This window comes from Nocardioides imazamoxiresistens (genome assembly GCF_032378595.1).
In the GTDB taxonomy this organism is placed as follows: Bacteria; Actinomycetota; Actinomycetes; order Propionibacteriales; family Nocardioidaceae; genus Nocardioides; species Nocardioides imazamoxiresistens.
In genome coordinates, this window is the sequence record NZ_JAVYII010000003.1 from 1 (window position 1) to 57671 (window position 57671).

53 protein-coding genes (1 of these 53 running past the window's edge) are annotated in these 57671 nt (G+C 74.4%); 24 read left to right on the forward strand and 29 right to left on the reverse strand.

Features of this window, described 5'->3' with window-relative positions; translation table 11 throughout:
• Positions 1-130: 130 nt before the first annotated feature.
• Positions 131-1150: a DUF1214 domain-containing protein gene (locus tag RDV89_RS06940; RefSeq protein ID WP_315732230.1), complete on the reverse strand. Its 1020-nt coding sequence runs from the start codon at positions 1148-1150 to the stop codon at positions 131-133.
• Between the two features lie 9 nt (positions 1151-1159).
• Positions 1160-1393: a DUF1254 domain-containing protein gene (locus RDV89_RS20225; protein WP_369012406.1), complete on the reverse strand. Its 234-nt coding sequence runs from the start codon at positions 1391-1393 to the stop codon at positions 1160-1162.
• A 134-nt stretch (positions 1394-1527) separates the two neighbouring features.
• Between RDV89_RS20225 and RDV89_RS06945 the strand changes: the two genes are divergently transcribed.
• The 3 genes from RDV89_RS06945 to RDV89_RS06955 are packed head-to-tail and all read left to right on the forward strand — an operon-like array spanning position 1528 to position 3586.
• Entirely contained in the window at positions 1528-2850 is a 1323-nt protein-coding gene (locus RDV89_RS06945; protein ID WP_315732231.1) for a DUF1254 domain-containing protein, read from the forward strand.
• Between the two features lie 41 nt (positions 2851-2891).
• Positions 2892-3224 (forward strand): YidH family protein, encoded by a 333-nt coding sequence (locus RDV89_RS06950; RefSeq protein WP_315732232.1) that lies wholly within the window; start codon positions 2892-2894, stop codon positions 3222-3224.
• Positions 3221-3586, forward strand: a complete 366-nt coding sequence (locus RDV89_RS06955) for a DUF202 domain-containing protein (RefSeq protein WP_315732233.1) — start codon at positions 3221-3223, stop codon at positions 3584-3586. The genes RDV89_RS06950 and RDV89_RS06955 overlap by 4 nt, the downstream gene beginning before the upstream one ends.
• A gap of 7 nt (positions 3587-3593) precedes the next feature.
• On the opposite strand, the gene RDV89_RS06960 is transcribed toward RDV89_RS06955, so the two are convergent.
• The 6 genes from RDV89_RS06960 to RDV89_RS06985 form a co-directional block, all read right to left on the reverse strand.
• The gene (locus RDV89_RS06960) at positions 3594-5345 is read right to left on the reverse strand and encodes an ABC transporter permease (RefSeq protein WP_315732234.1); all 1752 of its coding nucleotides are present in this window, start codon (positions 5343-5345) and stop codon (positions 3594-3596) included.
• Between the two features lie 3 nt (positions 5346-5348).
• Entirely contained in the window at positions 5349-6530 is a 1182-nt protein-coding gene (locus RDV89_RS06965) for an ABC transporter ATP-binding protein (RefSeq protein ID WP_315732235.1), read from the reverse strand.
• Between the two features lie 9 nt (positions 6531-6539).
• Positions 6540-7361, reverse strand: coding sequence for an SDR family NAD(P)-dependent oxidoreductase (locus RDV89_RS06970; RefSeq protein WP_315732236.1), 822 nt, complete (start codon positions 7359-7361; stop codon positions 6540-6542).
• Between the two features lie 107 nt (positions 7362-7468).
• A complete protein-coding gene (locus tag RDV89_RS06975) occupies positions 7469-8473 on the reverse strand; it encodes an ABC transporter substrate-binding protein (protein WP_315732237.1) in 1005 nt (334 codons plus the stop codon).
• Positions 8474-8574: 101 nt separating this feature from the next.
• A complete protein-coding gene (locus tag RDV89_RS06980; RefSeq protein WP_315732238.1) occupies positions 8575-9618 on the reverse strand; it encodes a zinc-binding dehydrogenase in 1044 nt (347 codons plus the stop codon).
• Positions 9615-10091 carry a MaoC family dehydratase gene (locus tag RDV89_RS06985; RefSeq protein ID WP_315732239.1) on the reverse strand — a complete coding sequence of 159 codons (477 nt, stop codon included), beginning with the start codon at positions 10089-10091 and terminating at the stop codon, positions 9615-9617. Before RDV89_RS06985 ends, RDV89_RS06980 begins: the two co-directional genes overlap by 4 nt.
• 317 nt (positions 10092-10408) lie before the next feature.
• Here RDV89_RS06985 and RDV89_RS06990 point away from each other — a divergent pair, with 317 nt between their 5' ends.
• Both RDV89_RS06990 and RDV89_RS06995 read left to right on the forward strand, forming a co-directional pair.
• Positions 10409-11152 carry an SDR family NAD(P)-dependent oxidoreductase gene (locus RDV89_RS06990; protein WP_315732240.1) on the forward strand — a complete coding sequence of 248 codons (744 nt, stop codon included), beginning with the start codon at positions 10409-10411 and terminating at the stop codon, positions 11150-11152.
• Between the two features lie 130 nt (positions 11153-11282).
• Positions 11283-11408 (forward strand): hypothetical protein, encoded by a 126-nt coding sequence (locus RDV89_RS06995; protein WP_315732241.1) that lies wholly within the window; start codon positions 11283-11285, stop codon positions 11406-11408.
• A gap of 28 nt (positions 11409-11436) precedes the next feature.
• On the opposite strand, the gene RDV89_RS07000 is transcribed toward RDV89_RS06995, so the two are convergent.
• From RDV89_RS07000 to RDV89_RS07040, 9 genes are all read right to left on the reverse strand, one after another.
• Positions 11437-12330, reverse strand: a complete 894-nt coding sequence (locus RDV89_RS07000) for a transglutaminase family protein (protein ID WP_315732242.1) — start codon at positions 12328-12330, stop codon at positions 11437-11439.
• The gene (locus RDV89_RS07005) at positions 12327-14936 is read right to left on the reverse strand and encodes a circularly permuted type 2 ATP-grasp protein (RefSeq protein WP_315732243.1); all 2610 of its coding nucleotides are present in this window, start codon (positions 14934-14936) and stop codon (positions 12327-12329) included. The genes RDV89_RS07000 and RDV89_RS07005 overlap by 4 nt, the downstream gene beginning before the upstream one ends.
• Positions 14937-15027: 91 nt before the next feature.
• Positions 15028-15606, reverse strand: coding sequence for a hypothetical protein (locus RDV89_RS07010; RefSeq protein ID WP_315732244.1), 579 nt, complete (start codon positions 15604-15606; stop codon positions 15028-15030).
• A 75-nt stretch (positions 15607-15681) separates the two neighbouring features.
• A complete protein-coding gene (locus RDV89_RS07015) occupies positions 15682-16332 on the reverse strand; it encodes a hypothetical protein (RefSeq protein ID WP_315732245.1) in 651 nt (216 codons plus the stop codon).
• A complete protein-coding gene (locus RDV89_RS07020; RefSeq protein ID WP_315732246.1) occupies positions 16329-16937 on the reverse strand; it encodes a hypothetical protein in 609 nt (202 codons plus the stop codon). The genes RDV89_RS07015 and RDV89_RS07020 overlap by 4 nt, the downstream gene beginning before the upstream one ends.
• 53 nt (positions 16938-16990) lie before the next feature.
• Positions 16991-17722: an aspartate/glutamate racemase family protein gene (locus tag RDV89_RS07025; RefSeq protein ID WP_315732247.1), complete on the reverse strand. Its 732-nt coding sequence runs from the start codon at positions 17720-17722 to the stop codon at positions 16991-16993.
• A gap of 9 nt (positions 17723-17731) precedes the next feature.
• Positions 17732-18832, reverse strand: coding sequence for a histidinol-phosphate transaminase (locus RDV89_RS07030; protein ID WP_315732248.1), 1101 nt, complete (start codon positions 18830-18832; stop codon positions 17732-17734).
• Between the two features lie 9 nt (positions 18833-18841).
• On the reverse strand, positions 18842-19396 hold the full coding sequence (locus RDV89_RS07035) for a VanZ family protein (RefSeq protein WP_315732249.1): 555 nt from the start codon (positions 19394-19396) through the stop codon (positions 18842-18844).
• Between the two features lie 37 nt (positions 19397-19433).
• A complete protein-coding gene (locus tag RDV89_RS07040; RefSeq protein WP_315732250.1) occupies positions 19434-20393 on the reverse strand; it encodes a dimethylarginine dimethylaminohydrolase family protein in 960 nt (319 codons plus the stop codon).
• Positions 20394-20463: 70 nt separating this feature from the next.
• On the opposite strand from RDV89_RS07040, the gene RDV89_RS07045 reads away from it, so the two are divergent.
• The 8 genes from RDV89_RS07045 (at position 20464) to RDV89_RS07080 (ending at position 28786) form a co-directional block, all read left to right on the forward strand.
• Positions 20464-21192: a GntR family transcriptional regulator gene (locus tag RDV89_RS07045; protein ID WP_315732251.1), complete on the forward strand. Its 729-nt coding sequence runs from the start codon at positions 20464-20466 to the stop codon at positions 21190-21192.
• A gap of 46 nt (positions 21193-21238) precedes the next feature.
• Positions 21239-21634: a phage holin family protein gene (locus RDV89_RS07050; protein WP_315732252.1), complete on the forward strand. Its 396-nt coding sequence runs from the start codon at positions 21239-21241 to the stop codon at positions 21632-21634.
• The gene (locus RDV89_RS07055) at positions 21631-22206 is read left to right on the forward strand and encodes a low molecular weight protein-tyrosine-phosphatase (protein WP_315732253.1); all 576 of its coding nucleotides are present in this window, start codon (positions 21631-21633) and stop codon (positions 22204-22206) included. Before RDV89_RS07050 ends, RDV89_RS07055 begins: the two co-directional genes overlap by 4 nt.
• Positions 22203-23078: a fructosamine kinase family protein gene (locus tag RDV89_RS07060; RefSeq protein ID WP_315732254.1), complete on the forward strand. Its 876-nt coding sequence runs from the start codon at positions 22203-22205 to the stop codon at positions 23076-23078. Before RDV89_RS07055 ends, RDV89_RS07060 begins: the two co-directional genes overlap by 4 nt.
• A gap of 63 nt (positions 23079-23141) precedes the next feature.
• Complete coding sequence (locus RDV89_RS07065) at positions 23142-23837, forward strand: response regulator transcription factor (protein ID WP_315732255.1); 696 nt, start codon at positions 23142-23144, stop codon at positions 23835-23837.
• Complete coding sequence (locus tag RDV89_RS07070; protein WP_315732256.1) at positions 23834-25306, forward strand: sensor histidine kinase; 1473 nt, start codon at positions 23834-23836, stop codon at positions 25304-25306. The genes RDV89_RS07065 and RDV89_RS07070 overlap by 4 nt, the downstream gene beginning before the upstream one ends.
• Positions 25307-26817: 1511 nt before the next feature.
• Complete coding sequence (locus RDV89_RS07075) at positions 26818-28218, forward strand: S1C family serine protease (protein ID WP_315732257.1); 1401 nt, start codon at positions 26818-26820, stop codon at positions 28216-28218.
• Positions 28211-28786: a DUF3558 family protein gene (locus RDV89_RS07080; protein WP_315732258.1), complete on the forward strand. Its 576-nt coding sequence runs from the start codon at positions 28211-28213 to the stop codon at positions 28784-28786. Before RDV89_RS07075 ends, RDV89_RS07080 begins: the two co-directional genes overlap by 8 nt.
• Here the strand turns inward: RDV89_RS07080 and RDV89_RS07085 are convergent.
• Positions 28746-30083, reverse strand: a complete 1338-nt coding sequence (locus tag RDV89_RS07085) for an anthranilate synthase component I family protein (RefSeq protein ID WP_315732259.1) — start codon at positions 30081-30083, stop codon at positions 28746-28748. The genes RDV89_RS07080 and RDV89_RS07085 overlap by 41 nt on opposite strands.
• A gap of 142 nt (positions 30084-30225) precedes the next feature.
• Between RDV89_RS07085 and RDV89_RS07090 the strand changes: the two genes are divergently transcribed.
• A complete protein-coding gene (locus tag RDV89_RS07090) occupies positions 30226-32247 on the forward strand; it encodes a putative Ig domain-containing protein (RefSeq protein WP_315732260.1) in 2022 nt (673 codons plus the stop codon).
• Here the strand turns inward: RDV89_RS07090 and RDV89_RS07095 are convergent.
• Positions 32234-32848: an anthranilate synthase component II gene (locus RDV89_RS07095; protein WP_315732261.1), complete on the reverse strand. Its 615-nt coding sequence runs from the start codon at positions 32846-32848 to the stop codon at positions 32234-32236. The genes RDV89_RS07090 and RDV89_RS07095 overlap by 14 nt on opposite strands.
• An 18-nt stretch (positions 32849-32866) precedes the next feature.
• The gene (locus RDV89_RS07100; protein WP_315732262.1) at positions 32867-34810 is read right to left on the reverse strand and encodes an anthranilate synthase family protein; all 1944 of its coding nucleotides are present in this window, start codon (positions 34808-34810) and stop codon (positions 32867-32869) included.
• 141 nt (positions 34811-34951) lie between these two features.
• On the opposite strand from RDV89_RS07100, the gene RDV89_RS07105 reads away from it, so the two are divergent.
• Positions 34952-36493, forward strand: a complete 1542-nt coding sequence (locus RDV89_RS07105) for an outer membrane protein assembly factor BamB family protein (protein ID WP_315732704.1) — start codon at positions 34952-34954, stop codon at positions 36491-36493.
• Between the two features lie 142 nt (positions 36494-36635).
• Complete coding sequence (locus tag RDV89_RS07110; protein ID WP_315732263.1) at positions 36636-41204, forward strand: lamin tail domain-containing protein; 4569 nt, start codon at positions 36636-36638, stop codon at positions 41202-41204.
• Between the two features lie 176 nt (positions 41205-41380).
• Here the strand turns inward: RDV89_RS07110 and RDV89_RS07115 are convergent, their stop codons facing one another.
• Positions 41381-42547, reverse strand: coding sequence for a glycosyltransferase family protein (locus tag RDV89_RS07115; RefSeq protein WP_315732264.1), 1167 nt, complete (start codon positions 42545-42547; stop codon positions 41381-41383).
• Positions 42548-42611: 64 nt separating this feature from the next.
• Between RDV89_RS07115 and RDV89_RS07120 the strand changes: the two genes are divergently transcribed.
• Positions 42612-43163 carry a hypothetical protein gene (locus RDV89_RS07120; RefSeq protein WP_315732265.1) on the forward strand — a complete coding sequence of 184 codons (552 nt, stop codon included), beginning with the start codon at positions 42612-42614 and terminating at the stop codon, positions 43161-43163.
• A complete protein-coding gene (locus RDV89_RS07125; RefSeq protein WP_315732266.1) occupies positions 43160-43564 on the forward strand; it encodes a hypothetical protein in 405 nt (134 codons plus the stop codon). Before RDV89_RS07120 ends, RDV89_RS07125 begins: the two co-directional genes overlap by 4 nt.
• Here the strand turns inward: RDV89_RS07125 and RDV89_RS07130 are convergent.
• Positions 43548-45845 carry a HelD family protein gene (locus RDV89_RS07130; protein ID WP_315732267.1) on the reverse strand — a complete coding sequence of 766 codons (2298 nt, stop codon included), beginning with the start codon at positions 45843-45845 and terminating at the stop codon, positions 43548-43550. The genes RDV89_RS07125 and RDV89_RS07130 overlap by 17 nt on opposite strands.
• Before the next feature lie 188 nt (positions 45846-46033).
• On the opposite strand from RDV89_RS07130, the gene RDV89_RS07135 reads away from it, so the two are divergent.
• On the forward strand, positions 46034-46855 hold the full coding sequence (locus RDV89_RS07135) for a transglutaminase-like domain-containing protein (protein ID WP_315732268.1): 822 nt from the start codon (positions 46034-46036) through the stop codon (positions 46853-46855).
• Positions 46856-46897: 42 nt separating this feature from the next.
• Here RDV89_RS07135 and RDV89_RS07140 read toward each other — a convergent pair whose 3' ends face one another.
• Positions 46898-47698 carry an enoyl-CoA hydratase-related protein gene (locus RDV89_RS07140; protein ID WP_315732269.1) on the reverse strand — a complete coding sequence of 267 codons (801 nt, stop codon included), beginning with the start codon at positions 47696-47698 and terminating at the stop codon, positions 46898-46900.
• 27 nt (positions 47699-47725) lie between these two features.
• On the reverse strand, positions 47726-48646 hold the full coding sequence (locus RDV89_RS07145; protein ID WP_315732270.1) for an AEC family transporter: 921 nt from the start codon (positions 48644-48646) through the stop codon (positions 47726-47728).
• A gap of 62 nt (positions 48647-48708) precedes the next feature.
• Between RDV89_RS07145 and RDV89_RS07150 the strand changes: the two genes are divergently transcribed.
• Positions 48709-50313: a molybdopterin-dependent oxidoreductase gene (locus tag RDV89_RS07150; protein ID WP_315732271.1), complete on the forward strand. Its 1605-nt coding sequence runs from the start codon at positions 48709-48711 to the stop codon at positions 50311-50313.
• 19 nt (positions 50314-50332) lie between these two features.
• Here the strand turns inward: RDV89_RS07150 and RDV89_RS07155 are convergent, their stop codons facing one another.
• The 5 genes from RDV89_RS07155 to RDV89_RS07175 are packed head-to-tail and all read right to left on the reverse strand — an operon-like array spanning position 50333 to position 55014.
• On the reverse strand, positions 50333-51022 hold the full coding sequence (locus RDV89_RS07155) for an NAD(P)H-dependent oxidoreductase (RefSeq protein WP_315732272.1): 690 nt from the start codon (positions 51020-51022) through the stop codon (positions 50333-50335).
• A 3-nt stretch (positions 51023-51025) separates the two neighbouring features.
• Positions 51026-51922, reverse strand: coding sequence for a DUF6282 family protein (locus tag RDV89_RS07160; protein ID WP_315732273.1), 897 nt, complete (start codon positions 51920-51922; stop codon positions 51026-51028).
• Between the two features lie 28 nt (positions 51923-51950).
• A complete protein-coding gene (locus tag RDV89_RS07165) occupies positions 51951-53330 on the reverse strand; it encodes an MFS transporter (RefSeq protein WP_315732274.1) in 1380 nt (459 codons plus the stop codon).
• Positions 53327-54103 carry an HpcH/HpaI aldolase family protein gene (locus RDV89_RS07170; RefSeq protein WP_315732275.1) on the reverse strand — a complete coding sequence of 259 codons (777 nt, stop codon included), beginning with the start codon at positions 54101-54103 and terminating at the stop codon, positions 53327-53329. Before RDV89_RS07170 ends, RDV89_RS07165 begins: the two co-directional genes overlap by 4 nt.
• A complete protein-coding gene (locus RDV89_RS07175) occupies positions 54100-55014 on the reverse strand; it encodes a hypothetical protein (protein ID WP_315732276.1) in 915 nt (304 codons plus the stop codon). The genes RDV89_RS07170 and RDV89_RS07175 overlap by 4 nt, the downstream gene beginning before the upstream one ends.
• A gap of 224 nt (positions 55015-55238) precedes the next feature.
• Between RDV89_RS07175 and RDV89_RS07180 the strand changes: the two genes are divergently transcribed.
• The 4 genes from RDV89_RS07180 to RDV89_RS07195 form a co-directional block, all read left to right on the forward strand.
• The gene (locus RDV89_RS07180) at positions 55239-56021 is read left to right on the forward strand and encodes an IclR family transcriptional regulator (protein ID WP_315732277.1); all 783 of its coding nucleotides are present in this window, start codon (positions 55239-55241) and stop codon (positions 56019-56021) included.
• Positions 56022-56219: 198 nt separating this feature from the next.
• Positions 56220-56915: a fasciclin domain-containing protein gene (locus RDV89_RS07185; protein ID WP_315732278.1), complete on the forward strand. Its 696-nt coding sequence runs from the start codon at positions 56220-56222 to the stop codon at positions 56913-56915.
• Between the two features lie 44 nt (positions 56916-56959).
• Positions 56960-57595, forward strand: coding sequence for an ECF RNA polymerase sigma factor SigK (gene sigK / locus RDV89_RS07190; RefSeq protein WP_315732279.1), 636 nt, complete (start codon positions 56960-56962; stop codon positions 57593-57595).
• On the forward strand, positions 57592-57671 hold the 5' portion of the coding sequence (locus tag RDV89_RS07195; protein ID WP_315732280.1) for an anti-sigma factor. The gene runs 778 nt beyond the window's last position; 80 of the gene's 858 nt are visible here — the first part of the coding sequence; the start codon lies at positions 57592-57594; the stop codon falls past the right edge of the window. Before sigK ends, RDV89_RS07195 begins: the two co-directional genes overlap by 4 nt.

The window sequence follows — 57671 nt, forward strand, 5'->3', positions numbered from 1 at the left end:
CCCCCCCCGCGAGCGCGGACGAGATCGCTGACACGATCGCGTACCTGGCCTCCCCGGGGGCCGCCGACATCGTGGGCGCCGTCGTGGTCTCCGACGGCGGCCGGTTCACGGCCTGATCGCGAGCGGCGTCCTACCGCGCAGGCCCGGAACCCGCCCGGACGACAGGCGGGGGTGACCACGCGACGTCGGTCGGGTGGTAGAGCCGCAACATCAGGCGGAACGGGCCCCGAGGAGCGGGCAGCCAGTTCGCGACGCCGCCGGGCGGCGGGTCAGCCGACACCTCCACCCGCAGCGAGCCGTCCGACTCGCGGCGCAGGCCCGGGGTACGGTCCCCCACCGCGTGACGACCCAGCGGGTTCTCGACCAGCAGCCCGGCCCGGTGGTAGACGGTGAGCGACCAGAACGCCTGCGCCGGCGGAGGGTCGTCGGCGGCGAAGGAGACGGTGTAGGAGTGCTGGGCCCCGTCCAGCGGCTCTCCCCGCTCATCGACCTCCGCCACCGGGTAGGTGGCCTCCTCGACCGGGTTGACGTAGATCTGCGCCATCGCGACCGCCGCCCTCAGCAGCAGGTCGTCGCCCACGGCGGGTCCGCGCTCGTTGAGCGCCCAGCCGTTCTGGAGCCGCCCGAGTGCACCGACACGCCCCTCGATCCGACGGACGCCGTCCGCGAGGCCCTCGCGGACCGCGGGGGCGAGGTCCGTCGGCACGTGCGGCGCGTCCCCGGCTATCCCGCACGTCCCGAGGTCGTCGCGGACCTGCGCGGGCACGGCATCCGGGTCCAGGTCCCGTAGGACGCGCGCGAGGCTGGGGGCGAACCCGTCCGGCTCACGCACCTCGTCGGCGCGGGAGCAGGTGTCGAGGTCGACGTCCCGCAGGCCCTCGGGATCGAACCTCGCCGCCCGAGCCCCGGCGAGGACGCGGACCCGCACCTCGTCCTGGAGGGCGTGCACGCGCCGCAGGTCGTCGGCGTCGCCGGGCTCGACCAGCGTCCGCCCGCAGATCATCAGGAAACGGTGGGGAGTGCTGATCTCGAGCCGCCCGCCCCGCTCCTGCAGGCCGAGCGGTCCACGCCGCAGGGTGAGCGGCGGCAGCTGGGCGCCGTGGGTCCGCTGACCGAGGGACCACGGGCTCCCGGTGTCCGCCAGCGCCACCTGGTAGCTCTAGTACCGGCCGCCGTAGGACGGGGTTCGGAGCTCGTGGTCGCCGAGGTCGAGGTCCAGCCAGGCGACTGAGTAGAGAGTGTCCACGTTCGGAGCCACCCCTACGCGCAGCCCGGGGTCCGACAGGGCGCGCTGGTGGCCGACGTGGCCCAGTGCAGCGCCGGCGGACGTCGGGGGACGGGCGGTGAACGGGTCCCGGGGTTGCGTGAAGTTGAGGCGCAGCCTCTGGGCCATGACGCAGGGGTACGCCCAGACCTGCAGCCGCTCCGCTGCTGCGCGGACGTCGGTCGACGGCTGGACCATGACCCGTGCCTTCCTCGCGTGATATGAAGTGAGTTCAGTTTGAGCATAGCTCGTGAGGAGCCACCATGGTGTTCCGAGGACAGACGCCCACGGAGGCGGTCCGAGCCGCCTCGGCCGGTCGCGCGGACGCGCTCCCGGCCGATCCGGAGCAACGGCGCCTGCGGGCGCGGACCCTGGCGTCACTCGCGACCGTCTACGGGCTCCCCGCCGTCCTGCAGCACGACCTGCTGCGCCGCGAGGTCTGGGGCCCTGACGCCTCACCCCTGTCGACCTTCCGGCACGAGCGGGCCGTGGCCACCCCGCAGTTCGCCGGCTTCCGCGTGCCCAACGTCGACACGCTCTACTCCAGCGCCTGGGTCGACCTCACCGGCGGGCCCGTCGACGTGACGTTGCCGGACCTCGGCGGGCGGTACTACACGCTCCAGCTGCTGGACGCCTTCAGCAACGCCACCAACCTGAGCCGCCGCACCGCGGGCGACGCCCGGCGCTTCACGCTCGTGCCACCCGGCGCGACGCCGCCGGACGACGGGTCCGGCAGGATGCTCGTCCAGGTCGACTCGCGCGTGACGTGGGTCCTCATGCGCATCCAGGTGGGCGCTGACGACCACGAGGTCGTGCGTGCCCTGCAGGACCAGGTGGCCCTGGAGCCGCGCGGCGGGTCGTCGATCGCCCCAGAGGCTGCAGCGGGCGACGTCGAGACAGAGGTCGACGCCTTCCTGGAGACGCTCGACGCCGCCCTGCGCCTGCAGGGACACCCCCCGGAGGACGACGCCCTGGTGGCGCAGCTGCGCTCCATCGGAATCGCAGGGACGGACCCGTTCGACGCGCGGCTCCTCGACGAGGCGACCGCGCTCGGGGTGGGCGACGGGTTCGCCGAGGCGATGGAGCTGGTCTCGGCCAACCGCTCACTGCTCGGTACGCCGACGCCGGGCGGGTGGACCCGCGTGGCGGACAAGGGCAGCCACGGAGCGAACCACCTCAACCGCGCCATCATGAACTACGTCGGCCTCGGCGCGAACGTCGAGGAGGAGAACACCTCCTTCAACACGTACGTCGACGCCGACGGCCAGCCGCTCGACGGCCGCAGGGCCTACGAGATCTCCCTCGACGCACCCCCGGACTGCGACGCCTTCTGGAGCATCACGCTCTACGAGGCCGCGACCGGGATGTTGTACGACGCTCCCGACGGCCGCCACGGCGTGGGGAGCGCATCGGGCGGACGGGGCGCAGCGGTCTCCGGCCGCATCGTCGTGGGTCCCGACCGTGCCGACGGCGACGCCTGGTTGCCGACGCCGCCGGGGCCGTTCTTCCTGGTACTACGCATCTACGCCCCGGGCGCCGCCGTCGTGTCGCACGCCTGGACGCCGCCGCCCCTGCGGGCGCGGTGAGCGGGTCGGACGGTCCCGTGCACCTACGACCGCTCCGGGCCTTGCGCCTGGGCGAGGAGCCCGACCCGAGGTTCTCGCTGGCGAACGAGCGGACCCTGCTCGCGTGGGTACGCACGTCGCTCGGCCTCGCTGCGGCAGGGTTGGCGGCCTACGCCTTCGCCGCGGACGAGGTGCCGGCGGCGCTGCTCACGCCCCTCGCCGTGTCACTGCTCGCGGTGGCCGGCCTCATCGCGCTGGCGGCGCTCCAACGCTGGTTCGCCGTCGAGGTCGCACTGCGGCAGGGGCGCCCGCTGCCCCTGCCGTGGCTCGCTCTGCCGGTCGTCGCGCTGCTCGCCCTCGCCGTCCTGGCGGGGATCGTGCTCGTCCTCCGGTGAGACCGCCGGGCGGCCCCCTGGTCGACTACGCGGTCCCGAACGACCGAGGTGCCCAGGCGGAGCGCACCACGATGGCGTGGGTACGCACGGCGCTGGCGCTCGAGGCAGTGGCGGTCCTGGCCGCGCGAGCCCTGCAGCTCCGTGCCAGCGGCCTCGTCCTGGCCCTCGTGGCGAGTTTCGGGGTCGCGGTGTTCGTGTTGTTCTCACTGCGCCGTCTCCACGGGCGGCGCACCCGGCAGATGACCGATCGCCACGACGGACCCGCTCGTCCCCGTGCCGGCGCTCCGGTGGTGGTCTCGCTGTCCGTCGTGGCGCTCTGCGGGGCCGCCGCCGCTCTGCTCGTGGTCGACGGGCCCCGCTGAGCCCCGGTCAGAGGTTGTCGAGCACGTTCTTGCCGCCGATGAGCATGGCCACGCCCACACCGAGCCCGGTCACGACGGTCATGAGGAGTGCCATGGCCGCCACCTGCGGGTAGAACCCGTTCGCCCACAGGTCGTAGAGCCGGGTGCCCATGACCTGGGTCGTGGGCGCCCGCACCAGCAGCGAGGCGGCGAACTCGTGGGTCAGCAGGATGAACATGAGTGCGACCGCGCTGAGGATCGCGGGCCGCATCAACGGCAGGATGATCCGCACGTTGGTCACGGCCGAGCTCGCTCCGCTGGTCGACGACGCCTCCGCGTACGTCTCGCCGAGCGCGAGCAGGGCCGTCATCTGCAGTCGGGTCGCGAAGGGCAGCATCAGGACCACGTAGACGAGGATGATGACCGTGCGCGTCCCGTAGAGGATGAACGGCGGCTGGGTGTAGGTCAGCAGGAAACCCACGCCGAAGATGACGGCCGGGATGCCCAGCGGCAGCGCGGTGATCAGGTCGCCGGCCAGCCGCAGCACGGTGTAGCGACGGCCGCGCACCAGGAGGTTGGCCATCGCGAACCCGAGCGGGACGCAGATGGCCACGGCGACGGACGAGGCGACCAGGCTGGTGACCACGGAGTCGATGACGTCCGGGGTGCTGAGGAGCGTCCGGAAGTTGTCGAGCGTGAGCGCGTTCCACTGGATGGTCTCGGACCAGTAGGGCGACAGCGCGACCGCGATGAGCCCGAACAGGGGGGCCACGAGAGCGACGAGGCCGTAGACCACGACTGTGCCGACGGCCCACCACGACCTCGCAGGAGCGGAGCGGAACGCCTTGCCGCCGTGGGTGACGAAGCGGCTCTGGTTCCCCAGCAGCGCCTTCTGGCCGAACACGACGACGAGGCCGAGGATGACGAGAGGCGACCCGGCGGCCGCCGCAGCGGCGAAGTCGGCGGGCGACTCGGAGACCCGGCGGTACATCTCGGTGGTCAGGACCTTCACACCGGTGTTCGAGCCCAGCAGCAGCGGGCCCGTGAACTGCCCCAGCCCCAGCAGCAGCGCCACACCGCCTCCGTAGACGAGCGAGGGACGAAGCAGCGGCAGGACGACGCGGAAGAAGACCCCCACCGTCGACGAACCGCTGGTCTGTGCCGCCTCGAGGTGCTCGGCGCTGATGCCCGCCATGCCGGCGCTGACGAAGAGATACACGAACGAGGTCAGCCCGAAGCCGGTGAGGATGATGATCCAGGTCGGCGTGTAGACGTCGATCGGACCTGACTCGAGATGGTCCCACCACGGGAGGGTGCGGAACGCCGCGTTCAGGTAGCCGGGGCCGGGCGAGAGCAGGAAGGCCCAGCCGCTCACGCTCGCGATGGCCGGCATCACGATCGGGAGGACCGGGATCACACGCAGCCACGCGAACTTCGCCGGCAGGCGGCTCGTCGCGAAGGCCAGCAGGGTGCCGAGCACCATCGCGATGGCGAGCGAGACCCCGCCGAGCTTCACGGTCGTCCAGATGACGGAGCCGATGTCGGGCCGGGAGTACTGCGCGTCGTAGCCACGTGCCCCGTCCTCGAAGGCGAGCGCCTGCAACCGGTACAGCGGCAGCACGACGAGGTAGCCGAGGAACAGGACGAGGGCGAGGTAGCCGAGGCGGGCTCCCCAGCCCCGGCGGGCGGTGAACCGGTCGACGGCGCTGCGCACGCGCCCGGGGACGGGCGGCTGAGCTGTCGGCTGTGAGACGGCCGGAGCGGTGGTGGTCGTCGTCATCGCTCAGACCCCCGAGGCCACGGTGTGCGTGCCGCCGGTCCGGGCCTCGGCCCCCGTCAGGGCGAGACCCGTCTGCGGCTTCTCGTCCAGGTCCGGCGCGAAGAGGCGGACGTCCGAGGGCGCGAAGCCCACCAGCACGGGGGCACCCTCTGCCGCCTCCCGAAGCCAAGCGCCGTGCTCGCGGGTGTCGGCCTCCAGGCTGAGCTGCTGGCCCCCGACGTCGACCAGCACGTCGTAGTGACGACCCCCGAACTCGGTGGTCACCAACGTGGCCCCCAGCACGACGTGGTGCGCCGGCGCCTGGTCGGAGGAGCGCAGGAGGTGGAGGTCCTGCTTGCGGAGGCGGGCCACCGCGCGGTCGCCCGCGCCGCGTTCGGGCGTACGGTCCGCGAGGTCGACGACCTCTCCGGATTCCGTGCGCCATCCGGCCTCGCCGCGGGTGAGCTCCAGCCGGTTGCCCATCCCGATGAACGCCGCGACGTACTCCGACGCGGGCTCGTCGAACACCCGCTGAGGAGTGTCGAGCTGCTCCAGCCGCCCTGCCTTCATGATGGCCAGCCGGTCACCGAGCGCGAACGCCTCCGACTGGTCGTGGGTCACGAACACCGCGCTGAACCGGAGCCGCTGGTGCAGCTGGTGGATCTGGGTGCGGACCTGGTCGCGCAGCCGTGCGTCGAGGTTGCTGAGGGGCTCGTCGAAGAGCACCAGGTCGGGCTCGGCCACGAGTCCGCGCGCGACCGCGACGCGCTGCTGCTGACCGCCGCTGAGCTGGGCCGGGTAGCGGTCGAGCAGCGCCTGGGTGTCGACCATCTCCGCCGCGCGTTCGACGGCCCCTCCGCGCAGGGCGTCCTTGCGACCGCGCACCTTGAGGGGGTACCCGATGTTCTTGCGGACGGTCAGGTGCGGCCACAGCGCGTAGGACTGGAAGACCATCCCGATGTTGCGCTTGTGGGTGGCGATGTCGACGTGCCGCCCGCTGTCGAAGACCGTTCGGTCGCCGAACGAGATGTGGCCGCCCTCGGGCCGCTCCAGCCCCGCCAGGCAGCGCAGCGTCGTGGTCTTGCCGCAGCCGCTCGGACCGAGGAGGACGACGAACTCGCCGTCCTCCACGCTCAGGTCGAGGTCGTCCACGACCGTGGTCGCGCCGAAACGCTTCGTCAGGCCCTGCACGTTGAATCCGGACACTGGGTCACCTCATCGTCGGGGGCGGGCGCTCGGCCCGTCGGTCGGGTTGTCGTCGCGGCTGCGCCGCGGCGTGGTGCGACCGGCGGCGGTACCGCCGTCCACCAAGAGGTCGGTGCCGGTGACGTAGGAGGACTCGTCACCGGCCAGGAAGGCGATGGCGCGGGCAACCTCGTCGGCGCTGCCCTGGCGCTGCATCGGGATGGTGCGGAGGTAGGCGTCGACATCGACGTCGTCGAAGCCACCGCTGTCGGTGATGGAGGTGGCGATGCTCCCGGGACACACGGAGTTGCAGCGCACGCCGCGCTCGGCCAGCTCGAGCGCCGCCACCCGGGTCAGCGCGCGGACGCCGAACTTCGACGCGCCGTAGGCGCCCAGGCCGGTCGTGGCCAGGACTCCGCGCAGGGACGAGACGGTGACCACCGACCCACCGTCCCCCACGGTGGTCGCAGCGGTGCGCAACGCCAGGAAGGTGCCGACCAGGTTGACGTCGACGACTCGCCGGAAGTCCGCCAGCGTGGAGTCGGCGAGCTCGGCTCGTTGCGCGACGCCCGCTGCGTGCACCAGGACGTCCAGCCTGCCGGACGCCCAGCGCTGGCCCACGCAGCCCCAGGCGGCCTCGTCCGCGACGTCGAGCGCGACCGAGGTCGCGGACCCGCCCAGCTCGGCGGCGAGCCGGGCACCACCCGCCTCGTCGACGTCCGCCAGCACGACCGTGGCTCCCCGGGCGTGGAGCAGCCGCGCCGTGGCGGCGCCGATGCCGTTCGCGGCGCCCGTGACGAGGACGGTGCGGCCGGCGAACCCGGCGACCGGGGGGCGTTCGTTCACACTCATCGGCTGCTCACCTCCATGGCGGCGGAAGGGTCGGGCGGATCGCGCGCACGCGTCGGAGCGCTGCGGGAGGCGGCGACCGGGGGTCCACCGGCCGCCGCCACCGTCGTTCATCGCAGGAAGAGCGACTCCCACTCCTGCTGGTACGCCTGCACCTGCTCCGGCGTCAACGCGTCGGGGTCGGGCAGCTCGATGTCACTGGCGTCCGCCACGGCTCCGTCGCCATCACCGAGCACCGAGGCGTACCCGGTGTTCAGTGCGGCCTGACCCTCGGGGCTGACCATGAAGTCAGCGAGCACCTGGGCGGCGTTCGGGTGCGGCGCGGAGCTCAGCACGTGCGAGTACCAGGGGGTGCCCCAGGCGGGCTCGGGCAGCTTCCAGTCGACGGGCGCACCCGACTCGACCTCGGCGACCAGGGGCTGCACGCCCGGCGCAGCCGCGATCTCGCCCGAGGTCAGCGCCTGGGCGATGCCCAGGGCGCTGGGATAGATGCGGGGCTCGAGCTCGGCCAGCTGCTCGAGGAAGTCCGGGCCGAAGTTCTCCTCGTAGAACTGGAAGAAGTCGACGTACGCCGCGATGCCCTGCGGGTTGACGATGCCGAGCTTGCCGGCGTACTCGTCGGACAGCATGTCCTGGGGCTCCTCGAAGCCGTCGGGCACCTCGTTCGTGTTCCAGCCCATCGCGAAGACCGCCGCGCTGGTGAGGAAGAACGAGTCCGCGAGCACGTTCTCGTCGCGGTTGAACGCCTCGGCCTCGAACGACGGTCCCCGCAGGTCGTCCACCGAGTACGTGCCCGACTCGGATGCGGTCGTGATCCACGCCGCGTCCGTGACCATGTGGACGTCCGCGGCGCCCCGACCGGTCTGGTTCTCCACCTCGACCTTGGGGTTCATCTCGGCGTCCGTGCCGCGCACGTACTTCATGTCGATGTCCGGGTACGCCGCCTCGAAGGCTGCCTCGAGCGCGTCCAGGCGGGTCGGGTTCTGGCTCGAGTAGAGGAGCACCTCGCCCTCGTCGTTCGCGGCTGCGACCACGTCGTCCCAGCTGCCCTCGACCGCCTCGCTGGCGGCCCCGCCGCTTCCACCGCCGCACGCTGCCAAGGCGAGCGTCAGCACGCCCGCAGCGAATGCGCCGGTGATCCTCGTTGACCTCTTCACGTCACGCTCCCGTCCGATGAACTGATATCAGTTCAATGTAGTAGGCGGTCCGTGTGGCGTCAATCACCATCTGCGGGTTCGGTGGTCTCCACGACGCACTTGCCCCGCGTGCGCCCCGCGAGGAGGTCGACGATCGCCCGCGGAGCCAGGTCGAGCCCCGCGTACGACGCCACGTCCAACCGCAGGCGTCCGTCGCGCCAGAGACCAGCGAGCTCCGCGCGCGCCTCGTCGGCCCGCGCGGCGTGGGCGCCCGCACGGAAGCCCTGCAGCGTCAGGTTCTTCGAGGTGGCCTGGAAGAGGTTGTGCGGCCCGGGCGCCGGTTCGGTGTCGTAACCGGCGATGGCACCGCACAGCGCGACCCGACCGAAGGGCCGCAGGTGGTCCAGCGCGGCGGCCAGGTGATCCCCGCCGACATTGTCGAAGTAGACGTCGACCCCGTCCGGTGCGGCGGTCTCGAGACCGGCAGTCAGGCCGGCCCGGTAGTCGAAGGCCGCGTCGAGGTGCAGGTGGTCGAGCAGGTACGCCACCTTCTCGGGACCGCCCGCGCTGCCGACGACCCGGCACCCTCGGGCTCGGGCGAGCTGCGCGGCGACGCTGCCCACCGCGCCGGCGGCGGCCGAGACCCAGACCGTCTCGCCCGGCTGTGCCCTCGCGACCGCGACGATGCCCGCCCAGGCGGTGAGCCCGGTTCCGCCGAGCAGACCGACGTGGACCTGCGGAGGCGCCAGCGTCGGGTCGAGCCGGGCCAGCATCCCGGCACCTCCCAGGGCGGCGCCCCGGGCCTCCACCACCGCCAGCTCGCGGTAGCCCCGGGCGTGCTGCACCAGGTCGCCGACGGCGAAACCATCGGCGCGCGACTCGAGGACGGTCCCGACGGCAAGACCCTCGATCCCGGCGCCCAGCTCGAAGGCGGGCAGGTAGCCAGGAGGACTCACCGGATCCAGGCGCAGACGGACCGCGGCGTCCACGGAGTGATGCGTGGTGCGGACGAGGACCTGTCCGTCACGCAGGGCCGGCACCGCGGTCTCGACGACCTCCAGGTCGCTCTCCCGCAGACCGCCCTCGGGCCGCCGCACCACGCGTACCTCCCGGGTCGTCCTCATGCCCCGTCCCCCGCCGGGGCGTAGAACCGGCACAGCAGGACGGCCACGCACACCGGGCGGTCGCCCCCCTCGACCTCGACCGTGATCTCCAGACGCGCCTGCCGGACCCCTGCGGCCACCTCGTCGACGGCGACGACGGCGATCCGCGCGCGGACCCGACTGCCCGCCGGCACCGACGCGGGGAACCGCACGCGGTCGAGCCCGTAGTTGACACCCATGCCGGCGCCCTCGACCTTCAGCAGTGCTTCCAGGAACGGGGCCACCAGGGCCAGCGTCAGGAAGCCGTGCGCGATCGTGGTGCCGAACGGACCGGCACCCGCGCGCACCGGGTCCGTGTGGATCCACTGGTGGTCCTCGGTCGCGCCGGCGAAGGCGTCGATGCGCGCCTGGTCCACCTCGATCCAGGAGCTCGGCCCGAGATCCCGGCCCACCAGGTCTCCCAGGTCGTCCATGTGCACTGTCGTGAGCGTCATCGGTTCCTCGTTCCCTGCGGGCGGATGGGGTGGGCGGTGGGCGTAGGTCGGGGGTCACGGACAGACGGCGACCGCGTGGGCGACCCGCCTGGGCGCGCGCCAGACGGCGCCAGTACGCGGCGTCGGCCGCAGTCGGCATTCCGTCGACGACGGAAGCAGTGCCGTGCGCGGTCGCGACGATGGGGTTGCGCAGGCGCCGGCCGCCGACGACCACTCCCTCGGCGAGAACCGACACCACGACCCCCTGGCAAACTGACATGAGTTCACTTCATACTAGGGCCACGATCGGCACCCGTCACGAGGGGACTGGAGGAGTCATGCGATTCGAGGGCAGAACGGTCCTGGTCACCGGCGCCACGGGCGGCCTGGGTGCAGCGACGTGCCGCCGACTGGCGTCCGAGGGCGGCCGCATCGCGGTGAGCGACCTCGACGTCGACGCCTGCTCGAGCCTTGTCGACGACCTCCCCGGCACCGGTCACCAGGCGATCGCGCTCGACGTCGCTTCCGAGGAGTCCTGGCGCACGGCGCTCGACACCCTCGGCTCCCGGGGTCCGCTGCACGCCCTCGTCAACAACGCCGCACTGGGCAGCCTCGCGACCGTCGAGGACGAGACCGTGGAGCACTTCGCCAAGATCGTGGCCGTCGACCAGACGGGGGTCTTCCTCGGCATGAAGCACGCCGGCCCCGCCATCGAGCGGTCCGGCGGAGGCGCGATCGTCAACATGTGCTCGATCCTCGGCACCGTCGGCGGGATGGGGAACTCGTTCGCCTACCACGCCGCGAAGGGCGCGGTCCGCACCATGACGAAGAACGCGGCCCTGCACTGGGCCGCCCGAGGGATCCGGGTGAACTCGCTGCACCCTGGCTTCATCGGCACCGACCAGCTGCTCGAACGCTTCGAGGGATCGGAGCGGCACCGCTCCATGCTGGACGGCACCCCGATGGGCCGGCTCGGCACACCGGAGGAGATCGCCGCCGTCGTCGCCTTCATGGCGAGCGACGACGCGGGCTTCATGACGGGCTCGGAGGTCTACGCCGACGGCGGGTGGACGGCGCGCTGACGGTGACCGCCGGCGGGAGTCGCACCGTCCGCCTCTACGACGGACGGTCCTGGGACCGAGGCGGGGCCCGGCGACTCCTCTACGTCCCGAGGGCAACACCCGCGGTCTCCGCGGCGGCGACCACGCGCAGATGCTGCTGATGCTCGCCCCGGGCGGCCCCCGTGAGGACTACTTCGAGGCCCTCGCGCGGGGCGAGGCGATGGCGGAGGAGGAGCGGACGGAGTTCATGCTGCGCCACGACACCTACTGGGTGTGACGAGAGGCGGCCCGCCGACGCCCGCCCCTCACCCCTCCACCGGCGCGACGTCGACGGCGACGGCGAGCCTCGACCCGGTCGCCTCGGTGAAGATCACGCCCTTGAGCGGCGGGACGTCGCCGTAGTCGCGGCCCCAGGCGACGGTCACGTACCGCTCGTCGACCCACGTGTCGTTGGTCGGGTCGAGCATCAGCCACGTGCCCGGTCCGCCCGTCGGGCCGGGCACCCACACCGCGTTCCAGGCGTGGCTGGCGTCGGCGCCGACGAGACGCTCCCGGCCGGGGGGCGGGGTGGTCGCCAGGTAGCCGGAGACGTAGCGGGCCGCCAGCCCGTGCGAGCGCAGCCCCGCGACCACGAGGTGCGCGAAGTCCTGGCACACGCCGGCCCGGGAGGCGAGCACGTCGGCGACCGTCGAGGTCACGGTGGTCGCGCCCTGCTCGTACGCGAAGTCCGCGTGCACCCGGCGCACCAGGTCGGCCACCGCCTCGCCGACGGGGCGTCCCGGGGTCAGGGAGACGGCGGCGTACGCCTGCACCTCGGCGCCCTGGTCGGCCAGCGCGGAGGGCAGCGCGAAGTCCCACGCCTCCCACGCGTCGGGGGCGTCGGGCCGCGCCGCGGGCCTGGCCTGCTCCCACGGGGTCGCGAGGACGCGGGGGTCGTGCACGGGGGCCTCGACGTCGACCACGCTCTCGGCGTACACCTCCAGCTCGCGGTGCGGCTCGAGGACCTGGAACCAGGTGGCGGTGTTGCCGTACGCGTCGACGTCGTCGCGCTGCCCCGACGGCTCGGGCGTGATCCGCAGGGCCCGCTCGTCGACGCGCTGGCCGGCCAGCTCGCGCGGGGTCAGGTACGCGACGCCGAGGCTGTCGGTGACGTCGTCGTCGTAGGTGTAGGTGGTGCGGTGCCACACGCGGTACCTCACCCGTCCCCACCCGCCTCGACCAGCAGGTCGTCGGACCCCGCGCCGCGCGGCAGCAGCTGGGCGAAGGAGCGCGGGCCCGGCCCGGCCGGGAAGTGCAGGGCCTCGATCGCGTCCGAGAGCCGCGCCGTCTCCGCGACGAGATCGGCGAGGAAGTGGTCGAGGTGCGGTCGGCGGGCACCGCCGAGCGCGACCAGCGCGCGTACGTCCACGCTCTCCACCCGCTCCCCCAGCTCGTCCAGCAGCCGCTCGGAGCGGGTCGAGCCCGTCGAGGCCGGCATCGCGGCCAGGTGCCCGCGCAGGTCGGCGAGCGCGGAGACGACCGAGCGCGGGTTCGCCGGGTCGAGCAGCAGCAGCTCCAGCACGCTGCCGACCTTGACGTAGCCGCGGTGGCGGCGCCGGTGCGTCACGACGGACTCGGTGGAGCCCAGCACGGCGTTGAGCACCCGGCGGTCGGTGTCGAGGCCGCGCCGCTCGACCACCGTCGAGCGCAGCAGCCGGGCGACCTGCAGCACGCGCTCGAGCGAGCGGCCGGCGCCGATCATGTGCCAGCCGGGGTCGCGCATCATGTTCGCGACGACGCCGGTCAGGGCGAGCACCCCGTTCAGCATCCGCCCGCCGGCCTCCTCGACCTGGTGGCTGTGGCGCGAGGTCGCGAGCACCGCCGCCGACCGCTCCACCGAGGCGAACGCCCGCCACGCGTCGGCGGAGAGCTGGTCGCGCACCCCCTGGGCGCAGGCCCGCAGCGCCGCGACGGACTGCGCGACGCCGCCGGCGCGATCGCTGTCGAGCAGCACGGCGTGGAACTCGGCGTCCAGCCGGTCGCCGAACAGCTCCTCGCGCACCGCCGGGTCGTCGAAGCGCACGGGCCTGCCGGGCGGGCACAGGTCGTGCAGCGCTTTCCACGCGACCGCCAGGCTCGCACCGCCGGACGAGAACGGGCGGGTCCGGTAGTCCTCGGCCAGCGCGTGCGCGGTGAGCACGAGCCGCAGCGTGTCCTCGGCCCGCTCGACGTAGCGGCCGAACCAGTAGAGGTCGTCCAGCGTGCGCGGGAGCACCGCCGCCGACGCGTCGGTGTAGGCCGGCTGCAGCTGGTGGGCCAGGTGCTGGTCGGGGTCCGCGGCGTCGCGCTTGAGCACCCACACGTCCTTCGACACCGACCGCGCCGCCTGGAGCCCGTCGTGGCGCTCGCGCACGGTGGCCAGCGCACCGACCATCGGGCGGTAGGACGACCCGTGCAGCAGCGTGAACGTGCGCAGCGTGACCGAGCCGGGCGTCACGGCGCCCGAGGCCGGGGCGTACGCCTCGAGCAGGTCGCCCGCGCCGCCCGCTCCGACCGCTCCGGGCCCACGCCCGAAGGTCGGCGCCTGCGAGAGCGGCAGCGGCTGCTGGCCGACGTAGAGGTGCGGCTCCGCCTCGATCCGCTTGCGCAGCGCGTCGCGTCCGCCGCCCACCCGGCCGCCGTCGATGCGGCGGACCTCGAGCTCGTCGAGACGCCCGAGGACGGTACGCCGGTTCGCCTCGTCGCCGCACCACCACGTGGGGACGGAGTCGAGGCGCAGGTCCTCGCCGAGCAGGTGCTGGGCCGCGGCGGGCAGGTAGGGCAGCAGCCCCGGGTTCTCCACCACCCCGGCGCCGAGGCCGTTGACCACCCGCACCGTGCCCCGGCGCACCGCCTCGCTCAGCCCGGCGACCCCGAGCCGGGACCCCGCGCGCAGCTCGAGCGGGTCGCTCCAGGCCGCGTCGACGCGCCGCAGGATCACGTGCACGCGCTCGAGGTGCTCGAAGACGCGCATCCACACCGCGCCGTCGCGCACGACCAGGTCGCCGCCCTGCACGAGCGGGAAGCCGAGCGTGCTCGCCAGGAACGCCTGGTCGAACGCGGTCTCCGAGTGCGGGCCCGGGGAGAGCACCACGACCCGCGGGCTGGCGGGGTCGCCGGGAGCCGCCTGCAGCAGGGAGCTGCGCAGGGCGTGGAAGAACGGCGCCAGCCGGTGCGGCGACGCCTGCCGGTAGAGCTCGGGCAGCACGCGGGAGATCACGCGGCGGTTCTGCATGGCGTACCCGAGGCCCGACGGCGCCTGCGCCCGGTCGGCGAGCACGCGCCACTCGCCGTCGCCGGTGCGGCCCAGGTCGGTCGCGGTGAGCAGCAGCGGGTGCGGGTCGGCGGCGGAGGCGCGCGCCATCACCCGCACGTAGCCGCTGTGCCCCAGCACCAGCGGGGCGGGCAGCACGCCGTCGCGCAGCAGGGTGCGCGGGCCGTACAGGTCGGCGACGACCGCGTCCAGCAGCTCGGCGCGCTGCGCCAGGGCGACCTCCAGCCCCGTCCACTCGTCGGCGTCCAGCACGAGCGGGACGGGGTCGAGGCGCCACGGCTCCACGCCGCGGCCGGGTGCCGCGTACGTGACCCCGTCGTCGGCCAGCGCGTGGCGGATGTCGGTGTCCACGCGGGCCAGGTCACCCGCGGTCAGCCGCAGCGCGACGTCGAGCAGCGGTCGCCACGCGGGCCGCAGCGCCCCGTCGGCGCCGACGAGCTCGTCGTAGCGGGTCGGCGCGGGATCGAGACGGGGCTGCGCCAGCGCCGCCGTGTAGTCGGAGAGCACGGTCACGTCGGCCCGCCGGCGGTCCGCGTCAGCTGCACGGGGACACCCTGACACGATCCGCGGGCCGCGCGCCCGCCCCGTCCCGGACGGTGGCCGGTCAGCTGCCCATGACCCCGTAGGTCACCAGCGAGCCCTCGTCGACCGTGTCGGCGGCCGTGGTCACCGAGACCGTGAGGCCCTCGCCGTTGAGCGACGAGACGAAGACGTCGTCGTAGTCGACGGCCTCGGCCTCCTCGAAGCCCGCCTCCTCGAGCAGCGCGACGGCCTCCTCGTGGGCGTCCGCAGGCTCGCCGGCGACGTTGATCGCCAGGGCGTAGGTGCCGTCCTGCTCAGATCCGAACAGCACGTCGCCGTCGACCAGGGGCACCTCCTCCGGGAATCCCTCGGGCACCTCGTCCTCGAAGCCCGCGAAGTCCTCGAGGTCGATGTCGGTCGACGCGCCGTCGCCGGGCCCGGCCTCCGGCTCCCCCGGCTCGCCCTCGGCGGCGCCGTCGTCGGAGCCCGGGTCGTCGGCGGTGTCGTCCGACGCGGTGTCGCCCGCGCCGTCGTCGGACTGGCTCGAGTCGTCGCCCGACCCCTCGTCGTCGCTGCAGCCGGTCAGGACGGCGAGCGCGAGCACGGCGACGGACGGGACGGCGGCGAGGCGGCGCAGGGCGCGACGGCGGTTCGTGGTCACGAGGCCGTTCCTACCCTGCCGGGTCACGCCGGCCGGCACCGGGTCGCGTCACCGGGGCCGCGTCACCGGTCCGCGTCACGGGGCCGCCGGGGCGACCACGAGCATGGTGACGCTCGGCAGCGGCACGTCGGCGCCGACCTCCACGTCGCGCGACGCCACGCCGACCACGACCCCGCCGCCGGAGAACGAGCGCAGGTCGCCGAAGGCCGCGGGGTCGGCCTCGGCCGGGGCGGTCAGCTCACCGGTGTCGGAGACGGGAACCGGCTCGCCCTCGACGTAGCCGGCCTGGCGCAGCCGCTCCGCCGCCGCGGGGACCGCCTGCTCGGCGACCACGGTGTTCTGCACGAACACGACCCAGCCGCCCTGGGCGTCGCCGACACCCACGACGAAATTGGGGTCCTGGTCCTCGGGCAGCACCCCGGCCGGCAGGCCCTCCGGGACGACCCCGAACACCTCGGGCGCGAACTGCTCGAAGTCGAGCTGGGTCTCGATCACGGCGCTGAGCCGCTCGGCGTCGGTCGTCGGCTCGGCCGAGGCCTCCTGCGACGGCTCCTCGGACCCGTCCGCCGCGGGATCGCCGCTCGACGACGAGCTCGCGCCGTCGGCCGGCGCGCCCGTGTCGTCGCCGTCGCCGTCGCCGATCCCGAGGAGCACGGCGCCGAGGACGGAGACGACCAGGACGGCCACGATCGCGATGGCGACCCAGCGCCGGGCGGGGGCCGTCATCCGTCCGCCTCCGGCGTCACCAGGTAGCCGATCCGGGTCGGGAAGTCGGCGGAGTCGGCCGACTGGTCCGTGACGTCGGAGACCGCGATGCCGACCACCGCGCCGTCGTCGGCGCGCTCGAAGACCCGCAGCTCGGCCATGCCCTCGGGGTCGAACGCCTCGCCCTCGACGAACCCGGCGCCGGTGAGCCGTCCGACCGCGGCCTCGGTGTTCTCCTCGACGCTGCCGGCCCGCCGCTCGAGCACGAACCAGCCCGACTCCTCGTCGCCGAAGGACGCCACGTCGTCAGCGACGGCGTCGTCGGCCAGCACGCCGTCGGGCAGCTCGGCCACGACGCCGACCTGGTCGTAGGTCTCCTCCGACATGTCCGGCAGCCCGTCGACCACGGCCTGCAGCCGCTCGTCGGGGGTGGCGTCGCCGTCGGCCGCCACGGCAGCCGCCGCGGCCGCGGGGTCCTGCGCGGCGTCGTCGTCACCGCCGCAGCCGGCCAGCGCGGTGGCGGCGAGCACCGAGGCGGCGAGCGCGACCGGGACGCGTACGCCTGGGCGTACGGCTCGTCGACGGCGCGCGGGCAGGGCGGTGGGGCGGGGTGCTGCGGGCTTCACGGTCGACGATCCTGACAGGTCCACCTGAGCGTGCGCTGTGGGCGTGGCCCGTCTCACGCGTCGGTGGACCGGGGCGCGGACGGGGGCACGGACGGGGGCGCGAGGGCCAGGGCCACCGCGGCCTCGACGTGCAGGCGGGTCGTCGGGAAGACCGGCACGGGGCTGTCGTCGGGGCCCACCAGCAGCTCGATCTCGGTGCAGCCGAGGACCACGCCCTGTGCGCCGCGGGCCACGAGGCGTTCGATCACGGCGGTGTACGCCTCCCGCGACGCGTCGCTGACCACCCCGCGCACGAGCTCCTCGTAGATGACGCGGTGCACCAGCGCCCGGTCGTCGGCCTCGGGCACGACGACCTCCACGCCCTGCGCGGCGAGACGGTCGCGGTAGAACGGCTGCTCCATCGTGAACGCGGTGCCGAGCAGGCCCACCCGACCGACGCCGGCGGCCCGCACCGCGGCCCCCGTCGCGTCGAGGATGTGCAGGACCGGCACGTCGACCGCCGCCTCGATCGCGTCGACGACCAGGTGCATCGTGTTGGTGCACAGCAGCAGCAGCTCCGCGCCGGCCGCCTGCAGCGCGCGGGCCCGACCGGCGAGCAGCGCGCCGGCGTCCTCCCAGCGGCCCGCGACCTGCAGCCGCTCGACGTCGGCGAAGTCGACCGAGTCGACCACCAGCCGCGCCGAGTGGACGCCACCGAGGCGGTCGCGGACGAGCTGGTTGGCCAGGCGGTAGTACTCCGCCGTCGACTCCCAGCTCATCCCGCCGAGCATCCCGATCGTGCGCACCGCGGGCCCTCAGTCCCCGATCGGCGCGCCGGTCGGGCCGGGCAGCGCGAGGAGCCGGTCGCAGGCCTCCTCCTCGCCGATGCTGATCCGCACGCCGTCGCCGACGAACGGCCGCACCACGAGGGCGGCCTCCTCCGCCGACGCCACGAACGCGCCGAGGTGCTCGGGGTCCGTGATCGGAAGCCACACGAAGTTGCCCTGCGCGTCGGGCACGTCCCAGCCGCGCTCGCGCAGCCCGGCGAGCACGCGGTCGCGGCGGGCCACCACGGTGTCGACCCGCTCGAGCAGGGCGTCGGTGGCGGCCAGCGAGGCGACGGCCGCGGCCTGGGCGACGGTCGAGACGCCGAAGGGCAGGGACACCGCCCGCAGGGCGGCGGCCAGCGGCGGCTGCGCCACGGCGTACCCGACCCGGAAGCCCGCGAGGCCGTAGGCCTTGGAGAACGTGCGGGTGACCACCACGTTGGGGTGGGCCAGCGCGGTGGCGACGCCGTCGACGGGGTCGGGCGAGCGGACGAACTCGACGTACGCCTCGTCGACGACCACCAGCACGTGCGACGGCACGCGGGCCAGGAACGCGTCGAGCTCGGCCTGCGCGACGGCCGGCCCGGTCGGGTTGTTGGGCGTGCACACGACGACGACCCGCGTGCGCTCGCCGATCGCGGCGGCCATGGCGTCGAGGTCGTGGCGGGCGTCCACGGTCAGCGGGACGGGCACGCCGACGGCGCCGCCGGCGGTGACGGCGATGGGGTACGCCTCGAAGGAGCGCCAGGCGTGCACCACCTCGTCGCCGGGCTCGCAGAAGGCGGCGACGAGCTGGTAGAGCAGACCGACCGAGCCGGTCGCCGTCGCGAGGTGGTCGACGGGCACGTCGAGCCGTGCGGACAGCGCCTCGTAGAGCGCCGACGCACCCATGTCGGGGTAGCGGTTCATCTGGCCGGCGGCCTCGGTGGCCGCGGCCAGCACACCGGGCAGGGGCGGGAACGGGTTCTCGTTCGACGACAGCTTGTACGCCGTGACGCCGGGCCGCGCGACGGGCGGCTTCCCGGGCACGTAGGCCGGGATCGCCAGCACGTTGCTCCGGGGCACGGGGGCCGGGGGGTTCTCGGTCATGACGGGAGGCTAGTCCCCGCGCGCCCGCCAGGGCCGCAGGACGAGGGCCAGCGCGACGCCCACGCCGGCGCCGATCGCGGCGCCCGTCGCGTTGTCGATCACGTCGGTCAGGTCGCAGGCCCGGTCGAGGCGGGCGAGCTCCAGCTGGGTCCACTCGATGAGGCCGGAGAAGGCGGCCAGGCCCAGCACCAGCAGGGGCACGAGGGTGCCGGCCGAGCGCCAGCGGCAGGCCGCGAGGGTGCCCAGCGCCCCGGCGGGCACGAAGAGCGCGGTGTTGAGCAGGCGCTGGCCGCCGTCGAAGATCCAGAAGCCGTCGGGCGCCGGCCCGCCGATGTCGGTGGAGCAGTAGTCCAGCCGCGTCTCGGCGGCGACCCAGCCCGGCGCGCCGGTGGCCGGCACGAGGGTCACCAGCGCGATCACGACGAGCGACCAGCAGAAACCGGCGGCCGCGACGGCGAAGACCGCGCCGGTGCGGCGGGCCAGCGCGAGGGCGAGCAGCGCCGCGAGCACACCCGAGACGAGCGCGCCCAGCAGCATCACGCCCGGTCCGCCGAAGGTCACCACGGCGAGTGACCGTAGCCGCAGCGACCCAGTCGTGTCCTCAGGCCGTGACGACCTCGCCGCCCGGGACCGGCGTCAGGTCGCGGCCCACGACGACGTCGAGGGGGTTGGTCAGGCAGCGCACGGAGCCGCCGCCCTTGTGGAACTCCTCCATCGCGACCAGCACCACCTCGAAGCCCCACTCCTCCAGCCGGGCGCGCACACGGGGCGGGCAGGCGGGCATCAGGACCGTGCGGCCGACGACCACCGAGTTGGCGCAGAACGTCAGCGCCTCGGCCTCGGTCAGCACGAGCGGGTCGGGCACGAGGTCGAGCAGGGCGCGGGCCGACGCGTCGTCGAAAGCCGCCGGGCAGACCATCGCGCGGCGCTCGTCGAGGGGGCAGAACGCCAGGTCGAGGTGGTACATCCCCGGGTGCGTGATCCGCAGGCCCCGCACGCGCACGCCCAGCGCCTGCGCGAGCGGGAGGAGCGCGGCCTCCTCGGTGCGCGGGCCGAACCCGGCCACGAGCTCGCCGCCGAACGCGAACATGTCGCCGGCCTCGAGGTGCGGCCCGACGCCGTCGGCGCCGAGGACGACGACCTCGCGCCCCCGTGCGAGCGCCCAAGCGGTCGCGCTCGACGTCTCCTGGCGTCGCTCGGGGTAGCGCATGTGCGAGGCGACGAGCACCTCGGAGCCGTCGGCGCGGGTCACCGGGAGGCCCAGGTTCATCGCGTACACCATGTCGGGGCTGTCGGCGCGCTGGCGCAGCACGTCGACCCGCGCCCCGGCGCGGCGCAGGGCCGCGACGAGACCGTGCCACTCGGCGCGCGTGCGCTCGGGGTCGGGCTGGTCGGCGGGGTCCATGAACGGGTTGATCACGTAGTCGACGCGGAAGTGGTCGGGGCTGACCGCGAGGTACGCCCGCCCCCACGGCAGCTCGGCCGGCGCCACCGGTGCGGTCGGTGCGACCGCGGCGTCGGCGACGCTCGAGACCGCGAGATCCATCAGCTCGGTGCGCATGGGCCCCTCCTCCTGTCGACCGGCCGGACCCGGTTCGTCGGATTGTCCGACAATCCGACCGTGCAGGAGTGTGACACACGAGGGCGCCGGGCGTCACGACGAGCGCGTCGTCGGCGACAATGCGCAGGTGCCCGACCCGTACGCCGCCCTCCACGTCGAGGTGACCTCCACCGTCGACCGGGTCGCCGACGAGCTGCGCCGGGCCGTGTTCGACGGCGACCTCGAGTCCGGCACGCCGCTGCGCGAGCTCGCCCTCGCCGCCTCGCTCGGCGTCGCCCGCTCCACCGTCCGGGAGGCGCTCGGCGTGCTCGTGGGCGAGGGCATCGCCACCCGCGAGCCGAACCGGGGGGTCACCGTGGCCACCCCCGACGTCGCGTCGGTGCGCGACGTCTGCCGGGCGCGCGCGGTGCTGGAGGTGGCGGGCGTACGCCGTTGGGCCGCGGCCACCGACGACGAGCGGTCCGAGGTCCGGGCGGCCGTCGGCGCCTACACCGACGCCGTGCGGCGCGGCGCCACCTACGCGGAGCTCAACGAGACGCACCTCGCGGTGCACGTCTCCCTCGTCGGCCTCGCCGGCTCCCCCCGTCTGGTGCACATGGCGCGCTCGCTGGTCGCGGAGCTGAAGCTCGTGCTCGCCCAGATCGACCGCGCGGAGCGCAACGCGCACGACCAGGCGGACACGCACGGCGCACTGGTCGCGCTCCTCGACGCCGGACGCGTCGAGGAGGCCGCCCACGAGATCGAGCACCACCTCGCCGCGGCCGAGCAGGACATCCTGCGCGCGCTCGGCGTCGCCTGAGCCGTTCGCGACGCGCGGCCACCACGAGGTGCCTACGATCGGCAGCGTGAAGTTCGTCGCCTGGGTCCTGGTCAACGCGCTCGGCATCGCCGTGGCCGCGTGGTTGTTCGACGGCATCTACTTCGACGGCGCCACCTCCGGACAGGCGCAGATCGAGGACAAGGCCGTCCCCCTGCTGCTCGTGGCACTGATCTTCTCGATCGTCACCGCCTGGGTCGCGCCGGTGGTCAAGCTGCTCTCGCTGCCGCTGATCCTGCTGACCCTCGGCCTGTTCCTCTTCGTCGTGAACGCCGCGATGTTCCTGTTCACCGGCTGGATCGCGGACCAGTTCGACATCGGCTTCCACGTGGAGGGCTTCTGGACGGCGCTCGGCGCCTCCATCGTCATCACGGTCGTCACGTGGCTCGTGGAGGCCGTGACCGACCGCGAGGTCCGCTCGTGACCGAGGCCGGCCCCGTGGTCGCGCTGCCGGTCCCGCGCCCCGGTCACGGACGCCCGGGCGCGGCGTACCGCATCGCCGTCGTGTGCCTCGGCAACATCTGCCGCTCGCCGGTCGCCGACGTCGTGATCGAGGACCGCCTCGCGGCGGCCGGGCTCGACGACCGCGTTGGCGTGGAGTCGTTCGGCACCGGCGGCTGGCACGTGGGCGGCCCCATGGACCCGCGCTCCGCCGAGGTGCTGACGGGCGGCGGGTACGACGCGACCCGCCACCGCGCCCGGCAGTACGCCCGCGAGCACTCCGCCGACCTCGACCTCGTGCTCGGGATGGACGCCGCGAACGTGGCCGACCTGGCCCCGCTCGTCGACGACCCCGCCCGGCTGCTGCGCTTCCGCGACCTCGACCCCGCCGGTCGGGGCGACGTGCCGGACCCCTACCACGGCGGCGCCGACGGGTTCGCCGACACGTTGGCCACCGTCGAGCGCACGGCCGACGCCCTCGTGGCCCGGCTCGCGGACCTCCTCGGGGCCGGTGCACCCGCCCCCGCGACCACGCTGGGCGGCGCCACCCCGTGACCCGGCAGCCCCTCCTGGCGCGTCGCGCCGAGAGCCTCCTCGGGGTGGCGGTCTCGGCCACCTCGCCGGTGGCCGGGGGCGACACGTCCACCGCCACGCGCCTGCGCCTCGCCGACGGCCGCAACGCGCTGATGAAGACCCAGCCCGGCGCGCCCGCCGGCTTCTTCGAGGCCGAGGCCCGCGGGCTCGCGCTGCTCGCCGGGGTACGCGACGGCGTGGCCGTGCCGGAGGTCCTGGCCGCCGCGTCCGACTGCCTCGTGCTGCGCTGGATCGACCCGGGCCGGCCGTCCGCCGACGCCGCGGCGACCCTGGGCGCTGCACTCGCGCGTACCCACGCCGCGCCGGCCGAGCTCGGCGCACCGACCGACGGGTTCATCGGCAGGCTGCCGATGCCGTGCCGCGCCCCCGAGGGCGCGACGTGGGCGGAGTTCTACGCCGTGCGTCGCGTCCTGCCCTACCTCAAGCTCGCCCGCGACCGTGGCGCCGTGCTCCCCGGCGACGCCGCCAAGGTCGAGGGCCTGCTGGGGCGCCTGCCCGACCTCGTGCCGGAGGAGCCGGCCGCCCTGCTGCACGGCGACCTGTGGAACGGCAACGTGCTGTGGGGCACCGGCGGCAGCGTGCACGTCGTCGACCCGGCGGCCTACGGCGGCCACCGCGAGGTCGACCTGGCGATGCTCTCGCTCTTCGGGCTCCCCCACCTCGCCGAGGCGCTGGCGGCGTACGAGGCGACCGCCGCCGGCCTCGGACGCCCCCTGGTCGACGGCTGGCGCGAGCGCGCCGGGATCCACCAGCTGTTCCCGCTGCTGGTCCACGCCGCCCTGTTCGGCGGCGGGTACGGCGCCCGTGCGGCGGCCGTCGCCGCGGCGTACTGACCGATCCCGGCGACTCTCGGCGACTCTCAGCGCCGCCTCAGCCCCGGTCGCCATACTGTCCGGGTGGCAGACACGAACGGATCCCGCGTGCTCGTCGTCGACGACGACCGCGCGGTGCGCGACTCGCTGCGGCGCTCGCTGGAGTTCAACGGGTACGCCGTCACGACCGCCGGCGACGGCGCGGAGGCGCTCGCGCAGATCGCGTCGACCTCCCCGGACCTCGTCGTGATGGACGTGATGATGCCCCGGCTCGACGGCCTCGAGGCGACGCGGGCGCTGCGCGCGGCCGGCAACGACGTCCCGGTGCTCGTGCTCACCGCCCGCGACGCCGTGGGCGAGCGGGTCGAGGGCCTCGACGCCGGCGCCGACGACTACCTCACCAAGCCGTTCGCGCTGGAGGAGCTGCTGGCGCGGGTGCGCGCGCTGCTGCGGCGCGCCGTGCCCGTCGAGGTGCCCGACGAGCGGCTCGGCTTCGCCGACCTGACCATGGACCTCGCCACCCGCGAGGTCTTCCGCGGCGACCGGCTGATCGAGCTGACCCGCACCGAGTTCGCGCTCCTGGAGATGTTCCTGCGGCGCCCGCGACGCGTGCTCGAGCGCTCGTTCATCCTCGAGGAGGTCTGGGGCTACGACTTCCCGACCACGGCGAACTCGCTCGAGGTCTACGTGGGCTACCTGCGCCGCAAGACCGAGGCGGAGGACGAGCCGCGCCTGCTCCACACCGTGCGCGGCGTGGGTTACGTCCTGAAGGAGACGTGACCCTCACCGGCGGGGCGCCGCCGCTGCCGCCGAAGCCCGACCTCCGGGACTCGCCCGCCCCCCTGCCCGAGCTGCCCACCCGGCGCTGGCACTACCGCCGCTCCCTGGCCAGCCGCGTCACTCTGCTGACGACCATCGCCGTGGGCGCGACCGTCGCGCTGCTCTCGCTCAGCGTCTACCTCGTCGTGCGCGTCCAGATGCAGGAGACGATGGACGAGCAGCTGGTCGAGCGGGCGGCCTCCGCGGCAGCCACGATCGACGAGGACTCGGTGATGCTGCCGCCGGGGTCGTTCCTCGACGACATCCGGCTCACCGCGCTCTTCCAGGACGGCCGCGTGATGACCCTGGGGTCGCAGGACCCGCTGCCGTCCAACGACGCCGTCTGGGACGTCGTCGACGGCGACTCGCCCGGCCCGGCGATGCGCAGCATCACGCTCGGGAGCCAGCACTACCGGATCGCCACGGTGCCGATCGTCGACGAGGACACGAGGGCCGTGGTCGGTGCCCTCATGCTCGCCCAGAGCACCGACTCGCAGCAGCGCTTCCTCGGCAAGCTCGGCCTCGTGATGCTGCTCTTCGGCGGCACCGGGGTGCTGCTGGCCTCGGTCGCCGGCACCGCGGTGGCCCGCAACGGCCTGCGCCCGGTGCGGCGGTTGACCGACGCCGTCGAGGACATCGCCCGCACCGAGGAGCTGACCCCGCTGCACGTGGAGGGCGACGACGAGATCGCCCGCCTGGCCACCGCGTTCAACCAGATGCTGACGTCGCTGAGCGCGTCGCGCGAGCGGCAGCGCCAGCTCGTCGCCGACGCCAGCCACGAGCTCAAGACGCCCCTGACGTCGCTGCGCACCAACCTCGACCTCCTCGCCCAGGCCGAGCAGGCCGGCGCCGGTCTGTCGGCCGAGACCCGCGGCGAGCTGATCGACGACGTCCGCGCCCAGATCGTCGAGCTCAGCACCCTCATCGGCGACCTCGTCGAGCTCGCCCGCGACGAGCAGGTCCGCCACACCGTCGAGCCGGTCGCGCTCGTCGAGGTCCTCGACCGGGCCGTGTCCCGCGTGCGGTTGCGCGCCCCGAGCGTCACCTTCGAGGTGCGCGCCGCGCCCTGGTGGGTGGTCGGCGACTCGCACGGCCTCGAGCGCGCGATCACGAACCTGCTCGACAACGCCGCGAAGTGGAGCCCCACCGACGGCCGCGTCGTCGCCACGCTGGCCAACGGCATCCTCACCGTCGACGACGAGGGCCCGGGCATCCCCGAGGCCGACCAGCCCTACGTCTTCGACCGGTTCTTCCGCTCGACCGACGCGCGGAGCATGCCGGGCTCGGGGCTCGGGCTCTCGATCGTGCACCAGGTCGCCGAGCGCCACGCCGGCACCGCCAGCGCCGGGACGTCCCCGGCCGGAGGCGCGCGCCTCACCCTGCAGCTGCCCGGCTCGCCCCTGCACCCCTCGGCCGACGTGTCGGTCTGAGGGGGCCGGGGCCGAGCGCCGGTCTCGAGCGCCGGTCCCGAGCGCCGGTCCCGAGCGCCGGGCCCGAGCGCCGGCCCGAGCCCGGCCAGGAGAAAACGCGGACCGCGCTGGAGAAAACGCGGACTCCGCCCCAGTCTGGGCGCCGGTGCGTCCGCGTTTTCTCGGACCCGGTCCGCGTTTTCTTTCCCGATGCGGTCGGTCCAGGGCGGTCGGTCCAGGGCGGTCGGTCCAGGGCGGTCGGTCCAGGGCGCCGAAGGCCGGCGACTCAGGCTGCCGGGGGCACGTCGGATGGCTGCCGTGCGATCGGCGCCGGTGCGACGCCTCGCGCCTCGGCGGGCCGCGCGTCCAGCGGCGGCGAGCGCCCACCGCTGGTGCGCGGCGTTCCGGCCGGCGGGGGTGAGCAGCGACGTGCGCAGGGTCGCGACCCACGGGCGTACGCGGGAGGGGTCGTGCACCCGACCGACCGCCCGGTCGATGTCGGCCAGGACGGCGACGGGCCGGGCGAGGAGGTCGTGGCTGGTGTAGCCGTTGCGTTCGAGCCCCAGGGCGACGAGCGCGCGGGCCCGGCGCAGGTCCGCCCGCTGCTGGGCGGGGTCGAGGTGGTGGGCGCCGTCGTACTCGTGGATCCGCCGCGTGCCGACGATGCGCAGGTCGGCGTAGAGACGGCCGCCGGTCGTGTCGAGCTCGGGCTGCGGTTCGACCTCGACGCCCATCCGCTGGTGGAAGACCCGTTGGACCGACTCCCACAGCGAGTCCGACCGCGGGCTGCACTCCTCCAGCGCACGACGCAGCGCCGGCGCGCCTCGGCGCCGGAGCCTCGCCGTCCTCGTGATCTCGTCCGGGTCCTCCCCGACGGCCAGAGCGGCGTCGAGGAGCAGGACGAGGTCGAGCCCGTTCAGCGACCAGCAGCCGAGCAGGGTCTCGCCCGGAAGGGCCACGCGCAGGCCGTCGGACAGGGTGTCGAAGCGCGGCGCGACCGCATGGCGGGTCACGACCAGACCCGCGGGCTCCGGGTGCGGCGCGTCCTCCGGGACCGCGGCGAAGACCGGCGCACCGGCGCTCCCGGGCAGGCTCCACCAGCCGCGCAGCTCCGCTGCCGTCAGGCCCGTCAGGCACCCGTCGTCGGGGAGCCGCTCCTGCCAGCGCAGCAGCTCGGCTCGGCGCAGCTCCCCGACGTCGGCCGGGGAGACGTACGCACGGTTGCGCGACAGCGGGTGGTCCATCCGGCGATCCCACCGCGGCGGGCGGATCGACGGAGCGGGCGACGGGCGACCTGTGGAGCATCGCGTCGCCGGTGCCCCCTGGGGAGGCGAACCGGGCCGGACGTCCGTCCGACGGACCGACGTCCCCTCCCCGCCGCCGGAGAAAACGCGGACGACGCTGGAGAGAACGCGGACCCGGCCGGCGCCAGCGGCCCCGTCGGTCCGCGTTTTCTCGGTCCCGGTCCGCGTTTTCTCTCCACCGGCGCGCACAGGTGCAACCGCACGACGAACGGGGTAAGGATCGCCCCCATGAGCGAGCAGCCGCCCGACGCGACGCGTCCGCACCAGGCCATCCGTCCGGCGGGACCGCCCCAGCAGCCCCAGCAGCCCGGCCAGCCGGGGCGGCCGCAGCAGCCCGGCCCGCAGCAGCCCGGGCCGCCCGCGGGCGGGTACGGCGGCCCTCCCGGGGGTCGACCGCCCGGCCCGCCGCGAGGCGTACCCACCCCGGGCGGACCGAACAACCCGAACGGGCCCGGCCGTCCGCAGCAGCTCCACGCCCCCGCGCCGGCTCCCCGCGGCCAGGGGCGGCTGGCCTCGGGCGTGCTGATCGGCGCCATGGTCCTCGGCCTGTTCGGGGGCATCGGCGGCGCGGCGGGGTGGTCGGCGCTGGTGGACGACGACTCCATCTTCTCCTCGTCCTCCGGCGGCGAGGACGGCGACGGCGACACCCGGATCTCGGCCGACCAGCTCGACACGGAGAGCATCGACCCGCTCGACCTGGTCTCGGTCAACGACATCGCGAACACCGTGCTGCCCGCCGTGGTGCAGATCAACGTCCCGCTGGGCGGCGGCTACTCGCAGGGCTCCGGCTTCGTGGTCTCCGAGGACGGCGAGATCCTCACCAACCACCACGTCGTCGACGGCGCCTCGCGGGGCGCCGACATCGTCATCACGTTCTACGACGGCACGTTCGGCACGGCCGAGGTCGTCGGCAGCGACCCCCTGCTCGACGTGGCGCTCCTCGAGCTGACCGAGGTGCCAGACGACCTCGTGGTCGCCTCGCTCGGCTCCTCCGACGCCACCGAGGTGGGGCAGGCGGTGGTCGCGATCGGCGCGCCGTACGGCCTGCAGTCGACCGTCACGGCCGGCATCGTCAGCGCCCTCGACCGTCCCTTCGTGCTGGAGGGCGGCGGCCTGGAGACGGTCGCGTACCCCGCCATCCAGACCGACGCGGCGGTGAACTCGGGCAACTCGGGCGGGCCGCTGGTCAACCTGCGCGGCGAGGTCGTCGGCATCAACGGCGCCATCGAGCTCGCCCAGACCGAGCGGGGCTACGACGCCGGGTTCATCGGCATCAGCTACGCCATCCCGATCGACGAGGTCGGCCGCGTGACCGACCAGATCCGCGCGGGCGAGGACGTCGACCACGCCTCCCTCGGCGTGGGCGCGGAGACGGCGACGGTGGAGAACATCGTCGACGGCGCCGCGGCCATCGTGGAGCTCCGCGCGGGTGGGGCGGCCGACGAGGCCGGTCTGACCGAGGGTGACATGATCATCCAGGTCGGCGACGTGCACGTGAACAGTCGCGAGGCGCTGCTGACGGCCGTCCTCACCTTCGCGCCGGACGAGGAGGTGGAGGTGACCTACATCGACCGGCAGGGCAACGAGGAGACCATCGACGTGACGTTGGGCAGCGACCTGGATGACTGACGTACGCTCCCGCGCGGCCGCCGCGGTCGGCCTCGCGCTGGCCGCCGGCGTCGCCCTGACGGGCTGCTCCGACGACGGCGCCGACGACGCCTCGGGCCCGCGCAGCACCTCGACCGCCAGCAGCTTCCCGACCGTGGACGGCCAGGAGGTCCCCGACCCCTGCGAGGCCATCGACGTCGCCGAGCTGTCCGACCTGGTCGGCGTGCCCGACCTCCAGGCCGAGAGCGCGGGGGCGTCGGTCTACCGCGGCTGCTCCTACACCGACCCGGCCACGGACATCGTCGTGCTGTCGACGACGACGTACGTCTCGAACGCGGACTTCGAGCAGGTCTGGCAGGAGGCCGTGGGCTCGATCACCGCGGACACCACCGACCTCGCGGTCGCCGGCGCGGACGCCGCCCGGCTGATCACGGCCGCCGACGAGGAGACGCTCGCGCTCAGCGCGGTGGCCGCCGCGGGCGGCACCGTCGACATCGCGAACCTGCTGGTCCAGGCGCCCTACGACACCGACCAGCAGGTCGCCGCGCTCACGAGGCTGCTGGAGGCGATGGTCGCCCAGGCGACCTGAGCGCCGGCACGACCCGCGCCAGCTTCCAGCCGGCCTCGGCCCACTCCTCGTCGAGGTCCGAGCGCACGGTGATCCCGCCGCCGGTCCCGGCCGACCAGGTCGCGCCGTCGGCGCTGGTCAGGCTGCGGATCACGACGGCGAGGTCGGCGCCGTCACCGTCCAGCCAGCCGAACGCACCGGCGTACGGCCCCCGCGCGCTGGTCTCGGCCTCCGCGACGACCTCCATGGTGCGCAGCTTGGGCGCGCCGGTCATGGAGCCGGCGGGGAAGAGGGCGCGCACGGCGTCGACGACCCCGGTCCCGGCGCGCAGCCGGCCGCGCACGGACGAGACGAGCTGGTGCACGCCGGCGTACGTCTCGACCTCCATCAGCTCCGGCACCTCGACCGTGCCCGGGTCGCTGACCGAGCCGACGTCGTTGCGCAGCAGGTCGACGATCATCAGGTTCTCCGCCCGCACCTTCGTGTCGGCGCGCAGGGCCGCGACGCGCGCGGCGTCGTCAGCGGCGTCCGCGCCGCGCGGCGCCGTGCCCTTCATCGGCTTCGCCTCCAGCACGACGCCGCCTGCGTCGCGACGCAGGCGGGCGTACCGCTCCGGGGAGCTGCTCGCCAGCCACGCCCGCGAGCGCCGGCCGGGCACGTCGACGTCGTGGGCGAGGAAGCCCGCGTACGGCGCCGGGTTGGCCGCCCGCAGCCGGCGGTAGACCTCCGCGGGCGCTGCTCCCGTGCACTCGCGGTGGCGCAGCGTCAGGTTGACCTCGTAGGAGTCGCCGGCGTGCAGGGCCTCCTGCACGCGCTCGAAGCCGGAGCGGTACGCCGTCGGCGCGGCCGCCGCGAGCACGTCCGGCGTGTCGTGACCTGGTGCACCGGTGTCCGCCGTGCCGGAGCCTCCGGGGTGCCCGGGGTGCTCGACGCGCCGCACCCGGCTCGGGCGCAACCACACCGCCTCGGGCGGGTCGTCGGCGTCGAGCAGCGCGGGCAGGTCGCGGCGCGCGGCGTAGCCCAGGTAGCCGAACCACCGGGCCCGCGGCTGCTCGGCGACCTCGGCGGCGAGCACGGCGAAGGGGTCGTCGCCGACGACCGTGCGGCGCCAGCGCCCGGGGCGTCCCGTCCAGCGCACGACCTCGCCGGCCACGGCGTCGTAGGTCAGCGAGACGTCGTCCTCGTCGAGCCCGGCGACCCAGGAGGTGCGGCCCGACCACTCCCGGCCGGCGCCGCCGTCCAGCCACACGCAGCGGGGGTGCGCGGCGACCAGCGCGTCCAGGTCGACCTCGGCGGGGTCGCGGTCGGGGCGGGTCACGGCCGCACGCTACGTGGTCGACGGCGCGGGCCGGCGGGCGTGGCCCGACCGGTTGTGGACAGCGGGCCACGCGCGGCCCGCCGAGGCCCTAGATTCTGCTCCTGGCCCCCGCAACGGTGCGCGGCCGCGGAGGGGGGGTCGGATGCGCGTCACCAGCACGGTCGCCGCCGCTGCCGCCGGTGTCGTCGCGGCCGCCCTCCTGCTCGTCGTGCCCGTGGCGCCCGCCGTGGCGAGCGGGGCCTCGTCGCGCTGCTCGGACCCCGTCCTGCCGGAGCAGGTGCAGGCCGTCGAGGCCGACGCGGCGGAGCTGCCGGTCGTCGAGGAGGCGCTGACCGAGGCACTGACGTCGGTCGCGCCCGGCGCCGGCGAGGCCCAGGTCCGGGCCCGCGTCGAGGAGGCGGTCACCGACCCGAGCGTGTGGGTGGGGTCGTGCGGCGAGGTGGTGCACCTCGATCCGACGGCCGCCGACGGCGGCCACGACCACGACCACGGCCACACCGAGCACCACGCGGACACCGCCGAGGGGGCGGGCGTCGACGCGACGGGGCCGTACGCGGCGGCAGCGGCCGGCGCCGACCCGTTCGCCCTGTCCTCCCTGCCGGGCGCGGACCTCACCATCTACCTCGACTTCGTCGGCGGCACGGTGCGGGGCACGTACTGGAACGAGGTGTACGGCCGTTCCTCGATCACGTACCCGCCGTTCTCGCTCGACTCCTCCCCGGCGTTCTCCGCGGTCGAGCTCGACGCCGTCCGCGCGGTGTGGGCGTCGGCGGCCGAGGACTTCGCGCCGTACCAGGTCGACGTCACCACGGCGCCGCCCCCGCGGGAGCGCCTCGAGCGGCGCGACGCGCGCGACCGACAGTACGGCGTGCGGGTCGCGATCACCCAGGACATGCTCGTCGACCGTGACTGCGAGTGCGGCGGGATCGCCGTGCTGGACGCGTTCGGCACCGTGGGCGCCGAGAGCCGCTTCACCGGCCTGGCCTGGGCGTTCAGCTCGGGCGGACCGGTCAGCGGTCTCGGCGGCACGGTCTCCCACGAGGTCGGCCACACCTTCGGCCTGGGGCACGACGGGCGGGGCGGCGACGCGTACTACTTCGGCGACGACGGCTGGGGCCCGATCATGGGCGCGCCGTGGGTCGTGCCGATCAGCCAGTGGTCGTCCGGGGAGTACCCGGGGGCCACGAACCGCGAGGACGACGTGGCGATCATCGGCCGGTCGCTGCCCCGACGCGCCGATGAGAGCGAGGGCACCCGGCTGCTCGACCGGGTGCCCGCGTCCGGCGTGATCGGCACCCGCGCCGACACCGACACCTGGACGTTCCGCGGCAGCGGCGCCCCGGCGACCGTGGCGGCCTCGACCGGGACGCACCACCCCAACCTCGATGTCGCGCTGACCGTGCGCGACGCCGCCGGCACCGTGCGGGCGGTCGTCGACCCGCCGTCGCGGCCGACCTCGCGCAGCACCGCGCAGGGCATGGGCGCGTCGTGGACCGGCACGGTGCCGCTCGGCCAGCTCTGGTCGGTGACCGTCGACGGGGTCGGGAACGGCAACCCCCGCACGCTCGGCCGCTACTCCGACTACGGCTCGCTGGGCAGCTACACCCTGCTCGCCACGGGGGTCGGCGCCGACACCCCGCCGCGCGTCACGACCGACCCGAACCTGCCCGCGGCGCGCGTGGGCACGGCGTACTCCCTGCGGCTGGCGGCCAGCGGAGGCACGGGGACGTACGCCTGGCGCGCGGCCACCCCGCTGCCGTCCTGGTTGAGCCTGTCGGCCGACGGCACCCTGTCCGGCCGGCCGACGGTCCACGGGACGAGCAGCGTCACCGTCGCGGTGCGCAGCGGCGGCCGCGAGGTCACCCAGCAGCTGCGCGTCACCGTCGCGCCCACGCGGCCCAGCCTCGGCGCCCCGCGGCCGGCCGCGACCCTGCCGCGCGACCGCTGGCACCGCACGACGGTGCGCGTGACGGGCGGGATCCCGGCTTACGCCTGGACGGTCACCGGTCTGCCGACCGGGCTGCGGGCGGTCGTCGCGCCCGACGGACGTTCCGTGGACGTGCAGGGCCGGCCGACGCGGGCGGGCACCTGGCAGGTGCGCGTCCAGGTGCGCGACGGCTACCGCCAGGTCGTGCCGACGACGTGGACCGTCACGGTGCGCTGAGGAAGTTCCGCACCAGGGCCTCCCCGTGCTCGCTGAGCACGGACTCGGGGTGGAACTGCACGGCCTCCTGGGGCAGGTCGCGGTGGCGTACGCCCATCACCACGCGCTCCGCGGGGCCGTCCGGGTGGCCGCCGTCGCGGGCCTCGTCGTCCGCGCAGGTGGCCGTCACCTCCAGGCACGCGGGCAGGCGCACCACGCCGAGCGAGTGGTAGCGCACCGCCGCGAAGCCCTGCGGCAGGCCGGCGAGCACCCCGCGCCCGTCGTGCTCGACCCGCGCGACCTCGCCGTGGGCGGGGCGGCGACGGGTCACCTCCCCGCCGTGGACCGTCACGAGGCCCTGCAGCCCGAGGCAGACCCCCAGCACGGGACGGGTGCCCGTCGCGAGCACGGCCCGGCCGACCGCGAAGTCGGTCGGGGATCCGGGGTGGCCGGGGCCCGGCGACAGCACGACGTGCGAGTGGGACAGCACGTCGTCGGCGTCGACCTCGTCGTGCTGCACGACGCGGGGCAGGACGCCCGTCACCGCGGCGACCAGGTGCGCCAGGTTGTGCGTGTAGGAGTCGCGGTGGTCGACCAGCACGACGTCCGGCCGCGTGCCCACGCCCGTCCCCCGTCGGTCTCAGACCAGCAGGTCCCGCACGAGCCGGTGCAGCAGCGCGAAGCCGTTCTGCGTCAGGATCGACTCGGCGTGGAACTGGATGCCGCGGAAGTGCGGGCCCGCCACGAGGTGCACGTCGCCGGTGGCCGGGTCGGCCTCGACGTGGACGCCGTCGCCGAGCTCGGCCCGACCTCCGGGCCCGACGGCCTCGGTGGGCACGCGTCCGACGAAGGTGTTGTAGAAGCCGACGCGCTCGACGTGCCCGTCGATGCGTACCGGCGACTGCGTGCCCTGGAAGACGATGTCCTTGAAGTGCAGCGGCAGCCCCAGGTGGTGGCACAGCGCCTGGTGGCCGAGGCAGACGGCCAGGAAGGGTCGCTGCGCCGCCGAGAGCTCGGCGACCGCGGCCCGCAGGTTGGCCATCTTGGGGTCGTCGTCGTCGCGCGGGTCGCCCGGGCCGGGGCCCACGATCACGAGGTCGAAGCCGTCGAGCACGCCGGGGGCGTACTGCTCGTGGCGCACCACCTCGCTGCGCATGCCCAGCACGCCGAGGACGTGGCGCAGCATGTTGACGAAGTCGTCCTCGCCGTCGAGGACGACCACGCTGCGCCCGGCGAGGTCGGGATCGGGCTCCTCGCCGGCCTGGTCGGCGAGCCAGAAGGTCGAGAGGCGGCGGTTGCGGGCGTTGAGCGCGAGCAGCACGTCCTCGTCGGCGGTCAGCTCCTCGACGTCGACCGCCGTCGCCGGCGCGGCGGGCACGAGACCGAAGGCGCTGAGGATGCCGCTGGCCTTCGCGTGGGTCTCTGCGACCTCGTACGCGGGGTCGGAGTCGCGCACCAGGGTGGCGCCGGCCGTGACCGTGAGCCGGCCCTCGAGGTCGACGTCGGCGGTGCGGATCACGATCGGGCTGTCGAGGACGGGCGCACCGTGGGCGTCGCGGCCGAGGATCGCGAGCGCCGAGGCGTAGTAGCCGCGCCCGGCCGGCTCGTACTGCTTGATCAGGCGGCACGCGTTCTCGACCGGGCTGCCGGTGACGGTCGCGGCGTACATGGTGTCGCGCAGGACCTCGCGCACGTCGCGGTCGGTGCGTCCGGCCAGCAGGTACTCGGTGTGCACGAGGTGCGACATCGGCTTGAGGAACGGGCCGAGCACCTGGCCACCCTCGTGGCACAGGTCGCACATCATCTTCAGCTCCTCGTCGACGACCATGAAGAGCTCGTAGATCTCCTTCTCGTCCCTGAGGAAGTCGAGGAGGTCGCGCTTCAGGGCGCCGGCGTCCGCCTCCCGCGGCAGGCGGAAGGTGCCGGAGATCGGGTTCATCCGCACGTCGCCGCCGTGCACGCTGACGTGGCGCTCGGGGCTGGCGCCCACGAGGTAGCGGTCGCCGGTGAAGAACAGGAAGGTCCAGTACGCCCCGCGCTCGCGGGCCAGCAGGCGGCGGTAGACGGTCAGCGCCTTCTCGGCGCTCCAGTCGGCCACGACCGCGTGGTACTGCCGCCCGATCACCAGGTTGGCGCCCTCGCCCTGCCCGATCTCGTCGGAGATGATCTGCTTCACGATCTCGCCGTACGACTCGTCGTCGACGTCGAAGCCACCGCGGTCGGTGAACTCGACGTCCCCGGTCGGCAGCACGTCGAGCATCGCCTCGACCGAGAACTCGTGCTCCTCCTCGACGTCGACGACCACCAGCGGCGTCCCGTCGTCGTGGGCCTCGAACCCCCGCTCGGAGATCTGGCGGAACGGCACGGCGACGAGACGGTCGCACTGGCGGCCCGGCTCGGGCACGCCGGTCTCGAGCGGGATGTCGAGCAGCGACTCGGCCACCCAGCGGCGCCCGCCGACCAGGCCGACGGTGTCGCGGTCGCCCGACCTGGTCGAGCGGCGGATGATCGCCCACGCCTCGTGCCCCTGGAGCGCGGCGAGGGCGTCCTCGGCGTTCAGGGGGGCGGCGGGCTGCTCGGTCATGGCCCGGAGCCTACTTCTCGCGCGGCGCCGCCCCCGACCGGCCACCCGACGCCGACGGCCGCGGGGGATCCGGTTTCCGCGGCCCGGTCGCCGGGAACACCGCGTCCGTTAGAACGACGACTCAGCGAATCGGGCGTGACGATGACCGACGGGGACCGCGGAGCGGCGAGGGCGAGCCAGCTGGCGGGCTGGTGCACCGTCCTCGCGGTCGGCGCCGTCACGGCCGTGGCGTGCCTCCTGCGGGGTGGTCCGGTCGCGGTCTACCTGATCGGCGCCGGCGTGACCGCTGCCGCGGGCACCGCACTGGCTGTCCTCGGGCTGCGCGGCCGCCCCCGGGCCGCATCGGTCGGCGTGGTCGTGCTCGCCGCCGTGGCCTCGGTGGTCGTGCCGTGGCACCTCGCTCAGGCCGCCCGCACGGGCGACGCGCTGTGGAGCCTCGACACGGCCGGGCCCGCGCAGGACGTGCGGGTGCACTCCTCGGGTCTTCTCTTCGCCGACCAGGACGGTCTGCACGCGGTGGACCGCGCCGACGGTCGGGTCCTGTGGTCCGCCACGGGCCCGGCCCCGGTCGGCGGCTTCGACGTCGCCGCCGACGGTCACGTGCTGGTGCGGTTCGCCGGGACCGACGGTCTCCGGGAGGCCGTCTGGCTCTCGCCAGCCGGCGACGAGCTGTGGCGCCACGTCGCGGGCCCGACGGACGACGGGCCCGCGGCCGGCGGCCAGGTGGTGGTCGAGCACGAGGCGTACGCCCGCCCCGTGGCCGCTGCGGACGGCGTCCTGGTCGTCGTGGCGTGCGGGCCCGCCGCCCGCTCGTGCTCCTACGTGGGGATCGGCCCCGACGGTCGGCAGGTGTGGTCCCGCCCGGGGGCGCCGTGGTCGGGCGTCGGCTCCGGGGCCCCGTCGACGAACGCACCGGTCCACGTCGCCCGGGTCGGTCACCCGGCCCTGCCCCGGGTCGCGGTCGTCGCAGCGCCGGACTCGCCGTCGCCCGCCGAGCGGCCCGCCGGCACCCGCGTACCCGCCGAGATCGTCGACGCCGCGGACGGCGCGTCCGTCGCGGACCTCGAGATCCAGGACGTCGTCGCGGTCGTCGGCGACCTCGTCGTCCACGACGCCGGCCCGGCCACGACCGCGGGCCGTTGTCGACTCGACGCCGTCGACGCCGAGGGCGTCCTCACGTGGACGAGCGAGCCGCCCTGCCTCATCGAGGGGGTCACGGCCGGCGACCGGTACCTCCACGCGGACGGTCCGTCCGGCTCCGTCGTGGTCGACGCGACGACCGGTCGGTGGGCAGAGATCGCCGGCTCGGGCGGCGACGCCGTGCCGGGCGACGACGTGGTCCTGCGACGCGCGGGTGCGCACGTGGAGGGCCTCGACCCCGCGACCGGGCGGCAGCTGTGGCGCCGGCCCCTCTCCGACCCCGCCCACGTGCCGACTCTCACGTCCGGGCACGGCGCCGCCGTGCTGCTGTCGCCGGCGGGTCGCTCCAGCAACCCGTTCCTCGCCGCCGTGGAGGCGGCCCCGGGAGCAGCCGCGGTGCTCGTCCTGGAGGACCGCACCGGCGCCGTCACCGCCGGCCTCACCACGACGGAGACGATCTGGAGCACCACGCCCACCGGTCCGGGGCAGGCCGCCGTCGCCATGCTCGACCGGATCGTCCTCCTGGGCGACCAGGACACCTGACGCCCCGACCGGCCACCCACCGGTCACCCGTCGTTCCCCGACGCACCCGAACTGGACACCACCCGGTCGCTCGGCGTCCCTACGGTCCCCACGCCGCTTCCTGGAAAGCCCCCGGGATCTCCACGTCCGAAAGGTCCTCCCCGTGCCCCGTTCACCCCTGGCCCCCGTGCCCGCACGCCGTGCGGTCGCGCTGGGCGCGAGCCTGGCCGCGCTGGCCACCGGCCTCGCGCTCGCCCCGACCGGCGCGGTCGCCGCCGCCGCGCCGCCGGTCTTCGTCTCCGAGATCCTCGCCAACCCCGTGGGGCACGACGACTTCGAGTACTTCGAGATCACCAACCCGACCGGCGCACCCGTGTCGCTGGCGCAGGCGGGCATCACGTTCGCCTACACCTACGCCGACTCCACCGACACGACGCGCGACGTCCCGCTGACGGTCGAGTCCGACGTCACCGTGGCGCCGGGCGGCTCGGCGGTGCTGTGGCTCAGCTACCGCAACGCCGCCGGCACGCTCGACTCGTTCGCCCGCAGCGTCGAGGAGTTCCGCGCCGCGACCGGCGCGAGCGCCGACACCCAGGTGGTCCGCGTGACGGGCCAGGCCGGCATGGCCAACGGCGGCGACCGCGGCATCCGCGTGCTCGGCCCCGAGGGGATCCTGACCTGGTCGCACTACCCGGCCGGCTCGATGGCCGACGACCTCGGCGTCGACTTCGCCGTGCCCGCCGCCGTGGGCCAGCCGGCTCGCGTGCTCGCCACCACCTCGCCGATGACCCCCGGCACCGTCGCCCCCGAGGCGCTGCAGCCCGAAGGCCCCGGCGAGCCGGAGGAGCCGGGCGACCCGGGCGACCCCGAGGACGTCGCGGGCCTCGAGCCCGACCCGACGCTCAGCGGCGCCACCCTGCAGGTCACCGAGCTGCTCCCCAACTCGCGCAACGTCGGCAGCTCCGACGGGTTCGAGTTCGTCGAGGTCTACAACGCCGGCAGCGAGCCGGTCGACTTCGCCGACTACGCGCTGACGTACCTGTATCCGCAGGACTACACGACCAACACCAACGAGGCGCTGTGGCCCTCGACGCCCCGCGACGTGACCATCCCCGCCGGCGAGACGCTGGTGCTGTGGATCAAGAACGGTCCGAACGACGACCTGACGGACGCGGACTTCAACGCCGAGTTCGGCAGCGACCTCACGCTCGGCGAGGACCTGGTCGAGATCCGGTCCGCCGGCATGGCCAACGGTTCGCCGCGCGGCATCGACATCCGCACGAACACCGGCTTCAGCGTCAACCGGGCGTACTACAACATGGCCGGCGCGAGCGACGTCGCCGACAACCGCGGCATCCAGTACACGGCGTCGGCGGACGACCAGGGCCTGCAGACGATCGTCGCGGGCCGCGACCCGAGCCCCGGCCGCGTGCAGGTCGACCAGGTGCCCGGCGGCCTGATCGTGCCCCCGGCGGACGCCGAGGCCCCGCAGGTCGCCGACCGCACCGGCGCCGAGATCGACCCGGCCGCGGGGCTCGCGATCGACCTGGCCGTCACCGACGACGTGCAGGTGCGCACGGTGACCCTCGAGCTCCGCAACGACGTCGACGACGAGCCCGTGGCCGTCAACCTGGTGCGCGACCCGGCCGACCCGACGGCGTACCGCCACACGGTGCACCCGGCCGACGTCGCCGGGAAGTCCTGGTACGAGTACGTGGTCGTCGCCACCGACGGCACCCGGACGACCACCACCGAGGCGCGGCGCGTCGACGTGGCGGGCGCGAACGACGACCCGGTGCGGCTCAACGTGACCGACGGCGAGTTCGTCGGCGGCACGACGAGCATCTCCGCGGCCGGCGAGACGTTCCCGCCCGAGCTGGACCTCACCATCGACGAGCAGGTCGTCGAGACGCGGCCCTCGCTGGAGCGCTCCCCGCACTTCGTCTTCGAGTACTCCCAGACCGACTTCTACTTCCGCAACGGCGTGCGGATCGGCGACGAGATCCTCGCGATCTTCGACGAGGGTTCCTACGAGCGCACCGAGACGCTGTCCGTGCCGGTGCCGCTCGAGCACATCACGCAGGGCGAGCCGCTCTCGGTCGACGTGTGGGCCGGCACCAAGGCCGGTCCGTGGATCGACGAGGACGAGAACAACGACGACTTCGTCATCTCCGGCATGCGTCTCGTGCTGCCCGACGGCCGCACGCTGCGTCCCGCCGGCTACGACGACCCGACGCGGATCGTGCAGATGGGCGACAGCGCGGGCAAGAACGACTTCTTCGTCTCCGAGTTCACGCTGCCGGACGACGCGTACTCCGCCGTCGCCCACGACTGGGACACGACCGCCACCACCGACGGCGCCCACACGGTCGCCGCGACCGACGGCACCGACAGCGCGAGCGCCGAGGTGCTGGTCGACAACACGGCACCGACCGTCACGCCCAGCGTGGAGGAGGGACGCGTCTACCAGGGCGAGTTCGTCGTCGACGCGGAGATCACCGACGGCTCCGGCTCGGGTGTCGCGGACGTCGTGGCCCTGCTCGACGGCAAGCCCGTCGCGCTGGGCACGACCACCTCGTCGACGACCCTGGCCGCCGGCGACCATGTGCTGTCCGTGACGGCGACCGACGCGGTCGGCAACGTGACGACGTCGACGACCACTTTCGTCGTGCCCGAGGAGCAGCCGGGCGCCGACGGCCTCGCGCCCGCCGAGGGCGCCGAGGTCGAGGCCGGGTCCGCGATCCTGCAGGCCGAGGTCAGCGACCCGACCGGCGACGCGCTCGACGTGTCCTTCCGCGAGGGCTACCGCATGCAGCTGGGCGACGACGCCGTCGTCGCCGGCTCCGGCACGACCACCGACGCCGGGGCGCTGGAGCGTACGCCCGAGGCCGCGCGCTCGGCGGCCGAGCTGCCCACCACGGCCGGCCTCGCCCCGGTCGCCTCCACCGACGAGCTGCCCTACTACACGTTCGACGTGACCGTGCCGGCCGACGCCGGCGCCGACGCCTCGGTGCGGCTGACCTGGGACGGCACGGCGGACGCCGACGCGCAGGTGATCCTGTACGCGCTGGCGGCCGACGGCTCGTCGTGGATCGAGGTCGCCCGCCACCTGACCACGACCGACGGCGAGGAGTTCGCGCTGACGGGCACGGTCGGGGTCGCCGACGCCGTGCGCGACGGCGTCGTGTCGGTGCTCGTGCAGCACTCGGAGGGGTACGCCTCGCCCGACCTGTCCACCCGCGACACCGCGGTGACCCCGCGCCACGCGGACGACACGCCCCGCTCGGAGTACGACTTCAGCTTCGCCTGGGAGTCGGACACGCAGTACTACAACGAGGAGTTCACGCAGCACCAGTCGGCCATCCACGACTACGTGCTGGACCAGCGCGAGGAGCAGAACATCGGCTACCTCTTCCACACCGGCGACATCGTGGACGACTGGGACCAGCCCTACCAGTGGCAGAACGCCTCGCCCCAGTACCAGCGCCTCGACGACGCGGGCTTCCCCTACGGCGTGCTCGCCGGCAACCACGACGTCGGGAACCGGCCGGCCGACTACTCGGTCTACTCGCAGCACTTCGGCGAGGCCCGCTTCGCCGGCAACCCCTGGTACGGCGGCAGTTATAAGGACAACCGCGGCCACTACGACCTGGTCTCGGCCGGCGGCATCGACTTCCTCATGCTCTACATGGGCTGGGACCCGGGCGACGAGGAGATCGCCTGGATGAACGAGGTGCTGGCGGCCCATCCCGAGCGGGTCGCGGTCGTGAGCCTGCACGAGTTCCTGCTCACCACCGGCGGTCTCGGCCCGATCCCGCAGCGGATCATGGACGAGGTCGTGGCGACCAACCCCAACGTCGAGATGGTGCTCTCGGGCCACTACCACGACGCGTACACCCGGATCGACGCGTTCGACGACGACGGCGACGGGGTTCCGGACCGCGACGTCCACTCGATGCTGTTCGACTACCAGGGCCTGCCCGAGGGCGGCCAGGGCTTCCTGCGGCTCATGCAGTTCGACAACGAGGGCGAGCAGATGCGCGTGCGCACCTTCTCGCCGTCGCTCGACCGCTACAACTCCGAGGAGCCCTCGCTGCTCGGCCCGGCCGACGACCCCTGGTACTACCAGGACTTCGAGCTCGACTACGCCGACCTCGGCATCGCCCCGAGCGACAAGTCGCTCACCACGACGGGCTTCACCGCCGACGTGCTGACGACCCGCGAGATCGGCGCGGTCACCGACGTCCCGAGCGGCGGCGTGGCCGCGGTGCCGTGGGACCTCGAGACGCCCGGCGTCTACAGCTGGTACGCCGTGGTGTCGGACCCGCACGGCGGCGTCGAGACCACCGCCGTCCGCTCGTTCCGCCTCGTCGCGGCGCCGGTCGACCCGACGGACCCGACGGACCCGGGTGACGGGGACGACGGCTCGGACGGCGGCTCGGACGGTGGCTCCGGCGGCGCGCCCGGCCCCGGCGGTGACGTCGGCGGCCACGCGCCCGGTGGCCCGGGTGGCTCGGGCTCCGGCCCGGGTGCCGGCGCGGGTGGCGGCACGGGCCCGGGCTCCGGCGGCTGGGTGGGTGACTCCCGGCCCGGCAGCGGCAAGGTCGTCGGACGCGGCCCGCTCCCGGACACGGGCTCGACGGTCTCGCCGGCGCTCCTGGCCGGCGCGCTGGGCCTGCTCGGCGCCGGCACCGCCCTGCTCCTGGCGGCCCGGCGCCGCCGGGCCGACTGAGTCCGGCCGAACCAGGCACAGACAGCGCGGCGCGAGGCCCGGTCCCCGGTGGGGGCCGGGCCTCGTGGCGTCGGGAGACGGACGTCGCCGCGCCGCGCACCGAGCTGCACTGGAGAGAACGGCCCCGCCGCCGGACCGCGCGCCGGGCCGCTCGCCGGACCGCTCGCCGAGCCGGCTCAGCCCCGCGCCTCCCGCGCCCAGGCGGCGAGCGTCGCGACGAAGAGCTCGCGGTCGTGGTCCCAGTTGTGCCGCTCGAGCACGTACGCATGACCGCGCTCGGCCGCCGCGCGGGCCCGGGCCCGGTCGTCGGCCAGCGCGAGCACCGCGTCGACCGGCGCGGTGCCGAAGGGCACGACCACGCCGCCGCCGGAGGCCGCCAGGAACGCCTCCACCTCGGGCAGCGGGGTGGCGACGACGGGGACGCCGTGCGCGAGGTACTCCATGTTCTTCGTCGGCAGCGACACCCGGTGGTTCAGCTCGTCGTGCAGCAGGGCCAGGCCGGCGACCGCGCCGTGCAGCAGCGGCAGCGCTCGGTCGTTGGGCACGAACCCGTGCCAGACCAGGCGTCCCGCGTCGTGCTCGGCCTGCAGCGTGGCGCCGACCTCGCCGTGGGCCGTGCCGATCACCTCGACGCGCACGTCCGGGCGGTCCGCGAGCGCGCGGGCCAGCTCGACGATCTCGCCGGCGCCGCGGTCGCGGGTCAGGGTGCCGAGGTAGACGACCCGCGCGGGCCCGTCCGCGTCCGGCCCGGGCACGGTCGCCGGCACGGCGGTGGAGTTCGGCACCACGGGGTGGTCGCGACGGAACAGGTCGCGGTAGCCGTGCTCGGCCAGCAGCACGTGGTGGCGCCGCTCGGCGCGGCGCAGCAGCCGGGTGAGGAAGCCGGCGAGGGGGGTGCGCAGCCAGGCCGGGATCCACGACCGGATCCGCACGGTGGCCGGCACGTTCTCGTGCACGTCCCAGACCACGGGCGTACGCCCCGCGGCCCCGGCGACCAGCAGCAGCTCGGGGTCGTGCAGCAGCACGAGGTCGTGCTCGGGGGCCAGGGCGCGGATCTTGCGGCGCGCGTCGAGCAGCGCGCCGACGCGGCGGCGGCCGTAGGAGCGCCGCACGTCGACCGAGGTGACGCCGTCGCGCGGCGCGAGGCCGAACCCCGAGAACGGCGCGAGGAAGGTGACCTCGAAGCCGGCGTCGAGCAGGGCGCCCATCTCGCGGTGCGCGATCCGCGCGTCGCCGGGGTGGTGCACCACGGTCACGACGAGGACCGAGAGCCCGGCGCCGGGGCGGGCGGGATCGACAGGACGGGCGTCGTCGGGGCGGGGGTCGGCGGGTGCGGGAGCCATCGCGGCGATGCTAGACGCCGGGCCCGGGGTTGACGCCGCGGCGCCCGGGGTACGACGCACCGCCATGAGCAACCCGCTGCCGCCGCCCCCGCCGCCCGGTGGACGGGGCGTGCCCCCGGGCGTGCCGCAGCCCGGTGCGCCGTACCACCCCGCGCCGCGCAGCAACCGCGGCCTGCTCGTCGGCATCGTCGTCGGCCTGGTCGTGCTGCTCCTGGCGGGCGGCACGTGGGGGCTGGTGGCCGCGTTCTCCGACGACGGCCCGCAGGACGTGCGCAGCACGGCCGAGCAGGCCGTCGAGGCCGCGCAGGCGCTCGACGTCGACGCCGGGGCGCGGCTGATGTGCACCGCGCCGACGAGCGAGGAGCGCGACGACCTCGAGGACGCGATCGAGGAGGCCCAGGAGGTCGCCGGCACCGACGACCCCGAGGTCGCCTACGAGATCACCGAGGTGACCGAGGACGCCGACGGCGGCGGCACGGCGACCGTCGAGGCCCTCGGTGACCAGGCGGAGCTCGAGGGCGCGGCCCTCACCGTGCGCCTCGTCGTGGTCGACGACGGCGACCGGCACTGCATCGACGAGATCGAGGTGCTCGCCGCCGACGTCCCGCAGCCGTGAGCCCGGCCGGTCTGCTGCGCTGGCTCGGCGCGGCCGTGGCCTGCGCCGGGCCCGTCGCGGCGGTCGCGCTGGGCGTGGGCGTCTCGTGGCGCGCGCTGACGGCGCTGCTGCGGGCGTACCCGCCCGGCGGCGTCGCCGCCCTCCTGGTGCTCCTCGCCCCGCTCCTGCTGGCCGGCTGCGCGCTCGCGGCGGGGCGCTCGCGGGCCGCGGCGTGGGCGTACGCGGTCGTCGTGGGGCTGACGGTGCCGGCGGGCGTCCTGCTGGTCGCGCGCTACGGCCACCTGCTGGGCGCGGCCGGGCTGGCCGGCCTGGCCGTCGCCGGCGCCGTGCTGGTCATCGCCGGCGCGGCCAGCGCCGCGAGCTCCGCCCAGGCGGCGACCCGCGTCAGCCCACGCAGCTGAGCAGCTGCGTGGCCCGGGTGAGCACCACGTAGAGCGTCGCGCGGCCCGTCAGCGACTCGTCCTCGATCTCCTGCGGGCGCACCACCACGATGCCGTCGAACTCGAGGCCCTTGGTGTCGAGGCCGGTCAGCACGACCACGCGGTCGGTGCCGCTCGGCGGCTGCGTCGAGTCGACGGAGGCCGCGGCGGACGGGGCGTCGCCCGCCCGCTCCTCCCAGCGCGCCAGCCACGAGTTCACCTCGGAGCGGCGCGCCGCGGGCACGACGATGCCGACGGTGCCGCCGACCGAGGCCGCGATCCGGTCGACCTCGGCGCGCACGGTCTGCTCGAGCGCGTCGTCGGGGACCCCGTCGACCTCCACCGGCGCCGTGCCGGTGCGGCGCACCGCGTCGGGCAGGTCGGCGTCGAGCCCGACCCGCTCGGCGTAGGCGGCGGCGTACGCGTAGATCTCGGCCGAGTTGCGGTAGTTCGTCGAGAGGTGGAAGGAGTGGACCGTCTTCTTCTCCAGCGCGGCGGCGCGCGCGGCGTCGGCCTCGGCCGGCACCGGCCACGACGACTGGGCCGGGTCGCCCACGATCGTCCACGACGCGGTGCGGCCGCGGCGCCCGACCATCCGCCACTGCATCGGCGTGAGGTCCTGCGCCTCGTCGACGAGCACGTGGGCGTACGGGTCGTCCTCGATCCGGTGCGTCGGGGGCGCCCAGGAGCGCCCGCGCGGCGCGTACTCCCGGTCGGAGGCCGTCGTCAGCTCGTGGATGTCGACACCGCCCTGGTCGACGCCGAGCACGTCGTCGAGCTGCGTGTCCGACTCCGTCGCGGCCGGCACGTCGCCCAGGGCGTAGCGCAGCTCGTCGACCAGCGGGACGTCCGCGATCGACAGGCCCGCACCGGTGCGCGGGTCGACCGGCCCGTTGCCCCACGACTTCAGCAGCAGCCGCTGCTCCTCCGCGTCGAGCAGGCCGTTGGCGATCCGACCGAGCAGGTCGGGGTCGCGCAGCCACTCGAAGACCTCGATCGCGGCCAGCGGCGGCCACCAGGCCGCGGCGAAGTCGACGAACGCGCTGGTCGAGAGCAGGTCGTCGTCGAAGTAGTCGCGTCCCAGGTCGCGTCCGCGCTCGGAGCGCACCTGGCGCCACAGCACGTCGAGCAGCGCCCGCGGCACCCGCGAGAGCTGCCGGTTGCGCAGGCCCTGGCTCATCAGCTGGCGGCGCACCTTGCCGAGCGAGCCGGCGTCGAGGGTCAGGCGGTTGTCGCGCCAGAACAGCGAGAACTCGTTCGGCGAGCCCGGGGCTTGCTGGCGGGCGAGGCGACGCACGACCTCCGCCATCCGCTCCGAGCCCTTGATGTCCGCGACCGCGGGCTCGTCGTGGCGCGAGGCACGGACCCCGTCGACGACCTCGCCGAGGGAGCGCAGCGCCACCGCGGTCTCGCCGAGGCTGGGCAGCACGCGCTCGATGTAGCGCATGAAGACGCCGCTGGGACCGATCACGAGCACACCGCCGGACTCGAAGCGCCGCCGGTCGTTGTAGAGCAGGTACGCCGCCCGGTGCAGCGCCACGACCGTCTTGCCGGTGCCGGGGCCGCCGGAGATCGTGACCACGCCCTTCGCGGGCGCGCGGATGGCCTCGTCCTGCTCCGCCTGGATCGTCGCGACGATGGAGTGCATGGAGCGGTCGCGGGCGCGGGAGAGCTGCGCCATCAGCGCGCCCTCGCCGACGATCGGCAGCTCCCGGCCGCTCTCCTCCTCGGCCGCCTGGGCCTCGGCGTCGAGCAGCTCGTCCTCGACCCCGAGGACGGTACGCCCGGTGCTGCGCAGCACCCGGCGGCGCACGACGCCCTGCGGGGTCGCGGCCGTGGCCTGGTAGAACACCGCCGCCGCGGGGGCGCGCCAGTCGACGAGCAGCATGTCGTGGTTCTCGTCGCGCAGGCCGATCCGGCCGATGTAGCGCGGCTGGGGGTCGCGGTCGCTGGTGAGGTCGAGGCGCCCGAACACGAGACCCTCGTGGGCCGCGTCGAGCTGCGCGATCCGCTTGGCGGCCTGGAAGACCATCGCGTCGCGCTCGACGAGGCCGCCCTCGTGGCCCAGCTTGCCGCGGTTGTACCCCTCGGTCGCGAGGCGCTGCGCCCGCTGCGTGGAGACGACCAGCTGGTCGCTCACGCGGTCGACGAACGCCTGCTCCCCCGCCACCTCGCGGGCCTCGACGTCGGCGTCGGGTCGGCCGACGGTCTGGTCGGGCGCCCCCTGGTCCCCTGCCTGGTCAGCTGCCTGGTCCTGCGTCACTTCTCGAATGCCTCCGTGCGGCTCGGATCTCCCCCTGTGCCCGCGGTTCGGCGTCCCGCGGGAGCAAGCAGGAAAGCGTACCCCCGCGCGGCGCCGGGAGCCCACGCCACGACGCGCGACGCGGGTCACCCCGGTCGTCCACGGACGGGCGGGTGCGCCGCGGGGCCCGGGCAGCAACAATGTGCGGCGTGAAGCGCGAGATGGGGTGTCACCTGGAGATCGAGGTGGTCGACGGGTGCGAGCTGGAGCTCCAGGTCGCGGTCAGCGGCGCGTACGACTCCGACCAGCTGCGCGAGGACCTGCGCTGCACGCTGGACGGGCGGCCCGTCGAGGTGCGCGAGGTGCGCGACCCCGGCGGCGGCCGCATCCACGTCCTCGACCCGACGCCCGGGCGCCTGGTGGTCGACTACGCCGCCACGGTGCAGGGGCGGGCGCGTCCCTCCCGCGGCAGCGAGTGGGAGCGCTCGCTCTACCTGCGGCCCAGCCGCTACGCGGAGGCCGACACGTTCTTCGGCTTCGCGGCCACCGAGTTCGCCGCGGTGCTCGAGGAGCACGGCGACGCGCCGGCGCAGCTGCTGCCGCGCGTGGCCGCGTGGGTGGGGGCGCGCCTGGACTACGTGCCCGGCACCAGCAAGCCGACCGACGGCGCCTCCGACACCCTGCTCGCCGGCGCGGGCGTGTGCCGCGACTACTCCCACCTGACCGTGGCCCTGCTGCGCGCGCTCGGGGTGCCCGCCCGGTTCGCGGCCGTCTACGCCCCCGGCTGCGACCCGATGGACTTCCACGCCGTGGCCGAGGCGCTGGTCGGGGACCGGTGGTACGTCGCCGACGCCACCTGCCTCGCGCCCCGCTCGTCCCTGGTGCGGATCGCGACCGGCCGCGACGCCGCCGACGCCGCGTTCTGCGACAACCACGGCGGGCAGATCGAGCTGCTGGTCTCGCAGGTGCACGCCATCGTGGACGGGCCCCTGCCCGGCGACGACCTCGACGAGCTGGTCGCGATCACCTGAGGGGCCGGCTCGACCTCCCGCTCGACGGCCCCGGCGGCGGCGTCAGCGGCGGCGGGAGAAGAACGCCGTCATCGCCTCGCGGGCGGCGTCGGAGGCGAAGAGCCGGGCGCTGAGGGCGACCAGCCGCTCACCCTCCGCGTCGATCCGGGCGAGCAGGTCGCGGTTGAGCAGCGCCTTGGTCTCCGCGAGGCCCTGCGGCGCCCCGGTGGCCAGCGACCCGACGACCCCGTCGAGCGCGGCGTCCAGCTCGTCGGGGGCGACGACGGTGGTGACGAGGCCGTACGCCGCCGCCGTGGCGCCGTCGAAGACCTCGCCGCCCAGCGCCGTCAGCGCCGCCGCCCGGTCGGTCAGGCGCGGCAGGACGGTCAGCGAGATGACCGCGGGCGTCACGCCCAGCTTCACCTCGGTCAGCGCGAACGTCGCCTCCGTGCTCGCGACGACCACGTCGGCCGCCGCCACGATGCCCGTGCCCCCGGCGCGCACCGGCCCGCCGAGGACGACCACGACCGGCTTGCGGTGGGCCACGATGCGGCGCTGCAGCTCGACGACGGCCCGCGCGCCCTCCTCGAGCGGCGCCGTCGCCGCCTCGGACAGGTCGGCCCCCGAGCAGAACACCCGGTGCGCCGAGCGGATCACGACCACCTTGACCTCGGGGTCCTCGTCCGTGGCCGCGAGGTGGTCGAGCAGCTCGGTGACGAGCCGGCGCGAGAGCGCGTTGCGGTTGTGCGGCGAGTCGAGCACCACGGTCGCGAGGCGGCCGAGCCCCTCGCCGAGGTCCGTGAGCTCGAGGCGTACCAGCTGGTCGTCCTGGCCGGCGTGCCGTCCGTCCTCGTTCTGCGTCATGGGGGCATGGTGCCCGCTCGGCGCCGGTCAGGCGAGCAGCGCGGCGACGACGGTGACGGCGGGGACCGAGAGGATCGTGGTCAGGAAGACGGCGTCGCGGGCGAGCACGATGCCGCGGTCGTAGCGGGTGGCGTGCACGAACACGTTCTGCGCCGTGGGCAGGGCCGCGAGCACCGTGACGGCGAGCAGGGCGTGGTCGTCGAGGCCCAGCACGAAGCGGCCGACGGCCCAGGCGGCGAGCGGCTGCACGACCAGCTTCAGCACCGTGATCGAGAGCAGCTCGGCGGCGCCGCCGAAGCCGGGGCGCGGGCCGAGCCGGAGGAACACGCCGTAGGCGAGCAGCATGCTCGGCACCGCCATCGCCCCCAGCAGCTCGAGCGGGTCGTGCACCGGGCGCGGCAGCTGCAGCTGCGTGACGGACAGGAAGATGCCGATCAGCGACCCCACCGTCAGCGGCGTGCGGAACGGGCGGGTCAGGACCTTGACCGCCGAGAGCCGCTCCTCGGCGACCGCGACGTCCATGACGGTGAGGGCGAGAGGCTGGAGCACGAGCATCTGGAGCAGCAGCACGGGCGCGACCAGCGCGGTGTCGCCGAGCACGTAGGCCGCGATCGGGATGCCGAGGTTGCCGCCGTTGACGTAGCCCGAGCACAGCGACCCGACGACGGTGTGCGCGAGGTCCCGGTGCAGCACCAGCCGCGCGAGCAGGACGTAGAGCACGACCACGACCAGCACGCTGGCCGCCGAGGCGACCAGGGTCTTGGACAGGACGTCGCCGATGTCCTCGTCCTCCAGGACGGTGATGAGCAGGGCGGGGCTGGCGACGTAGAAGGCCAGCAGCGACAGCGCCCGCTGGCCGGCCAGGTCGATGATCCCGAGCTGGGCCAGCAGGATCCCGATCCCGATGAGCACCGTGATCGTGGCGAATCCCTCGAGCACGGCGAGCACGGTCGCACCGTATCTCCCCGAAGGGACCCATCCGCCCCCGGTGGCCGCACCGAACACCCCGCATGGCTGACTCCACCGACTCCGCACGCCCCGGCCCCCGCCGCCCGGGCGTCCTGCTCGCCGCCGCGGGCGGCGTCCTCGCCACCCTCGTCGGCATGGCGGTCGGCCACCTGGTGGCCTCGATCACCGACCCGGCCGCGTCCCCCGTCCTCGGGGTGGGCTCGACGGTCATCGACCTGACGCCCACGCCGGTCAAGGAGTGGGCGGTCGCCAACTTCGGGACGGCCGACAAGCCCATCCTGATCGGCTCTGTGCTGGTCGTGACGCTGCTGCTGTCGGCGGCGATCGGCGTCGTGGCCGCCCGGCGCCTCCGCCTCGGCCTGGCGCTGCTGGTCGCCCTGGCCGTCGTCGCCGGCGTGCTGGTGCTGCTGCGCCCGACCTCCGGCCCGCTCGACGTCGTGCCCGCCGTGGCCACCGCGGTCGTCGGCGCCGCCGCGCTGTGGTGGTTCCTGCGCGCGGCCTCCGGCCTCCCGCTGCGGCCGGCGCGTACGCACGGTGGGAGCGGCTCGCACGACGTCATGGACGACGCGACGCCGGGCACCACGTCCGGCGGGGCCACGCGCCGCGGCGTCCTCATCGCCACCGGCGTGCTGGCCGCGGCCGCGGCCGTCAGCGGCGCGGTCGGCCAGTGGGTCACCGTCGCCCGCACCCGGATCGGCAACATCGCGCTGCCGAAGCCGGTCGACGCGGACCCGCCGCTGCCGGACGGCCTCGACATCGACGGCATCTCGCCCTTCCGCACGCCGAACGACGAGTTCTACCGCGTCGACGTCAACCTGTCGGTGCCCGTCGTGGACCACGAGTCGTGGACGCTGACGGTCGACGGCGACGTGGAGAACGAGCTGACCATCACCTTCGACGAGCTGCTCGAGATGGACATGGTCGAGCGCGACATCACGATGACGTGCGTCTCGAACGACGTGGGCGGGCAGTACGTCGGCGCCGCGCGCTGGCTCGGCGTCCCGCTGACCGACATCCTCGACCGCGCCGGCGTGGGCGACCGCGCCGACCAGCTGCTGTCGACCGCCGTCGACGGGTTCACCATCTCGACGCCCCTCGACGTCGCGACCGACGGCCGCGACGCCCTCGTGGTGGTCGGGATGAACGGCGAGCCGCTGCCCCGCGACCACGGCTTCCCGGTGCGGATGATCATCCCGGGCATCTACGGCTACGTGGGCTCGACGAAGTGGCTGACCAAGCTGACGCTGACCACGTACGCCGACGACGTGGCGTACTGGACCGAGCGCGACTGGGCCACCGACGCCCCCGTGAAGATCTCCTCGCGCATCGACGTGCCGAAGTCGGGCGCGGAGGTCGACGCGGGCGAGGTCGTCATCGCCGGCGTCGCCTGGGCGCAGACCCGCGGCATCGCCAAGGTGGAGATCCAGATCGACGGCGGCGCCTGGACCGAGGTCGAGCTCGGCGCCGATGCGGGCGTCGACTACTGGCGGCAGTGGTTCTACCGCTGGCAGGTCGACGAGCCGGGCCGCCACAGCTTCACCGTGCGCGCCACGGACGTCGACGGCGAGGTGCAGACCGACGTGCAGATGCGCCCGTTCCCCGAGGGCTCCAGCGGGCTGCACACCCGCGCGGTGATGGTGGCCTGAGCGGCCCGGTGCGAGAGGGTCAGCCGCCGGCGGCCGCGACCAGGTCGCGTACGCGCTGCGCCCACTGGTCCAGGTACGCCGCCCGCTCCGCGTGCTCGACCCGCGGAGCCGCGTACGCCACGAAGGGCGGCGCGGCGGCCAGCCCGAGGTACTCCACCATGCAGCGCTGCGTCGGCCACAGCACCTGCTCGATGTCCCCGTACGCGTCCCCGGCGGAGAACCGCCGGCGGGTGCCACCCGTCGAGACCCCCAGCAGGCCGTGGCGGCCGGTGAGCATCCCCGAGTCGTAGCGCCGCCCGTCCTCGTAGGCGAACCCGTAGGCCAGCACTCGGTCGAACCATCCCTTCAGGACAGCCGGGACACCTCCCCACCACAACGGGAACGTGAGGAGCAGGAGGTCGGCCTCTGCCAGCCGCTCCTGCTCGCGGCGCACCTCCTCCACGAACCCGTCGTGGCGCGACGCGTGCAGCTGCTCGTCCTGGAGGTGGAAGCGTCCCGGGTCCGCCACCGTCGCGAAGTCGCGACGCGAGGCGACGGCCTCGAACCCTTCGGCGTACAGGTCCGAGACGGTCGTGGCGACGCCGGCCCCCTCGAGCGCGGCGACGGCCACGTCCCGCATGGCGGCGACGAAGGACCTCGGCTCCGGGTGCGCATGGACGACGAGGGCCCGCAGGGGCCCCGGTCGTCGGTCCGCGGACAGCTCGGCCACGCCTCAGCCCTCGAGCGAGAGGAGCCGGCGCGGGTTGTCGTGCACGATCGTGCGGAGGTCCGCCTCGGGCAGTCCCAGCTCGAGCAGCGCCGCCCCCACCCGCCGGAAGGCGTCGACCGGCCGCGGGAAGCCCGCCTGCCCGAGGTCGGAACCGATGAGGGTGTTCTCGGGTCCCAGCGTCGTGATCCAGCGCAGCAGCTGCTCGACGGGCCACTGCATCCGCGCCCCCGGGTCGTACATGTGCAGCTCGTGCTCGATCAGGGCGCCGTTCGCGACGTACTCCGCGCACTGCTCGGGCTCGGCGCCGAGCACGAAGTCGGGGTGGGAGACGACGAACTTCGTCACGCCGCGGTCGCGGGCGGCCGCGAAGCACACCGCGATGTCCTCGGGGTGCAGGTGGCCCCCGTTCAGGACGGCGTCGTGCGCAGCCACCTCGTCGAAGATGGGGAGCAGCTCGGGGACCACCTGGCCGTCGCGCACGACCTCGATGCGCTCCGCGGACAGCTTCACCGTCGGGGTCGGGAAGCCGAGGTTCTCGGCGTGGCAGTCGATGTGGCGGCCGGACGAGACGGTCGGGAGGTACACGACCTTCCCGCCGAGACCCAGGCAGAGCTGCACCTGGGAGAGGTTGAGCCCGCCGACGGTCGTGTTGAGCGCCACCGCGCCGATGACCTCCGTGGGGATGTCGGCGAGCAGGCTGCGCTGCGAGAGCACGTCCATCTGCGTGTTGTGGTGGTGGCACTTCGCCACGAGGGCGCGCATGCGCAGGCGGTCCCACCCGTCGCGAGCCCCCTCTGCGTGGTCGAACTCCCGTGGCATCGGCGACGGTCCGGAGTGGCAGTGCATGTCGACGAGGCCCTCGAGCGCCCGGTCGACGGTGCTCGCTTCGATCGTGGTCATCGGATCTCCTTCGGTCGAAAGGGGTGGTTCAGAGGGACATGTCGACGTCGCGCGTCTCGGGCCCGAGCCAGGCGCCGACCACGGTGAGGAGCCCACCGAGGGTGAACAGGACCGCCGGCGCCAACTCCGTGCCGACGAACGCCTCCAGGCCGAGGAGGTAGTAGGCGAAGAACGCGGGCACGACCAGCGCGAGGCTGTAGCCGATGCCGTACCCGGTCGCGCGCAGCGCCGCCGGGAAGCGCTCGGTCATGTAGGCGGCGATCGGCCCGAAGGCCAGGATGCCGACGGTGAACGCCACGCTGAGCAGGGCGGTGGTCGGCCAGAAGCCGAGACCTTCGGAGCGGGCCAGCACGGCGACCGTGCCGCCACCGACGACGGCGACGAGCAGCCCGGCGCCGATGTAGAACGGACGGCGGCCGATGCGCTGGCTGAGGATCCCCGCCGGCGGGTACGTGACCGCACTGATCATCGAGGCGATCGACAGCGCGACGGTGAGCTGCGTGGCCGACAGGCCGCCCGCCGCCTGGGCCAGTCCGGGGACCACGGACACGGTCAGGTTGAGCACGACCCATACCCCGGTCATCAGGACGAAGACCTGGAGCAGGCTGGAGCGCTGGGCGCCGAGGAACAGCTCGCGCAGCGGGGAGACCCGGGCCGCCGGCGCCGTGGTGCTCTGACCGCCCTCGGACTCGGGGACGTACTTCACGAAGTAGTAGAGAGTGGCCACGGCGAGCAGCGCCCCGATGACAAACGGGATCCGCCAGCCCCACACGGCGTACGCGGACTCGGCCGACCCGGACGGGAAGACCTGGAGCAGACCGAGCGTCATCAGCGAGATCAGCGCCAGTGCCAGCGGTGCGCTCATCGTGATCCAGCCGCTCGCGAGGCCGCGCCGGTGCTGCGGCGACCACTCCATCGCCAGCGGGATCGCCGCGGTGTACTCCCCGCCGAGGAAGACGCCGTCCAGCATCCTCAGGACGATCAGCAGCGCCACCGCCCACACGCCGAGCGTGGAGTAACCCGGCAGGAGGGCGATGAGGAACGTGGTGACGGCGATGCCGGCCATCGCGATGATGGTCGCGCGCCGGCGGCCGGTGCGGTCGGCGACGAGCCCGAAGATCATCGCTCCGAGCGGACGGCCGATGAGGGTGGCGGTGAAGATGAACGCCCCGATGATGGTCGCCGTGCCGGCGTCCAGGCCGGCCGGGATGAAGTACGCCATGGCCGGGGCGAGGGCGATCACCGGCACGTAGATGTCGAACTGGTCGACGAAGTACCCGGTGATGCCGCCGGTGAGCGCACGGCGACGGTCGAGCCGGTCCTGCGCGGCCGACGGGCCGGGAGGTTGCGAGGTGGACCGGGCGACGCTCGCGGGCGACGGCGCGGGGTGGTCGGTCGGGGTGGTCATGCGTGCCTCTTCTCGGATGCGCGGACGGCGGTGACGGCGGCGCGAGCGGCCGTGGCGAGGAAGGTGGTGTCGTTCGCGACCAGCGCGAAGTCGTTGCCGGCGTCGAGCCCCGTGCGCACCGCCTCGGGGTCGGCGCCGTGGGCAAGGCCGAAGAGCCTGCCGTGCGCACGAGCCGTCTCGCGCACGGCGGAGACAGCGGCGGAGACGGCGGCGTCACCCGGGCCCACGCCCAGGTCGAGCGCGAGGTCGGCGGAGCCGAGGAGGATGCCGCCCACCTCGGGAACCGCGGCGATCTCGTCCGCCGCCGCGACGGCCGCGGCGGACTCGACCTGGACCACCAGCAGCGCACGGTCGCGCCCGTCGGCGACGTACTCGTCGGGCGGGAGGGTCCCCCAGCGACCGGCACGGCTGGTGCTGCCGGCGCCCCGGGTACCCGCTGGCGGGAAGCTGAACGCCCGGGCGACGGCCGCGGCCTGCCCGCCGTCCTGGACCCGGGGCACCACCAGGCCGTGGGCGCCCATGTCGAGCACCTTCTGGATGGTCGACGGCGCGTGGTCGGGGACCCGCACCAGTGGCGTGAGCCCCAACGCGTCGGCCAGCGAGACCGACGCGAAGGTCGCCGAGAGGTCGAGCGGGGCGTGCTCGAGGTCCAGCACCACGAAGTCGAAGCCCGCGAAGGCCATGATCTCGACCGACTCCGGGCCGGCGAGCTTCACCCAGGTCCCCAGCGACCGGGCGCCGGGGCGGAACGTGTCACGTGGTGATGTCCTCACGGCTGCGGGTGCTCCTCGGCGTTGAGGACCCAGCCCGGCTGCTGCGAGAAGTCGACCCGCGGCGGGCTGAAGATGTCCACCAGCAGGTTGCGCCCCGGCCCGCTCCCGGCCGACGTGTGGATGGTGGGCGGCGGGATGAGCGTGAGGGAGGGACTCCCGATCGAGACGTGGTCGTCCTCGCGCCACTGCGTGCCGTCCTTGACCCACGGCGTGCGGATGTGATGGACGAACTCGCCCTGCACCGCGAGCGAGTACTGCTCGAAGTCGTCGTGGTGGTGCGGGGAGAGATGACGGGGGTCGCGCGGCCCGTCGTGCGGCGGAACGAAGTTCACCATGAACGAGCGGCTGCGGAAGATCCAGCCGAAACGTCCCTCCTCCGCGGGGTGGTCGGCCACGAGGTGCACCCGGACCGCCGGGTCCCCGACCGGCGCGGGCCAGGGGTCGGCGGGGGCGACGCGGGGTGCGGGGTGCGCGTAGACCTCCTCGTTCACCGCCGTCCCGGCCCAGGCGGGCTCGTCGGTCCTGACGAGCAGCGCGAGGTCGCCCGTGCCGGCCGCCTCGACCCGCACCTGGCCCGGAGGCACGATCGCGACACCCTGGCCGCTGATGCTGGTGCGCCGACCGTCCCACTCGACGACGGCCGCGGAGTCAGCGGTCGCGCACACCAGGAGTGTCTCGTCCCTGAAGGTGCCCGCCACCGCGAGCTCGTGCCGCTCGACCTGGACGTAGTGCACGAAGGCGTTCTGTCCCCGGAGCGTCCAGGTGGTCCCCGCGGGGCTGGTCCCCCGTCGGGTCAGGGCGGTGAGGTCGAGGTACTGGGGTTCCGCGATCGGCTGGGTGCGGTCGAGGGCGAGGCCGGCCGGGGCCATCGCCTGTCGAGGGTCGTGCGTCGTGCTCGCGCCGGTCATCATGCGTCCTCCTCGGTCCGGACTCCCGGGTCGCTGTGAGCCGGGACACTGTTCGGATGACGAATATCTAGTTCACGATGCGAGTTGTCAACGCCGCTCCTGGCGCTCGAGGCCCGACCAGCGGTTCGTATTGCGGCGCATCGTCAACGAACCTGCACGCCATCCGCACCGCCAGGCCTAGACTGAGGTCGCATCGCGAACACAGCCACTCGACGAGGAGACCAAAATTGGCGCACGAGACAGCCGGCAACGACATCCAGTCGGTAGCGCGGGTCGCCCAGATCCTCGCTCTGTTCAGCCCCCAGCGCCCGACCGTCTCTGCGGCGGAGGCCGCCCGGCTCCTCGGCCTGAACCGGTCCACCGCGACGCGGTACCTGGCCTCGCTGGAGACCACCGGACTGCTACGGCGCAACAGCCAGGTGAGCACGACGTTCGAACCGGGGCAGGCCCTCGTCCAGCTGGGCGCCTTCGCGCTGGGGGGCCTGTCGGTGACCTCGGCGGCCCCGCCGGTGATGCGACGGTTGAGCCGGGCCACCGGCCACACGGTCGCGCTGAGCGTGTGGGGTGCGACCGGGCCCGTGGTCGTGCACTCCGAGAACAGCGTCGAATGGGGCGCGTCGGTGACGGTCCGCGTGGGTACCCACCTGCAGATGAACGCGGCCCAGACGCGCGTCTTCCTGGCGTTCCACGAGGACCGCATGCTCGTGGAACGGCTCGTCGGGACGCTGGAGGACCAGGTCCGCGAGGAGACGCTGACCGACATCGCCAGCATCAGGTCCGGGACCATGGGCCAGCGCGTGTCGAACAACGGCGTCAGCGTGTTCGCGGCCCCGATCTTCGACACCCACGGCATCTGCGCCTCCCTCGGCCTCCTCGGCACCACGACCGCGCTCCCGCTCGACAGCTCACCCAAGGAGTCGGCCCTGCTGATGGAGGCGGCGCAGGACCTGACACGCACCCTGGGCGGCACGTGGGCACCCGCCTCGGAAGCGCCCGTCGCCGGACGCTGACCCGGGCTGCCGCCCCGGCGCTGGCCAGGTCGCAGCCGCTCGCGCAGGAGTCAGCGCACACGGGTGGAAAAAACTTTGAGATCGATCCCATCCGCCCCCCGAGCAGCGCCGAACGACTCCTGCAAGACCCGCTGAGGACCGTCGCCGAGACGCCCGACCGCGGGACTACCCCGGAAACCGACCCGAAAGGTCAGCACGATGAAGACTCTGAACCGCCGCTCCACGATTCGTCGCTCCAGCGGTATCGCGGCTCTCGCCCTGACCCTGTCCGTCGGCCTGGCGGCCTGCGGCGACTCCTCGGACGAGGACACCGACAACGGCACCGACTCGAACGGCTCGAGCGACACCGGCAGCAGCGAGTCCTCCGCCCCGGAGACCTCGGACGAGGGCGCCACCGACGCCGCCGTGTTCGGCGACGCGTGTGGTGAGATCCCGACCGACGGCGCGGGCTCGCTCGAGGGCATGACGGTCGACCCGGTCGCCACGGCGGCCGGCAACAACCCGCTGCTGACCCAGCTCGTCGGCGCCGTGGGCCTGGTCCCCGGTCTGGCCGACCAGCTGAACTCGGCCGAGGAGCTCACGGTCTTCGCGCCGTACGACCCGGCGTTCGAGGCCGTCCCGGCCGAGACCATGGAGGCGCTGACGGCCGACCCCGAGGGTGCTCTCGCCCCCGTGCTCAGCTACCACGTCCTCCCGGAGCGCCTCGAGCCCGACGAGATCGCGGGCACGCACACCACCCTCAACGGCGCCGAGCTGACCGTCGAGGGCGACGCGGAGACCGGCGTCACCGCGGGTGAGACCGGCACCGAGGCGACCGTCCTGTGCGGCGGCATCCAGACCGCCAACGCGACGGTCTACGTCATCGACTCGGTGATGCTCCCGCCGGCCAACTGACGGTCCGGGCGACAACCCGACCTCCCACAGGGAAGAATCCGAGCATGACATCCCTCCGTTCCGTGCCCTCCGGCGACCAGCCGGAGGGCACGGGCGGTGAGAGCCCGCACCACGCGGCCCCACCGCCCGACCCCAACGCCGTCTACGGCGCCCTGCTGCGCCGCTCGGCGCTCGGGGACGAGGCGGCGTTCGCCGAGCTGTACGACGCGACGTCACCGCGCGTGTACGGGCTCGTGCTCCGGGTGGTCCGCAACCCGTCGCAGGCCGAGGAGGTCACGCAGGAGGCCTACCTCGAGGTCTGGCGCACGGCGTCCCGCTTCGACCCCGACCGCGGCTCGGCGCTGTCGTGGCTGATGACCATCGCCCACCGCAAGAGCGTCGACCGCGTGCGGTCGGCGGAGGCCTCCACGCGGCGGGACACGTCGTACCACCAGCAGGCCGGCCAGGTCGACCACGACGCGACGGCCGAGGCGGCGTACGCGTCGCTGGAGGCCGAGAGGGTCCGCACCGCCCTCGGCGCGCTCACCGAGGTGCAGCACGAAGCAGTCAGGCTCGCCTACTTCGGCGGGTACACACACACAGAGGTCGCCGCGATGTTGGACCTGCCGGTCGGAACGGCGAAGACGAGGATCCGCGACGGACTGATCCGCCTGCGAGACGCGATGGGAGTGGGACAGTGACCAACGACATCCACCTGTTGTCCGGCGCCTACGCCGTCGACGCGCTGTCGGACGCCGAGCGGGCCGACTTCGAGGT

Bases quoted from the DNA above. Each gene is read 5' to 3' on its own strand.
- RDV89_RS20225 (WP_369012406.1), bottom strand. From the start codon at position 1,393: ATGGCCCAGAGGCTGCGCCTCAACTTCACGCAACCCCGGGACCCGTTC.
- RDV89_RS06945 (WP_315732231.1), top strand. From the start codon at position 1,528: ATGGTGTTCCGAGGACAGACGCCCACGGAGGCGGTCCGAGCCGCCTCG.
- RDV89_RS06960 (WP_315732234.1), bottom strand. From the start codon at position 5,345: ATGACGACGACCACCACCGCTCCGGCCGTCTCACAGCCGACAGCTCAG.
- RDV89_RS06970 (WP_315732236.1), bottom strand. From the start codon at position 7,361: ATGAGTGTGAACGAACGCCCCCCGGTCGCCGGGTTCGCCGGCCGCACC.
- RDV89_RS06980 (WP_315732238.1), bottom strand. From the start codon at position 9,618: ATGAGGACGACCCGGGAGGTACGCGTGGTGCGGCGGCCCGAGGGCGGT.
- RDV89_RS06985 (WP_315732239.1), bottom strand. From the start codon at position 10,091: ATGACGCTCACGACAGTGCACATGGACGACCTGGGAGACCTGGTGGGC.
- RDV89_RS06990 (WP_315732240.1), top strand. From the start codon at position 10,409: ATGCGATTCGAGGGCAGAACGGTCCTGGTCACCGGCGCCACGGGCGGC.
- RDV89_RS06995 (WP_315732241.1), top strand. From the start codon at position 11,283: ATGCTGCTGATGCTCGCCCCGGGCGGCCCCCGTGAGGACTACTTCGAG.
- RDV89_RS07015 (WP_315732245.1), bottom strand. From the start codon at position 16,332: ATGACGGCCCCCGCCCGGCGCTGGGTCGCCATCGCGATCGTGGCCGTC.
- RDV89_RS07030 (WP_315732248.1), bottom strand. From the start codon at position 18,832: ATGACCGAGAACCCCCCGGCCCCCGTGCCCCGGAGCAACGTGCTGGCG.
- RDV89_RS07040 (WP_315732250.1), bottom strand. From the start codon at position 20,393: ATGCGCACCGAGCTGATGGATCTCGCGGTCTCGAGCGTCGCCGACGCC.
- RDV89_RS07075 (WP_315732257.1), top strand. From the start codon at position 26,818: ATGAGCGAGCAGCCGCCCGACGCGACGCGTCCGCACCAGGCCATCCGT.
- RDV89_RS07080 (WP_315732258.1), top strand. From the start codon at position 28,211: ATGACTGACGTACGCTCCCGCGCGGCCGCCGCGGTCGGCCTCGCGCTG.
- RDV89_RS07090 (WP_315732260.1), top strand. From the start codon at position 30,226: ATGCGCGTCACCAGCACGGTCGCCGCCGCTGCCGCCGGTGTCGTCGCG.
- RDV89_RS07100 (WP_315732262.1), bottom strand. From the start codon at position 34,810: ATGACCGAGCAGCCCGCCGCCCCCCTGAACGCCGAGGACGCCCTCGCC.
- RDV89_RS07105 (WP_315732704.1), top strand. From the start codon at position 34,952: ATGACCGACGGGGACCGCGGAGCGGCGAGGGCGAGCCAGCTGGCGGGC.
- RDV89_RS07115 (WP_315732264.1), bottom strand. From the start codon at position 42,547: ATGGCTCCCGCACCCGCCGACCCCCGCCCCGACGACGCCCGTCCTGTC.
- RDV89_RS07120 (WP_315732265.1), top strand. From the start codon at position 42,612: ATGAGCAACCCGCTGCCGCCGCCCCCGCCGCCCGGTGGACGGGGCGTG.
- RDV89_RS07140 (WP_315732269.1), bottom strand. From the start codon at position 47,698: ATGACGCAGAACGAGGACGGACGGCACGCCGGCCAGGACGACCAGCTG.
- RDV89_RS07150 (WP_315732271.1), top strand. From the start codon at position 48,709: ATGGCTGACTCCACCGACTCCGCACGCCCCGGCCCCCGCCGCCCGGGC.
- RDV89_RS07160 (WP_315732273.1), bottom strand. From the start codon at position 51,922: ATGACCACGATCGAAGCGAGCACCGTCGACCGGGCGCTCGAGGGCCTC.
- RDV89_RS07165 (WP_315732274.1), bottom strand. From the start codon at position 53,330: ATGACCACCCCGACCGACCACCCCGCGCCGTCGCCCGCGAGCGTCGCC.
- RDV89_RS07175 (WP_315732276.1), bottom strand. From the start codon at position 55,014: ATGATGACCGGCGCGAGCACGACGCACGACCCTCGACAGGCGATGGCC.
- RDV89_RS07185 (WP_315732278.1), top strand. From the start codon at position 56,220: ATGAAGACTCTGAACCGCCGCTCCACGATTCGTCGCTCCAGCGGTATC.
- sigK (WP_315732279.1), top strand. From the start codon at position 56,960: ATGACATCCCTCCGTTCCGTGCCCTCCGGCGACCAGCCGGAGGGCACG.